Genomic DNA, 57,671 nt, shown 5'->3' with positions numbered 1-57,671 from the left:
CTCCTGAGCTTGCAGGTACACCGATCCCGAAGCTCTCGCTTCAGCCGCTTGTCGAGAATTCGATTTACCATGGTCTTAAGAAGAAAGAAACAAAAGGTTTTATCCGCATTTTCGCCTTTAAACAGGGCGATAAGGTGGTCGTTCGAGTGGAGGACAACGGTGTGGGGATGGACGAAATACAGGTTCAGACCATTATGTCCAGACATTTGCCGGAAGAAGGAATACGGTCAATCGGTACCTACAGTGTTCAGCAACGACTGAGTCTGTATTTTGGCGAAGAGTATGGGATATCCGTGCAAAGTGTTCTTGCGGAGGGAACAACTATTGACTTGTCGCTGCCGATGCTGCCAAAGGGGAGTGAACACCAAGATGTATAAAGTAATGATTGTCGATGATGAGCCGCTGTTCCGAGACTTTCTGCGTATGAAGATAGATTGGGAAAGTTATGGTTTTCGGGTTTGCTGCGAAGCAAGGAACGGACAGGAAGCACTTCAAGAAGCCGAGCGGCATCAGCCGCATCTCGCCCTCGTAGATATCAATATGCCCTTCATTGATGGAATTGAATTAGCCGAGAGGTTGAAAGTCAAGTTCGAACGCATCGTTATTGTATTCATATCCGGACATAACGAATTTGAATACTTACAGAAGGCGGTTCGAACCGGAGTACAGGATTATTTGTTGAAGCCGTTCAATGCAGAAGAAATGCTCTCGATGTTGGAACGTATTAAGCCGAAACTACCGGTGTTTCCGCAGGAGAACGAAAGTACCGAGTGGGGTAAGCATGGTAGCGAAGCGTTGCACGGCAGAGCAAGTATGCCTGATTTGGGTCATCTGCGTGATGCGGTCGTGCTAGACCTTCGATTGAAAGACAGTGAAACATTAGAGGAAGTCCGTAAGGCAATCCAGCAGCTTAGTATGTATAAGTGGGGGGATGAATACGCGGACGCAATGCTTATGGGAATCGTATCTCTAGCACTTTCTTTTGCAAGTGAACGTGGCATTCCTTATGATCGGCTATGGGATGAAGGTTTGAACAAGTTTCCTTACGACCGGCTGCGGGAGTTAGATTCCTGGGAGACTGCTGAAGGTTGGATGCTCGCCCTGTACCGCAAGCTGATTCAGTTGATGGAGAATATGCGTCCTACGAAGGCTTCCAATTTGTTTGCGGCGGCGATCACCTATATTGAGGAACATTATGCAGACACAGAGTTGTCTGCTGAGCAGGTTTCGTCTGGGGTTTTCGTCGATCCCAGCTATCTGCGACGCGTCTTCCGCAAGGAGTCCGGCTTCTCCATAGTGGATCATATTACACACATCCGGATGAAAAAGGCTAAGGAACTCTTGCTGAACAGAAATCGGAAGTTGTCGGAAATCGCTGAAAGTGTTGGATACAGTGACCCCAATTATTTCAGCAAATGCTTCAAGAAACGCTTTGGCATGACACCGACTGAATATGAGCAACTCCAAAAAAGGTAGATGTTGTCCTGCGAGGCAGGACAACATCGATTTAAGCCTGGCGGTTTTCCTATATGGAGAACCGCTGCTCTATTTGTCCCGTTTTTTACTGATTATGCCCGTTTTATTCCTTAATCAAGAAAAGAAGCGGCAGTATACTGTAATCATGCAAATGAAAGCGTAAACATAAAACACACTGCATAAGGGGGATTAAACAAATGAAAAAAACTTACAGAAGCTGGAGTGCAGCTTTGCTAGTGCTCACCATGTCTATTGGATTGGTCGCTTGCGGGGGAGACAAGTCAGCTTCCTCCGAGGGCGGGACGGGAGACACAACGATCAAATTGAAAGTATATGCGCAGCATTTTGACGCCGATACCACGAAGCCGTTCGATTATGCGGTGGAAGAACTCAAAAAGGACATGCCAAACGTTGAGATTGAACTGGATCCTGCCGTTCAGGACGGATACCAGAAGCTGAAGACTTATGCAGCGACAGGAAACATGCCGGACATTTATTTCACGGATTGGCCAACTCTACAAACTTTAGCAAAATCGAAAAATGTCGAGGTGCTGGACAACTATGAGACAACGGCTAAATTCAAGGAGAATCTTAATCCGGGTGTTGAATCTCGTTTAGTAGCTCCAGACAATCATGTGTATGCTTATCCGGATACAGGCATTGAATTCCAGCTTATCTATTACAACAAGTCGATTTTTGAGAAGGCGGGGATCGAAACGCCGATTAAGACGATTGATCAGATGGGCGAAGCAGCTAAAAAGTTGAAAGCTGCAGGTTATGTGCCCATGTCGATCTTTGCCAAGGAAAAGTGGATTACGACTGCTTTTTATAATGGGCTGGTTACAAGAGAGCAGCCCCAAGGATTCGGAGCACTTGATCAGAAAGGTGTAAAAGCATTGCCGGAAGCGTTCGTAACGGCAGCACAGCAGATGAAGCAATTGCAGGAAGCCGGATTGTTCGACGCAAATGCAACGAACACCAATTATGATCAGGCATCGTCCCTGTTCTATCAGGGGAAGGCTGCCATGTTTGTGAACGGACAATGGGAAATTTACAGTTCACAGGAAAAGCTGGGCGACCAGGTAGACTGGATGTACTGGCCAGCAAAGGATGAAGCAACCTACGAGAAGTCCAAATATTTTATCGACGGCGCGGGTTCGCCACAGGGTTACGCAGTATCGTCGAGTAGCGAGAACAAGGAAACTGCCGTAAAGGTAGCAGCATTCCTTGCGACAAAGTCAGCCGAGTACAAATATACCCAACTTGGAAGTCCAATCATTTCGCCGAAAGTGGATAAGCAAATTGCCTCCAATGTTCCAGCAATGATGCAGCGAGTCGCCGAAGAGTTGCTGCCAAACGCCAAGGAATATGCTCAGCTTCTGAGCAATACCAAAATTCAGAACACAATCAATGACAACACCCAGAATCTGATGGTGGACAACTTTTTGGTAGAGGGTTTTGTGAACAATCTGAACAGTACATTGGAGAAAGAAAACTGAAAATCCAGGGACAAGCAACCCCTGGCGACATAAGACGTTGGGGGAGCCGTCCCGAAAATAAGGGGTGTAAGCAATACATGAATAAATATTTGGGGAACAAACCGGCGCTGGCACTGTTTCTGCTCCCTGCTTTGATTCTATACAGTGTGATCCTGATTTATCCCGTTCTGCAGACCGTTCTTCGTAGCTTTTATGATTGGGATGGCCTTAGTACGCCGATCTTTTCGGGATTGAGTAATTACCGGGAGCTATTTTCCGATCCTTTACTTTCTACTTCGCTTAAGAACGGATTGATATTTGCCATTGTACTGGTGGTCTTTCAGATTGGACTGGGAACGCTATTGGCGCTGATCTGTGCAGACCAGCGTACACGCGGACGCAAAATACTGAAAACGGCTTATTTTATTCCGGTTGTTCTGTCGGTAACTGTGGTGTGCCAGCTGTGGATCGCCATTTACGACCCGACCAACGGGCTGATCAACCGGCTGTTCGATCTTTTGAATATTCAGTATCAGCAAAATTGGCTGAGCTCCCCGACAGCATCGATTATTGCCATCGCCTTCGTTAATGCCTGGCAGTTTATGGGGTATCAATTCGCGCTGCTATATGCAGGAGTTAAGTCAGTACCTGGGGACTACTTTGAAGCCGCCACGATTGACGGTTGCAGCAAATGGAGAGCGCATCTGCATGTTACACTTCCTCTGATGAGGGAAATGTACAAATTTTGTTTCATTATAGCGATTACCTCTGGGATAGGCGCCTTTGTGCAGATGCTGATTATGACCAACGGGGGACCTGGTACTACAAATTATACAATGACATTTATGATTTACCGCTATGCTTTTATGGAGAGCAACTATGGCTATGCGTGTGCTGTATCTGTGCTGCTTGTACTGATCTCGCTGCTGGCAACTGTAGTTATCAATAAGTTGTTCGACCGCGGACAAACCGCCTGATAAGGCGTGTATTGAAAAGGAGAACGAAATGAGTAAAACCGCTTTGAGCAAGTTCAGACAAGCAGTTCTGCAGATACCGCTGTGGCTGTATGTGATTGTTTCGATCTATCCATTGTTCTGGATGGTTTCCTACTCGTTGAAGAACAATGATGAGATATTTGTTACCAACCCATTCGGACTACCAACGCATTTTCGTTACGAAAATTACATCAATGCCTGGACGCAATTTAATATTCCTCGTTACTTTCTGAACAGTCTTGTCGTATCAACGATTTCGACTCTGCTCATCCTTTTACTGGCACTGATGTTTGCCTTTGCAGTGGCGCGCATGAGGTGGAGGTTTCGATCTGCTGTCCGAACTTATATGATCATAGGAATGTTTATGCCGCTACAGGTTATCATGATACCGCTGGCGATTCTGGTTCGCGATTTTCATCTTACGAATACGTATGGAGCTCTTATTCTTCCCTATATCGCAATTGGCCTTCCTTTCTCGTCAATGATTTTCTATGGGTTTCTGGCAGGAATTCCCAAGGAGATTGAAGAGGCGGCATGTATGGATGGAGCTAATATTTATAGACTGTTCCTCAAAATCATTATGCCGCTTGCAATGCCTGCAATTGCGACTGTAGCCATTTTTCAGTTCTTGAACAACTGGAATGAGTTCACTTTGGCCTATATTTTGATTTCTGATGAAAATATGAAGACCTTGCCGCTAGGCTTACTTTTTTTCCAGGGCTCCTACAGCACGGATTGGGGAGCCATGGGAGCTGTTATGACTATCGCTTCCCTACCGATGGTACTAGTCTATCTGTTTTTGAGTGAACAAGTGGAGCGGGCGATGACGGTAGGTTCCGCTGTAAAAGGATAGAAAGGATTAACTGCCCGGGCTTGAGAATCAGAAATAGATTCTTTAACCCGGGCAGTTTTGTTATGTACATACGCTACTAGTTCAATCCGACAATGGTTTGTGGCTAATCAGAAACCTTACAGCAAAATAAAGGTTTTTGTAAGTTTCAACTGTTGTTCATTACGTAGAAGCTAATTATGATGTTAAATAGCTATGTAAGGAAAGAAGTGAGCAGACTTTGAAAGATCTAAAGCAAACTTTCAATGAAACATTGAAAAATCGTAAAAGATCCATTATAACAGCCACAGTTATCGTTATTATAATTATATTGTTAATCACTCTGGTGTTTGGCACCATGCATATTATTCGGGATTCAATATACACCACTATAAAAACCTCCTAAGTCTACAACCAAATGGGGCTAGTTTGTTGCTATTGCTTGAACGACCAAATAAAGGCATTATATAGAGAAATCAGTTGTTAAAAATTCAAGCACTAAGAAGGTAGAAAACACGATGCAAAAGATATTAATAATAGAGGATGACCCTCAAATCAGTTCCTTGCTCCAATCCTATCTTGAGAAATATGGTTATCAAGGCATTATTGTTTCAAATTTTGATCAAGTTCTGTCTATCTTTCAAGAGGTAAAGCCTGATCTGGTACTACTTGATGTGAATCTACCTCGCTTTGATGGATTTTATTGGTGCAGGCAAATACGGACTCAGTCTACATGCCCCATCCTGTTTGTGTCTGCACGTGATGATAAAATGGATCAGGTCATTGCTTTGCAAAACGGAGCAGATGATTACATTACGAAACCATTTTATCCCGAAGTACTGTTAGCCAAAGTAGAAAGCAATCTGCGACGTGCCTATGGTTCTTATGCCGTAGCTCCAAAATCACGTTCCTTAAATGTGTCAGGTTTGACGCTATATCCCGATATTATGGAACTTCAGTTTCATGACAAGCAGGTAGAAATTAGCCAGAAAGAAGCAGCACTGCTAGAGCTATTGATGACGTATCCTAAGCAGGTTGTGGGTAGAGTTCATCTCTTAGAGGCTTTATGGGACGATCACCAATATGTTGGCGAAAACACTCTGAATGTTTATGTCACTCGGGTCCGCAAAAAGCTGAGTGAGTTGGGACTGGGGGATATCATAGAGACGGTTAGAGGGGCTGGTTATCGCCTTCACTTGACTGAGGAGGAAGAACGGTGAAGCTTTTTTGGCGCGACCATTTTTCGCTGGTCATTTTTAATATCATCCAACTTTTTCTTGTGTTAAGTATCTATTGGATGGATGGTTACCATAACTGGGCGACGGCCCTGTATTCCGTCTTTTTTGGGTCCATCCTATTAGTAGTCTATTTGCTGTTCCGATACGTTATGTATTCTGGTTTATATCGCATATTATCCACTACAAACATTAGAGATTTAGATGAACTTATTCAAAGGAAGGTACTTAATCCGTTAGCCTCCTCTTTACAACATTTGCTTTTACAATATTACCGATTGTATCAGTCCCGAGTTCATCAGTTAGAACATCAGCAACACGATCATATTACGTTTATCAATCAGTGGGTTCACCAGATGAAAACTCCTCTTTCTGTTATTCATTTAATCCTCAAAGGAAAAATAGATCCCGAATCGGATCAGATTCACGATGAGATAGATCGGATGGGAAAAGGACTAGACATCATTTTATATATGTCACGGTTGGAATCCTTTGAACCTGACTTTCATGTCGAGCCTGTTGTATTACGAAAACTGGTTAGTGATGTGATTTATGACAACAAAAGATTATTGATTCGCAACGAAATTTATCCTTCCAATGAAGTGGACGAGCAGTTGAGTGTGATTACCGATGCCAAGTGGCTAAGATTCATAATTAACCAATTGGTGACCAATGCGGTGAAATACTCTTCAGGTCATGCCCACAGCCTGAAACTAAAATCTGACGTAAGAGAGCATGTCATTGTATTGGAAGTACAGGATGAGGGGATTGGTATCCCTAAAAAAGACGTAGAACGGGTATTTGAGGCTTATTACACAGGTGAAAATGGACGGAAGTATCGTGAATCAACCGGGATGGGACTCTATTTGGTGTCTGAAATCTGCAAAAGGCTGAATCATGACATTCAACTGAAATCGACGGTTGGTGAAGGGACGACGGTTCAAATCCTGTTTTCAATTCGCAAATGAGAAACCTTACAACACATTTAAGGTTTTTGTAATGTTAATCGGTCGCTTCACTTATCTGGATGGATTATGATCATAACATAGGAAAAAGAAAGGAATGAATTATGGAGATTGTACGAATGGATCAAGTCACCAAAATATACTATGGCAAGGTTCCCTACCGAGCCCTTAACAACATCCATTTAACGATCAAACGAGGCGAGTTTGTTGCTATTATGGGGCCGTCTGGTAGTGGGAAGACTACACTATTAAACATGATTTCGACCATTGATATGCCGACTTCTGGCGAGGTTTGCATTAAAGGGGAAAATCCACATCAACTCAAGAAGGATAAGCTGGCTTTATTTCGTCGCAAAGAGCTGGGACTTGTATTTCAGGGCTATAATTTGCTGGAAACCCTCACTTTGGGAGAGAACATACTGTTTCCGCTGATGCTGAATAAAAAAGGATTAAAGGAAATGGAGCACAAACTGGAAGAGGTAGCGAAGAAACTGGATATTTTTGATATTTTGGATAAACGGCCTTATGAGGTGTCAGGGGGACAAAAGCAACGGGCAGCCATTGGTAGGGCTATTATTCACTCTCCTTCACTCTTGCTCGCAGATGAGCCCACTGGAAATCTTGATTCCGAGTCTTCACGTGTTGTGATGGAAATGCTGGGACTTATCCACCGTGTAGATTATTCCACAATCGTGCTGGTAACACACGGTGCAATGGAAGCCAGTTATTGTGATCGGGTAATTTTTATTAAAGATGGTGAGTTATATAATGAAATCCACCGTAGTCACAGTCAGCAAATATTTTTTCAGGAAATCATAGATATGCTCTCCTTTTTGGGGGGAAATAGACATGCACATGAGCTTTCGTCTGTTAGCATGGAATAATCTCAAACGCAATGCGCGTGCTTACATTCCTTATTATTTAAGCAGTTCTTTGATGATTACGATTTTTTTCGTATATGCGATATTTATTTTTCACCCGGATGTCTCAAATGCAATCACCGCAGTGAATGTAAAAAAGGGATTACAAGTTGCTGATCTATTGATTTTTGTATTTTCCTTTTTTTTCGTATTGTATACAAACAATATTTTCGTTGCTGCACGAAAGAAAGAATTTGGTATACTCACCATTTTGGGAGCACGTCACAGACAAATTTATTTTTTGGTCGCATATGAAAATCTAATTATAGGCTTTTTATCCTTGATTACCGGCATTATCGGAGGATTTGTTTCAGCGAAATTCTTTCTACTTTTGGGTTCCAATGTCATAGGAATGTATTTAACATTTTATTTTCCTTGGAAAGCACTGGCTTTCACCGTGGTTGGTTTTATGTTTTTGTATATATTGATCTCACTTGTGTCTGTTTTCTTCATACGCCATTTTAAATTACAGCAGCTTTTTAGCAAGGTTCCACAGTTCAAAAAGGAATTAAAAGCTTCATGGAGTCTGTCTTTTCTTGCAATAGCGTTAATAGGAGCGGCTGTATATTTAATGAAGCTTGATTTTCCACCATACATTTATCTGGCACCGTATCGTTTAGGGACTCTCTCCTTTTATATAATGCACTATTCAGTTGGAGACACATTTAAATATACAATTTCAATGGGGATTATTGGTACTTACTTGTTTTACAGTCAATTATGTGCACTATCCATTCAATTGCTTAGAGCTAACAAGAAACGGTCTTGGAGCGGAACACGTTTGTTATGGTTATCTGAGATCATATACAAAATGAGGAATAATGCCGGGCTTTTTTCATTGATTACCCTTATTTCTATCATTTTTTGTGTAGGAGCAGCGTCAACTTTTGACTCCATGCAGCAGCAAAAAAGATTTCTTAAGGAGCAATCTTATTCATTTGCACTTTCTTCTGATGTTGTAAGTTCTATAGAGCTTGAAAAAGATATTGACCAAAATCTTTATACGGCTGGGGTGGATTATTCGAAAAGTGAAGTACTGATCTTTCCCTTTCGTGAACAGTTCGCACCTGTGATGGAACAATCCAACTATGAAGCTCTTGCTTCCAGGTTTAAGGAACTAAAACAGGCAACTGTGCTTCGGGATCATCAAGGCTTTTTCATTTTTGATTCAAACGGGATGTCTTTAGAAGAACAGAAAACCTTTTTTGAAAGAAATCTAACTTACAATCAAGGGAAATCTCACATTATGAATATTCAAATTATGGATACTCAGAAGATAGACCCTAGCATAAAGTTTGATGGAAACATCATCTCTGAATTAGGAAGGTTACTTGTTGTTTCAGATAGAACTTACGACCATTTAGTTGAACAACGGTATTTCAATGATCCATTAGCATACAAATCTGTTTACTACTTTGTGCCAAAATGGAAGAATGGTCAACTTTCCTTGGAAACTTCTGAAACTCAAGAAGAGGTTTGGTTGTATTCCGTGCTGGCCAACAAGGTGAATAAAGGGGCGCTTAACTCTAGAGCAGTGGATTATTTGACATCGGAGACGGATCTGAATATTAGTAAATTTATTGGTGGATTTATCGCTATTATCATGTTGGCAAGTATTGTAAGCCTGCTATATTTCAGATTGTATGTAGATCTTCAACGGGATGAGGAAATATACCTGGTTCTATCCAAAATCGGACTAAGCTCAAGGGAAATGAGACAAGCTGCATCCAGAGAAATTGCATTCCTTTTTCTTCTGCCATTAGTCGTATCATCCGTAGGAGTAGTGCTTTGTTTATCTGGAATATATGTAGTACCCTTTCATCTTACGGTTATTCAAATTATGCTTTGCTTTTGGGCAATCCAATTCTTTTCCTTTCTTATTGTACGTTTCCTGTACCTTCGTCAATTGGATTTAAAGATGTTATAAGGAACGATAAGCTGTGTGCAAAAAAGTTGCAGAAGGGAGGAGTGGTTCCTCCTTTCTGGAATCTCCACGGATTATAGACGATGAAGCTCTCAATTCACGATTTCCTTGATGGGGAACCATACAAAGAAATTGTAGTGTAGAGGAAGAATTATAATTCATATAACAACGTATTTATTAGGCTTAATAAACTTAGAAAGAGAGGGATATCTATGAAAAAAAGTGTGTTTATTTTATTGTTGTTGGCCTTATCAACCAGTTCTTTTTCAGGGTCCTTTGTTCAAGCAGAGGGGCAGCAATTGGCTTCCAATGCAAGTGTGAAACTAACATTGAGTCAAGCCCAGCAATGGGCACGGTCTAATAGCTTTAGTTTGAAAGAAGCCCAGCAAACGATAGATCGGAACCGGATTAACCTAAAAAATGCAGGTAAGAATCTGGATTTCATTCCAGCAGGCGCAGGCAACGGTGAAGAGGACGCGGCTAGTAGTTCTGCTTGGAAGGGGTATGCCTCATCGACGGTTTCTTATTTGGAATCCAAGAAGCAAATCGAACTTGCTCAAGATCAGACAGACTACACCACAATGAAGGACTATTACGACGTACTTTTGGCTGACAACAAAGTGAAGAGTAGTGAGGATGCACTTTCGCTTGCGTTATTGGAGGAAAAAGCTGCTGAGGCGAAAGCCAACCGTGGAAAAATTTCTCCAGGTGAACAAAGCACCATTATTCAGACTCGTTTAGAAGCAGAAAAGAATGTAGAGATTGCAAAAGCTGCGCTGCGAAAAGCGATGGATTCACTAAATACGCAAATGGGCCAACCTCAAGGTTCGGTGTATGAACTGGTTGATCGACCTGTTTATCGGAAGATGGACAACACAAATTTGGATACGCTTGTAACGCGTGCAATCTCGGCGAGTCCTTCGGTTTGGAGGCAGGAGGAGGCTGTCAAGCTGGCAAAAATGGAAGTTAAATATTACACATGGAACTCGGGAACGGACGATTATGAAATTAAACAGATTGATGTAGACTCAGCGGAAGGCGGACTCAAAAATACCAAGGATCAATTGGCAGAATCACTAAAGAGTATCTACTTTAACTTACAGCAAAATGATGAACAATACGAACAAATGCAAAGTAATTTACAGAACGCTATTAAAGTGTTGGACATATCTCGTAAAAAAAGGGAACGTGGATTTGCCACAGGTACGGAGGTCGCCACGAATCAGTTAAAAGTGAAGCAAATTGAACGGAATAAGGATGAACTCATTATTCAAATGACAATGCTGCAACATGCTTTAAACAAACCGTGGAGCGTATAGGTTTTAGAAAAAATACATTTTAAGGGGATATAACATTGTCGGAAGCAGAAAAGAAAGATGCATTGCAAGTATTAAGAAGGAAAAAAAGATTGAAAGGGATCATAGGTATTCTTGTCTTGATTATTATAGCGGGAATTGGCAGTACTGTTTATATGAATAGAAGTCAGGAAAAGCCCGTGGAGGGTCCTGCGAACCAGATCGTACAGGTACAGAAAACAAACATGACCGAATCGCTTAAAGTAACTGGAACCGTTCAGGCTTCTAAGGAAGTCAATATCAATTTTACAAATGTTGAGGGTGCCAAGCTCATTGCCGTCAATGTCAAAGCAGGAGATAGTGTCAAAGAGGGTCAGGTGTTGGCTCGTTTGGATGATTCAGATTCCAAGTTACAAATTAAAAATGCCGAATCCAATGTAGCGATTGCACGAGCCAAGGTGGAAGAAGCCAAGCGTGGACCAAAGGCTAGTGATATTGAGCTCCAGAAGGCAAATGTCCTAAAGGCACAGATGGCGATAAAAACAGCCAAGGACGGAATGGAATTAGAGGAAGCCACTGCACAAAAAGAGGCAGCTAAGATGACTTTGGATAAAGCCCAGAAGGATTATGATGACCAGACTTATCTAGTCCAGAATGATGCAGCTGCAGAAAGTGACCTGGCGACGGCCAAGCAAAACCTTGATAAGGCAAAATTGGATATGAATAATGTTGAACTTCAATACAAGAAGGCAAAGAATCGACAAGTTCAGGCGATTGAGGACGCGGAAATGGGCTATAAAACGGCTTTAATACAATTAAAGGCAGCACAGTCCCCGCCTGATGCCTCTAATATTCAATCCGCACAGGCTTCTTTACAACAGGCTGAAACGGAATTGGAACAGAAGAAAAGTGTTCTGAACAAATTACAGGTTACGGCACCGTGGGATGGAATTATTTTGAAGGTCAATGGCGATGTGGGTACCAGTCCTACAGCACCTTTCATTGTTATGAACAACTCCAATACAGGCGTTATGAAGGTTAGTGCCAAGGTTAACGAAAGTGATATCGCTAAATTGAAGACTGGACTTCAGGCTACGATGCACACGAATTCATTCCCGGACAAACAATTTAAGGGCGAAGTCCTCTTTGTTTCTCCAGAGCCGGTTACCGAATCCAATGTGACTACATACAAAATTGAATTGTCTTTGGATAGTCAAAAGATAAGACTACAACCGGGGATGAACATGGATGTATCACTCCTCTTGGCTGAACATAAAGATGCGTTGTCTGTTCCATTGTTCGCATTGAGATCCGATGGTGGAGTGGATGGAGTATATGTAGCAAAGAACCCGGCTAACCCTGCAGATTATGAATTCAGACCGGTGAAGCTGGGGGTCTATACAGCGGATCAGGCCGAAATCAAGTCAGGTGTCAAGGAAGGCGAAACCATTGTTATTCCGCCTCAGGGTGGTAGTGCTGGTCCGAATGGTAGTCAAGAGGGTCAAGACCCTGATGGGGGTCAGGCTCAATGAATGAAGCTCAATCGAATGCAAGCGTTATTGAAATTAAAGAATTAAAAAAAGTATATGAGGTAGGCGGTCAGGAGATTCAGGCTCTACGTGGTGTTGATTTATCTATTAGCGAAGGTGAGTTTGTTGCCATAATGGGCCCCTCTGGTTCGGGTAAGTCCACTATGATGAATGTCATTGGTTGTCTTGATCATCCTGATACCGGGAAATATTATCTGGATGGGTATTCCATATTGGATGCTCGTGAGAACGAGCTTTCCGAGATTCGAAATCAGAAACTGGGTTTTGTGTTTCAGAAATTCTATCTACTTCCCCGAACTACAGCATTAGCAAATGTAGAGCTACCTATGATGTATGCAGGTATACCTGCCAAGGAACGCCGGGAACGAGCTGTGGAGGCGCTTAGAAGTGTGGGGCTTGCAGAACGGATGTACAACAAGCCTAATGAGCTATCTGGTGGTCAGCAGCAACGTGTCTCCATTGCGCGTGCGTTGGTGAATAATCCTGTTATTCTGCTGGCAGATGAGCCTACGGGGGCACTAGATACAAAGACGAGCGTCGAGATTATGGAGCTGTTTCAAGGCTTGAATGAACAGGGGAAAACCATTGTCTTGGTTACTCATGAGCTGGAAATTGCCGAATATGCCAAGCGACTGATCAGCTTTCGAGATGGGAATATTGAGCGGGATGAGAGCATTATGAATAGAAGAATTTCATCAAGGATGGCAAGCCTATGAATTTAATGGAAACGATCCGTGTATCAATTAACAGTTTAACGACCAATAAGCTGCGCTCCTTTTTAACAATACTCGGTATTATTATCGGGGTGGCAGCGGTTATTGCCATTATGGCGATTGGAAACGGCTCTACAACCCGCATAAAGGCGGAAATTAATAAATTAGGGAATAACGTATTGATGGTTGCGCCAGCTATGACAATGGTCGATGGGGGAATAGATTATGACAACACGCCATCGTTTACTTGGGCTGATGTCGAGACATTGGAACAAAAGAATTCCATAGATGCATTGATGCCAAATATAACGAGCAATTCAAAGGCTACGTGGGGGCGATATAACTATAACGCCACTATTGTAGGGACTTCCGCTTCATTCTATAAAGTCAAAAAGTTTTCCTTTGCCGAGGGCAGAACATTTACCAACGATGAGATGGATAAACGCATGAATGTCGCCATTCTTGAAAGCCAAGCGGTTCAACGTCTTTTTGGTGGAGATACCCAAAATGTATTGGGGCGAACGTTTCAAATTAAACAGATTCCTTTCAAGGTAATTGGAGTATTAAATACTCAGCCAGTAACGAAATTAAGCTACAGCACTAATGAACAAATTTACATCCCTGCTACAACCATGATGAACCGTCTGGGTGAGAAGAACATTACAGGATTGGACGTGTCCGCCAAGTCACCAGCTTTGATGGATCAGGCACGTTCAGACATATTGGAAAGCTTGCGTGTGACGCACCAGCTAAAACCCTCGGAACCGGATCAATTTCAAATTATGAGTCTGTCAGAGGCAGCAGGTGCAGCTTCCGGTGTAGATAGTATCATGACCAGCCTACTGGGTGGGGTAGCCGCGATATCCCTTGTGGTAGGGGGAATTGGAATTATGAATATTATGATGGTTTCAGTTATAGAACGTACAAGAGAAATCGGTATTCGAAAAGCTATTGGCGCCAAGCCGAGAGATATAATGATTCAATTCCTGTCTGAAGCAGTCATTTTTGGTCTCTTAGGAGGTACAATCGGGGTTATAACAGGCATAGGGGCATCCAAGATACTTGAGGCAACTGCACATATGACCATTGAATTTACGATCTCGCCTATCATATATTCGTTTCTTAGCTCTGCGGGCACAGGCATTCTATTTGGGGTATATCCGGCTTATAAAGCAGCAAGTTTGAAGCCTATAGATGCATTGAGATACGAATAATTCCCATTGGAATTCGCAGCAAAATGAAGCGAAACAGCCAGTCTCTCCATTCTGAGAAGGCTGGCTGTACTTATATCTTTTTAGGAACTTTTGATGGCATCCACCCTTGGAAAATATGGTTTTATATTTGGAGGAACATAAGCTATGGAAAAAATCTATACACATAATAGAACAAGAGCGCATCGTATAAGGAGAAATCGAAGAAGATTATTGATTATTATTACTATTATAATCGTTCTAATCGCTATAAAACTCTTTGACATGTTTGATAGTAAGCAACCACCAGTAAAGACGATCGAATTTGCGAATGAAGTAAATGCGGTGTCAACGGACAAATATAATAACAAATCAGAGGGGATAGCATCCCCACAAAAAAATGAAGCTGGCGTTGAAGATGCGGCATTTGTTGAAAAGTACTTAAATCAACAAATGCAAGGGCATCGGCCCGATGGGATAGACGGTAAAAAGGTTGTCTATTTATCTTTTGATGATGGACCATCGGTCACCGTAACGCCTAAAATATTAGATGTTCTTAAAGAAGAAAATGTGAAAGCGACGTTTTTTGTGGTAGGAAAAGCAGTAGAAGAAAATGAAGTGGCTGAAAAAATAACAAAAAGACTAGTTAAAGAAGGACATGCTATCGGAAATCATACCTATTCACATGACTATAGTTATTTATATCCTAATCAAACTGTGAATTCTAGCATTTTTATGAACGATATTGAAAAAACAAATCAAATTTTAAAGCAAATATTGGGGCAGAATTTTTCCACAAGAGTGATTCGATTGCCAGGTGGCCATATGACATGGCAGAGAAATGATCCCGATGGTATGGAAGTGCTGGACAAAGCTCTACATGATAAGGATTACCATCAGATTGACTGGAATGTGTTACCTAAAGATGCAGAAGGTGTGCCTAAGAATGCTGAACAATTAATTCGCGAATTCATAAGGAACATGGGGACTAGAGAAAAAGCAGTGGTACTCATGCATGACACTTATGGGAAGGAAGAAACAGCCAAAGCCTTGCCTGAAATCATAAGATATTTAAAAAAGCAGGGATATGAATTTAAGACTATAAAGTGACTTACCGATTCCAATCGAACAGAAAGGATAAACAATAATATGGACATTAAAGAGCTGGAAAATCTATATTTTTCTTGTAAATCAGAACTCATGGGCTATCTTTTGAGGAAATTGCATAACAAACAGGATGCCGAAGATTTGTTGCATGAGTGCTTTATTCGGTTTATAAGAGCTTCACCTGACTTGCCTCAAGATCGTATTCGATTTTATCTTCTGAGAATTGCCAAAAATTTAGCTATAGATTTAATAAGAAAACGAAAAAAGATGGATGAATACAACTTACGCAAGAAGCTGCTCTACTATCACTGGGATACCCTCGATTTTGAAATTCAGGAGGAGGTCAATCGAATTCTTTTGATGGCAAGTAATACCGAGCAAAGGACGGTACTTGAATTGCGTTTAGTCCGAGGATACTCCATAAAAGAAACAGCTAGAATCTTAAACAAGAGTGAAAATTCAGTAAAGTCTTCGCTGCACAGAGCTTCAAAACGCATTAAATTAAGATATATTTCCTGAACTGATTTGGTCGACAGCAATTTCTTAAAGAGGAGTAGACATAGAGTCTGCTCCTCTTTTCGCTCGATACAGAGATAAAACAATAAGATCGATATTTTCCACCATAATAGATAATAAATATCCCCTTTTTTTGGATTGTTTCTATTTATAATGAAAACGCACCCATAACAATCAAAGGAGCTGATTTGTTTTGACACGTAACAAACGCTTAAGAAGATTGTCCACCGCCATGTTAACGGTGCCTATGCTCACGATGTTCGCTTCAGGTGCAATGGCAGAGCAGGAAATGAACGGACATAAGCCTCCGGTTTCTACTGGAAGCGGCGTATTTTATGAAATTTATATCAATTCTTTTTATGATTCGAATGGAGATGGACATGGTGATTTGAAAGGAATTACACAAAAACTTGATTACTTAAACGACGGCAAACCCCATTCGGGCAAGGATTTGCAGGTCAGCGGCCTCTGGCTTATGCCCCTAAATCCATCTCCAAGCTACCATAAATATGATGTAACTGATTACTATCAGGTGGACCCGCAGTATGGGAGTCTAAATGATTTCCGCACCTTGATGAAAGAAGCGGACCGAAAAGGCGTCAAGGTGATCATGGACCTTGTTATCAATCATTCGAGCAGCGAGCATCCATGGTTCAAGGAGGCCAGTGCCAACCCACAAAGCAAATTCCACGACTATTACGTCTGGGCGGATGAGAACACAGATTTGGAAGAAAAGGGCTCATGGGGTCAGCAGGTATGGCATAAGAATCCGAATGGCGAAGGGTATTTCTACGGTACGTTCTGGTCAGGCATGCCGGATCTGAACTTCGACAATCCCGAAGTGCGCAAGGAAATGATCAAAGTCGGCAAGTATTGGCTGCAGCAAGGTGCAGACGGGTTCCGGCTTGACGCAGCGATGCATATTTTTAGAGGACAGACGAAGGATGGTGCGGATAAAAACATTGCCTGGTGGAATGAATTCCGTTCTGAAATGGAGAAGGTAAATCCAAATGTATATCTGGCAGGTGAGGTATGGGACAAACCGGAGACCATAGCTCCTTATTACGGACCGCTCCACTCCCTTTTTAATTTTGACCTGGGCGGAACGATTTTGAACTCCGTGAAAAACGGCCAGGATCAGGGTATCGCGACATTCGCCGAGAAAACGCTGCAACTGTACAAATCGTATAATAAGGCGGCGCTCGATGCTCCGTTCCTGAGCAACCATGACCAAACCCGTGTCATGAGCGAACTGGGCGGGGATGTGCGAAAAGCCAAGCTTGTCGCTTCCATTCTTTTGACGCTTCCGGGTCAGCCGTTCCTCTATTACGGGGAAGAAATCGGTATGAAGGGAGAAAAGCCTGATGAGTATCTTCGTGAGCCTATGCGCTGGTACAAGGGAGATGGCCCCGGTCAAACGACGTGGGAGGAACCCAAATACAACACAGGCGAGGTATCGGTGGAAGCGCAGCTGAGGGACGATGATTCCCTGCTGGAAAGCTACCGCACACTCATCCGTCTGAGGGAAGAACATGAAGCTCTACGCAGCGACAGTTTGCAACCTATACAATCAGGTTCTGTCAGCGTGACCGCTTTTAAACGTACTTCAGGCAAAGAAGCATTGTATGTATATCATAACCTGTCTGGAAAGCCGATTACCCTGCAGCTGAAAGATTCCGATAAGGGTAAATGGAAAGTGGTCTTCTCCACCTCAAAGAACGTGAAGGTGAAGAAAGGAACAGTTACAATTCCGGCTTACAGCTCTCTGATTACCGAAGAAGACAGAAAGGGCTGAACATACGCAAAATTACCGTTCAGATGAAGCAGGATATATATCGATGAATCTGGTTTGGGGTGTTAACAGCACCCCATTTTTCTATATGAGTTTTGCTGCATACGAATAGAGGATTTAAAACCGTCAGAAGATCAGTTATATGTCAAAAGGATAGTTTTTACGACTGTTGTGTGTTGAACCGGGAACGTACGTGTTCTAACTATACCGATTCGACGTAGAGCACGCCCCTTAGAGTACACACAGGGAATGATAATGACATTCTCCAGTGTATATTCCAAGGGGCATTATTTAATACCCTTAATCATAGAAAAGATCGGACGATTCCATATGATTATAAAGGGGGTATGCCTTCCGGTACATTTCGGCTCTTGCTCTTAGCAAGCAACTGCTCATCAAACGGCAAATTCTCTTTGATCGCCCACAGGTCGTCATAGCTGAGAATCCAGCGATCGGCTTTGGACAGATCCTGCCGGCCGGAGCCGGGGTTGTGGAAGCCGATGCAGTGCATACCTGCACTTTTGGCTGCCTGGACCCCGTTCTGTGAATCCTCAATAACGATGCAATGGGCCGGTGCAATGTCTAGCTGCTCGGCGGCGTATAAGAAGATGTCCGGTGCCGGCTTACCCTGCAAAACCTCTTCACCGGTGATTCGAATGTCGAAGTAACGACCAAGTCCTGTCTTTTCCATAATGAGATCAATCAGCGCCCGTGGAGAGGATGAGGCCACCGCGACCGGAATCCCTTTCTCTTGCAGCCAGTCCAGCCACCGCTCCAGTCCGTCAATCGCCACAAGTCCCTCGTGTGCAATCATCGTCTGCATCACATTTTTTCGGTGATACGACAGGGCCTCTTCCACCGTATTGGTGAGCTGATGTCTGGTCAGTACCTGACGCCACATAGATTCGAGTGTCACTCCAACATAGGTATGGTGCTCTTCTTCTGTCATGGACGCACCGAAATGGGCAAAGGAATTGCGCTCGATCTCAAAATAAATCGGTTCGCTGTCTATTAGCACCCCGTCCATGTCGAAGATGACTGCCTTGACCGGAACGGACGCTGATAGGCCTCCCAAGCATTCATTATTTGGTTGCACATCATGATGAACGGTTGTCATGTCCATTCTCCTCCTTGTTCGTATCTGGATTAGTTACCGGAACCGTTCGATTGCAGCACAATCTTGATCGCCTGAGACGAAGGCTGAAGTGTACGCTCGTTGATATTGCATCCGAGGGTTAGAAAAGCCTCACGATAGTCTTCCAGCGGATAGGAGTGAGTAATGATTTTTTTGGCGGGAATGATCTGCTGCTCAATCAGGTAATGAGCCGTGGAGAACGTTCCCAGGGAATCAATTGAGCCGATGATTTTGAGGCTACGGTCAACTACCTCTTTCGGATTAAACGAACTTATCCCATCTCTCAGCCCCACCAGCATCAGATATCCGCCGCTTGTAAGCTGGGACAGTACCTGTGTACCGACCACGCCTGTGGTATCCACAATCATGTCCACTTGATTCTTTAATGGAGCCAGCTCATGAATGGCCGACTCCATTGTGGCGTGCGCGGACCACCGATCGGGGGCAATAGAATCCGCTATGGCGAGCCGTTCCTCCGAGATGTCAACAAGACAACCAGTTACGCCTTTTGAAGCAAGAGCATAGCTATACAGAATCCCGATTGGACCTGCGCCTATAATAACGGTTGTGAAGTTCGGCAGCAGGTGAATCTGGTTGATTCCGGTCAGCATACAGCTCAGCGGTTCGGTCAGCGTCGCTTCTTCGTAGCTGATATGGTCCTTCAGCTTGTACAAAAAACGGTCCTCAGTCACATAATAATCGGTGAACGTACCGTCGGCGCTGACTCCGGTCTCTGTTACGGATTTATGTGTGCAATGATTCTGTCTTCCTGTCCGGCACATTTCGCATTGGCCGCAGTAGTATGTTGGATCAATCACCACCCGGTCCCCAGGCTGCAGTGAACTGACGGCTGATCCTACAGCGATCACATCCCCCGCTGATTCGTGGCCCAAGATAGTGGACGGCACGGCATGATATTTGCCACTGATGATGCCTAGATCCGTACCGCATACGCCTGTCGCGCGAATTCGGACGAGTACATCGTTATCTTTTTTAATCTCCGGGATAGGTCTTTCCTCAAGTGCGACATCCCAGGCTGATTTGTATACCAGTGCAAGCATAAATAGTCCTCCTTTTGCCTGTTAGGCAGATGGTTAGTGAAGGGTGGTCAGAACAGTGTCAAGCCGCTTAACAATTTCAACAATCTCGTCTTCTGTAGCCGTGAGGGAAGGTCTCACTTTGACCACATTGCCGTAACCGTAACGGGAGCCTCTGAGAATAAGCTGCTGTTCGGCAAAAGCGTGGTCGATAATCGCATTGCTCTTAACTGCGTCTGGGGCATCATCCTCGTCGACAATTTCCAGTCCCCACATCAAGCCGACGCCGCGAGCCTCACCAATGATGCAATCGTGCTTGTCGGCCATCTCTGTCAGCAGGGTTCCGAGCAGGCTTCCTTTGGACCGAACGGCTTCCAGAAAACCGGGTTCAGATACAACCTCTAGCGTGGCTTTGGCTGCCGTAACCGAGATTAGATTGCTACCTGAGGTGAAGGAGTGCTCGTGCTTCTCGAGGACATTAAGACGAGACTGCATCAATACCGCTGCAACCGGTACACCAATGCCACCGAGACCCTTGGCGAGAGTAATGATATCTGGTTGGATATCAAACAGCTCACTTGCGAACATGTAGCCTGTCCGCCCAATTCCGGTCTGCACCTCATCAGCGATCAGGATCAACCCGTACTCGTTGCACAGCTGACGGAGGCGCTTAAAATATCCAGCAGGTGGGATGATATTGCCTCCGTTGCCTAGGATGGGTTCAATAATCATGCAGGCCACAGAGCCTGAGCTTGCATACTCAATGGCATCCGATATGGCTTCGACGCATTGATAGCCACACTTGTCAGGCGAAGAATTAAACGGGCAGCGATAGCAGTAGGGAGCAGGTACATGCAGGGAATTTGCTGCAGCCGAGTTAGGAAATTTCCTCCGCCGGAAGGCGTTGCCGGATATGCCTGTTGCGAACTGGGTCTGCCCATGATGGGATAAATACAGGCTGATTATATCGAGCGCTCCGGTATATTTCTGGGCTAGTTTCACAGCGCATTCGTTCGCCGTGGATCCGGTAATATCTCTCATCCATCCCGCGTCGATGCCGTTCGGCGTATACTGGATCAGATGATCCAGGACTTCCTCGACGTAAGGCTCGGTAAAGGATGAGGACATGTGGGCAAGATTAGCGACTTGTTCCTGTACTTTGGTGACGACATGAGGGTGATTATAACCGAGCGAGAGATTGAAAGTGCCAGATACGCCATCCAAATATTCCTTACCCGAATCGTCAATCAGAGTAATGCCTTTTCCGTATCTGAAGCGTTCTTTGGTTAAGGTATGCACGATGTTCCCCTCCATATCAGAATATACATTCTCATTAAGTACATCCTTAAAAAGTGTACTGCCCTGCTACAACCTAAAGCGGTGGGCCTCACCTCCCCCAAGATAAAGAATCTCATCCTTCCTTGCCCTGATGGACAAGGGAGTCAACTCCCCGTCTGCTCCTGTCATTCCACAGATGCGAGAGAATGACCGACAGCAGCAAAATTAGGCTGAAAGCCGCCAAAATCCAAAGGGTAGCCGTCACCGACCATTCGCTCATGCTCCAGCCTGTTACATATTGAAGCACTGCTCCGCCAATTCCGCCTGACGCAATCAGAATGCTGGTCGTTCTCTCGGTCATTCCCGGAATCAGCACGTTCGCATAGACGAGGGCAATACAGAAGAGACCGGACATGAATAACCCTGCACCAAAAATCAGAAGGTATGTAGCCCACTGACTGGATGCAAACGCCATTGCGACCAGAAAGCAGAAAGTCCCGATTCCGCTCCACAGCAGGAAAGGAATATATCCTGCTGACTCTGCAATCTTCCCTGAGAACATGCGGCCGATGATCATCGCAACCCAGAGTATGCTAACACCCAACGAGGCTACGGATTCCCGAATCTGCAGGGTCTCGATCAGAATAGAGGGCAGGAAGTTCATGAGCCCCAGTTCAAGCCCCATGTAAACAAAGAAGAATACAATGAATATTCCCAGTAACACACGGTGCTGTACCGAGTACTGGGCTTGTTCGACCGATCGCTCAGAGGTTTGGAGATCTGCTTGGATAAGGTGGGAAGAGGAGGAAGTAGGCATGGTAATCCAGAACAGCCCCAGAATAAACGTCAGAAGGGAGATGGTGTAGAAGGTCAGATACCACATTCCAAGCCAGATATACAGGCTTACCACGGCGGGAATGAGCAGTGCACCAAGTGCAAAATAGACATCCAGCTTGGACATGGCTACGGCTTTCTGCTCTTCGGTAAACTCAATCGTGAACGCTCCGATGGACGACTCAATGATACCTGAGCCGAAGCCAACCCAGATGGTCATCACGATAACCCAGGTCCATGAGGGGAGTACACCCAAGAAGGCATACGCTGCTACGATACTAACCAGGGCAATGGACAGCATAAACTTGCGCCCGATGTGTAGAGCCATGAAGGGGGAGAACAGAACGCCGACAAGAAATCCGAAAAACTGAAGGAACAACAATAATCCGCCATCGCTGTACCCCCGTTCATAGTAAGGTAGTAGAACCGGCAGTAATGCTCCCAGCACCACACTAGTAATGCCGATTAACAGATAGAAAGCACAACTTAAAGCGAATAGTCTCTTCAAGGTCCGTCCCTCCATAAGTCTATATTTTTCATATGGATTCTGTTGCTTTACTAGATTATACCTTTTTCTTGGAAATGTACATATATATTTATATAAAAAATGTAAAAATAATCGTTCGACAATTTTACACGTATTTGCTTAATCCAGTTAAGGCGAAACCTGGTTATCTGAAGAAACTGCAAGCGGAAGGGAGAAATAAGATCAGCCCAAATTGTTTTCGGGCGCCAAACCGCTCATAATTGAGGCATAACTTTGTGTTTGCAAAATTAGGTTGGTAAGGAGGCCTAACAGTTGTTTTACTTAATAAAAACTATGATTGATAGGGTTGGAAAAAGAATGTTAACCGCTTACAATTGAAAAGGGAGAGGGAATTTTATTCGAAAGTTGAGAAGGAGAAAAAATCAATAGTCATGTGTACGGCTTTTTTGAATTCCACAACAAAAGGAGTCTACCAAAATGAATTTTTATTTAGAAATCCCGGAGCTTGACCGACATTTTCCTTTCCGGAGTTTTATTAATAAAGGCGACGTGCTTTGCTATCCTCATTGGCATAAAGAAATTGAAATTATTTATGTGACTCAGGGAACCTTGGATCTGGGAATTAACGATATTTCGATACGGATGAAACAAGGTGATGTTCAGTTTATAAATGGAGGTGATGTTCATTATTTCTTGGCTTCTCCCGACAGCGAACGGGTGGTTATTCAATTTGATCTGAGCTTTTTTCAAGAGGTCTCCACATTAAGTAATCAGAAACGCCCTCTTAGATATATATTTACGGAGATGGAGCAATCAAGCTGGAACTGGCCAGAAGAAACAGCAGCTAAAATGCTTCCTCTAATTCAAAGCATTTATGATGAGAACGTCAACCACCACGAAGGTCATGCTTATATGATCAAAGCTAAGCTGTTTGAGATGTTGACTCTTATTATGCGCGAAGTTCCGAGAAGCATGACGCCAAGGCTTCCTGAACTCTCAGAAAGAACCTTAACACAATCCAAGGACACTCTTTATAAACTGGAACGTATCTTTGAGTATGTGGAATGCCATTATCATGAAACCATCTCGCTGAAGAATGTCGCTGATTATATGGGTTTCAGTCCCTATTATTTCGCCAGACTGTTTAAGAAGAATACGGGGATGACCTTTGTAGCATTTTTGAATGATTACAGACTGAATAAGGCAAAATGGATTTTGTTGAATGAAAACAATCCGATCACTGAGGTCGCAGAGGCAGCAGGATTCAGTAGTGTAAAGACGTTTCATCATCTCTTTAAGGAAGCGACAGGAACATCACCATTGAAATACCGCAGGACAATATTCGGGAATAATACAGCAAGAAATGAGGAGGAAAGCTTTTCATGAGATTTGTATGATAGAGCTATCCGACGAAGTGAAGGGAGAGTTACGAGGATATTAAAATTTATTGATCCATGAGCAACCGCTTTATATGCGGTGGGCTTAAATCAGGAGTGGAGGAAGATGAAAATGGACAATCGTATATACAATGTAGTCATCATCGGTTATGGAGGCATGGGAAGCTACCATGTTCAATTGATCGAATCTAATCAGCAACTTGCCGTTGGCGGTGTGTATGATATTGTCGATTACCGGATGGAACTGGCTGCGGCTGCCGGCTATAAAACCTACGCTAGCCTGGATGACGTTCTGGCAGATCAGGCCGTGGATATTGTTTTGATAGCAACACCTAATGATGTTCATAAAGAAATCGCGATCCAGGCGCTACAAGCCGGAAAACATGTCATTTGCGAAAAGCCAGTTACGATAACGAGCGCGGATTTCTTGGATATTGTTGAGGTGGCGAAGAAAGAAAATCGTGTGTTTACGGTACATCAGAACCGTCGATGGGATGAAGACTTCCGAATTATCAAAGATATAATTGGCAATAAGACCGTAGGCGAGCTTTTCCAGCTGGAATCACGAGTTCAGGGGGCTAATGGGATTCCAGGTGACTGGCGACAACTAAAGGCTTATGGAGGAGGAATGCTACTGGATTGGGGAGTACATCTGTTGGACCAGCTGCTTCAGATTACGGACAGCAAAATAGAAAGCGTAGCTGCTACCCTAAGCTATATTTTGGGGACTGAAGTGGATGACGGCTTTACCAGCTTTATTGAGTTCAAGGACGGCTTGACCGCAGTCATTGAAGTGGGCACAACCAATTACGTAAAGCTGCCGCGCTGGTATATTAAAGGAACCGAAGGAACCGCGGTGATTCGAGATTGGGATTTGAGCGGAGAGATCGTCACCCGAAATCCTGATGTCGCTCACGTGGAACCCAAGCCGATTCAAGCAGGCCAAGGATTGACGAAAACGATGGCACCGCCGTCTGAGGAATCCACCCTTAAGTTCCCGATTGAGAAAATACCTGCTGCTGCAGAAAGCTTTTATGAGAATTTTGTCTCCACCATCGAAGGAAAAGCGGAGATTGCGATCAAAAGCGAAGAAGTACACCGTGTATTGGTGCTAATTGAGACGATTTTTGAGGCGGCAGCAACCAAAAGCGTGATTCGAAGAACTATTTAGATCTGCTCTATTTTTCGATCCGTCATAAGAGAGATATATAGGAACCTGGAGAGAACCAAACAGATTTATTCAATGAAATTTTGGGATGCATTTAAGTAATCAGTAAACCTTTGAAATGGTGAGCAAAATAATTTTGCCCACCATAAAACTCAAGCGGGTATCGCTCAACAACCGATTCTATGGCTTGATCATTTTTAAGTTGCTGATATTTCGAATAGCTTTAATTTACACGTAAAGAGAAGAAGATGTTTTTACATAAAATCCGCTATTTCCTCCTTATAAATCAACATATTCCACTCTAAATTCTTCCATAAAAACATAAAATAATCCATGAAAGTGCTAGAATAATCATTTGTATGAGAAAAGAGAAGGGAGAGATCGTTTATTGTAGTGTGCGACCAGAAGAATATAGATGAAGGGACGTAGAGAATGAGGAGTTATAAACGAAGATCCTGGAAACGCTTATTTTTACTCATAATCACGGGGATACTTGTATTAACATCAGCAAGTGTTGTTACGCCGATCAATGCTGATGAATTGCCTAAAAACGTTACAAGTACATCAGTAAAACTTTCATGGAAAGCCTCTGAAGACACTACCGACGGTAGTAGAGTATCAGATTACGATTTCTATCGCAATGTTTCTCTCATCAAGCAAAATATCTCCGATGCAACATATGCCAATCTGCCGAAGAACCCTGATTTGACAGCCCTTCCAGACAACCAAGCGATAGTTTACTATTTTAAGAAAAGCCGTGGCTGGAGCGATGTAAATATCCACTATGCTCCCGATGGTTCATCCTGGACATCCCCGCCGGGTATCAGCATGAATGAAAACGCTTGCTTGGATTGGGCCAAAAAAACGATTGATCTTGGCTCCAAAACATCAATGAAGGCAGCATTTAACAACGGCTCTGTCTGGGATAATAATAAAGGGGCTGATTATCATTTAGCTTCTGGTTTAAGTACCATCAAAGACGGCATCGTCACAACAACAGGAGCTAAGAATCCGTGTAACCCTCCAGTTATTGATGTAGAAGCACCTTCTATACCTCAAGGATTGACAGCCAATGCGGATGGACTACAAATCCAATTAGAATGGGATCCTTCTGTTGATAATGTTGGTGGAAGTGGAATTGGCGGGTATGAGATCACTCGCACAGGAGGAACTAAAGGCAAAAAGGTCTATACGACAACTCGTACTACCTTCCAAGATTTATTATTGGAAGCGAAAACGACATATACGTATACAGTTAAGGCATACGATAAAGCAGAACCAGCCAACAAATCGGAAAGTAGTATTGAGGTAAGTGCAACAACTGGAACTTCACCACCTCCTGCTTCAAAGGGAAACCCGATCGGAACAGATATGCGTGAAGATTCCATTTATTTTGTGATGACTGCCAGATTCTATGATGGAGATCCTTCGAACAACCGAGGTGGTGCGAATCATGTTTCGAGCGGCAATGCAGCTAACAGTGATCCAATGTTTAGGGGCGACTTTCAAGGGTTAATCAATAAATTGGATTATATCAAGGCTCTTGGCTTTTCGGCGATTTGGATTACACCGGTTGTATTGAATCGATCTGACTATGACTTTCATGGCTATCATGGTTACGATTTTTTTCGAGTGGATCCTAGGTTAGAGTCACCAGGTGCAACATACCAGGATTTGATTAATGCTGCACACGACAAAGATATTAAAATCATACAGGATGTTGTGTACAACCACTCTAGCCGCTGGGGTGCAAAAGGTCTATTCACGCCAAAAGTATTCGGTATTCGAGATAATCAGTGGAGCTGGTACTATGACGAACCTCAAGAAGGAATCGAGTACGATGGCCTTCAGCAGAATGACGCAGGCAAGCCGTATAACGGTGACCTATGGTCAACGAAGGAGCCGGAGGGCAACACATGCCGGAATTGGGGGATTCCAATTAACTCAAAAACCTACAATTGCCAATGGCCAAACCCCACCTCTGGCATGTTTCCTTCACAGTACTATCACAGTTGCTGGATCGGCAATTGGGAAGGGGAAGATTCACGGAGTTGTTGGCTGCATGAGGATCTGGCTGACTTTAATACAGAGTCGAAGCCTGTCCAAGATTATTTAATTGAAGCGTACAATCGATTTATAGATATGGGGGTAGACGGGTTTAGGATAGACACCGCTGTGCACATTCCACGCGTTACCTGGAACCGTCATTTTCTTCCTGCAGCGCAAGAGCGGGCGATTGAGAAGTTTGGTGAAAAAGGACGTAATTTCTATATGTTCGGTGAAGTAGGTGCTTTCGTCAACGATAAATGGAACCGAGGTTCTGTGAATCATTCGGCTCAATTCTTCACCTGGAAGGAACGCAAAGAGTATAGCACCAATGATGAAGCAGCTGCGCTGGAACAATATCAACACGAAAATAATCTTGGTACAGCCAATCAGCCTTTATCCAATAATGCATTCCTCAAAGGGAATGTGTATCATGAACCGGACCATTCGCAATCCTCCGGGATGAATGTAATTGATATGAGGATGCATATGAATTTTAGTGATGCGAATAACGCATTTTGGAATGGCAAGGATTCGGATGACAGTTATAACGATGCGACCTATAACGTAGTGTATGTAGATAGCCATGATTATGGGCCTAACAAGTCTTCGACCCGGTATACGGGGGGCACGGCTGCATGGGCTGAGAATATGAGTTTAATGTGGACTTTCCGTGGAATTCCAACATTGTATTACGGCTCAGAAATCGAATTTCAGGCAGGCAAGCCAATCGACTGTGGTCCAACGTGTCCATTAGCAACCACAGGACGTGCTTACTATGGAGATCATATTGAAGGTACAGTAGTTGCCTCCGATTTCGGACAGGTAGCTTCTGCTTCCGGTTCGGTTGCTCAAACCCTGCAGCACCCCCTTGTAAAGCACATTCAGCGACTGAATCAAATTCGAAGAAGTATTCCTGCCCTGCAGAAAGGACAGTATTCTACAAATGATGTAAGCGGACAAATGGCGTACAAGCGGCGTTATACGGATTCATCAAATGGCATAGACAGTTATGCTTTAGTTACTGTTAGTGAATCGGCTGTTTTTCGGAATATTCCTAACGGCACCTATAAAGATGCCATTACTGGAGACGTCAAAGAGGTTACGAATGGGACGCTCAATCTGACAGTCTCGGGCAAAGGAAATTTAAGGGTATATGTACTTGATCTCCCGGGTAATCCTGCCCCCGGTAAGATCGGTGAAAACGGGCCTTTCTTGAAGCCTTAATTTTTAAATATAAGAAGCATAGAGGAAATGATATTCCTAGGAGTGTCGGTGATTTGAGGTTTTAAAAACAAAAAACACACTCATAAACATACGGGTGTGTTTTTTGATGTTGAGGATGAGTCGTTCATGCCATTAACAGAATTTTATCATGATTAAGTAATTCGCCAAATTCCTCGTCATGGATTGAAAGTAGCACAGATAACAAGAAGATGTAGCATTATCCGCAGCTTATTACGTTAATGTGGACACCTTAACATACTTAAGAGTATTCTTATGTGTACTTAAGATGGACCCCATCGCAACCAAAACTAATGAATATGTAAGTATATAAAGGAGGCCCATATATATGAAGTCTCATACCTCTGACCGTATTAAAATCCCGCCAGGATTGTGGGCAGGATTATGTCAGTTAGGGTTTGGCGCCCACAACGTAGCTCGCAAAGCACGATTGCCGATCACCATTAGTACTGAACCAGTAGTCACCACCGCTCAATATTTCGCGATCTGGCAGGCATACTCTGATCTCATTGGTGACACTGCACAAGGAATCATCAAGCTTGCGACCGTCTTTGATACAGCGAAGTACCCACCGACTGTCTTAGCGACTTACCACGCTCGGGACTACCGCGACGCTCTAAACCGAATGGCTCGGTACAAACAACTGTGTCCCCCGGAAAACCTACATATCACTGAGGAGGGCGAGCACTGTACAATTGATTTGGAATGGCGTTCTCCCGAGCAATTCGGTCCGCCGATGCTGGTGGGTATTACGCTGGCTTTTCTTCTGGAGATTGGACGCCGGGGAACAGGTCAACCTTTGACAGCACAGCTTGTTGAATTTTCGCACTCCATGGGCGATGTACAAGCCCTTGAAGCATACTTCGGCTGTCGCATCCGAATTGGTGCAAAATGTAACCGATTGACGCTACATCGAAGAGATCTGGACCGTCCCTTTGTCTCGTACAACAAAGAGTTGCTGGAAATCCTGACTCCTGCTCTGGACCGATCGTTGGATGAGCAGCAGCGAAGCCGCTCAATTACTGAGATGGTCAAATGGATCATGAAACGTAGCCTTACAGGAGGGCGTCCTGACATTCAGGCTGTGGCGAAGGAGCTCAGTATGAGTGATCGTACCTTGCAGCGCCGGCTTACTGACGAAAATACGAGCTTCAAGTTTCTATTGACACAAGCTAGACATGAGCAGGCACGAGAGTACTTGGCAGACCCCTCGCTCGATATTAAAGAGGTGGCATTTTTGATTGGATATGAAGACCAGAACTCGTTTTACCGCGCCTTCCGCCAATGGGAGGGTGATACACCTTCAAATTGGCGGACTGAACATTTAGGTACAAACTCGATATCAGGGACACGTTAGGACTGCCTAATGAGTTTTAGCATTTGGCGTGTTAAACAAGAACTTTGGCGCAATATACTAGTTACTGGACAATCCAGACAAGATAATATAATCACTATCCGGAGCACAAGACTGTATAAAAAAGGAGAAGTGTATTATGGATATGGGATTAGAATATAAAATAGCTTTAGTTACAGGATCAACGATAGGCATAGGTAAAGCAATTGCCATTGAACTAGCCAAAGAAGGTGTTAATGTACTAATTAATGGACGAAATTATGAAGAGGTAGAACGAACTGTAAATGAAATTAAGTTAGATTTCCCAGCTACCTCCCCTCAAAATGCCACAGCCGATATTGTGGATATTGGACAAAGAGAAGCCTTATTTGAAAAATACCCTGAAATTGATATTTTAGTTAACAATATGGGTATTTATGAAATTATGCAATATGAGGACGTAGACGATGAAGTATGGGAAAAATACTTCCGCACTAACGTTCTTGCTGCAAATGGATTATCAAAATTTTATTTACCTAAAATGTTGAAAAATGATTATGGTCGCATTATTTTTATTGCGAGTGAAGAAGCAATTATGCCTTCAGGACAAATGCCTCAGTATTGTATGACAAAATCTATGTTGTTGTCATTGTCAAAAAGCTTATCTAAATTAACAATAGGAACAGAAGTTACAGTCAATACGATCATGCCAGGACCAACACTCTCTGAGAATGTACACCAAATAATTGAGAGTATGTATCCTCATGAAGATATGACTTTTTCAGAAAAAGAGAAGGACTTTATGGTTACAAACCTGCCTCAATCTGAAATACAGCGATTTATCAAGCCTATTGAAATAGGTAGACTTGCTACATTTGTATGTAGTCCTTATGCATCTGCATTTAAAGGTTCTCCAATCCGTATGGATGGAGGAATGGTACCGACTATTTTTTAGCGCTTGTGGAGAAGTTTACTGAAATTAGCGCTGACATTGCGGAACATTATGATAAGATGAAGTCAAATATCACTCGAGGGTAGGATGAGGATCATGAACCATTTTGCTATGTATGGAAAGTTGACGGCACGTCCAGGGCAAAGGGATGCTCTTGCAGGCATCTTGCTAGAAGCGGCCGAGCTGTTGAAGTCGAATACTGACTGCTATTTGTATATAGTCAATGTGTCAGACGACGACCCGAATGCGGTGTATGTGACCGAACTGTGGAAAGATGCAGATGCTCATGCAGCCAGTCTTAAGAACGAAGAGGTACTGGCGTCGATACAACGCGGCCGACCGTTGATTGTCGGAGCGGAGCCCATTAAACTCCGTGCTCTAGGCGGAAAAGGCCTGTAGGGTTATGTTGCAATCGATCTCCTGAATAGACTTCTGCAAGATAATTGGATATCATGTAAGGCTTACGATTATCACTCAATAACGAGTATTCTAATCACATTAATGAAAATTATTGTTGCATACTAATTTAATGCTACCACAGCAGCCGATCACTCGGTTGCTTTAAGCTAACGGGCAGATTACATGAAGCAGTCAATCGATGCCAGGATCGGACTTACAGGCTTGGTCGGAAGAGTAAAAAGCGAGAAGTTAAGCCCATGAAGGCCTCCACAAGCTTTCTCAATTCCCGACGGGTCTACCCGAATATGTAGAAGCTTTAGAACTTGTATCCATAGCATCTTTTAAATATGGTTTGTCGATATTCCAAAATACTGTTTAACAGTACTTTTTTTCTCTTTAATATCATCATTTTCTTTTGAAATGCCGATATAAAATTGAGTCTAGAGAACTATTTTATACATAAATTTTACCTAAAGGAAGTGGAAAGAGATGTTGAAAAAGAAATGGCTTATCACCCCGTTGGTTGCGACGACACTGTTTTTCGGTCAATCTGCATTCGCGGCAAACACGTTTTCTGATGTGGAAGGAACAAAGTATGAATGGGCTGCCGAATCGATTCGTTCCATGGTCGACAAGGGCGTTGTCAAGGGTTATGCAGATGGGACCTTCAAGCCAAGCAAAACTATAACGAAGGCGGAATTTGTACATATGTTTCATAAGCTTTTTCCAGAAATCGATCATTCTTCCGGCGAATCTTCCGACTTTGTAGATGCGCGTAAACACTGGGCGAATAAAGATTTTGCAGCAATACTCAACGGGGATTATGTTTGGCCGTATGCTGAAAGTGTTGGGGGGAAGTATCCAAACTATCAATTCTATGTCAAGCCTGATAAACCATTGACCCGCTGGGATGTGATGATGATTGCCTCTCTTCGGACGGATTATACCAAGCAGACGCTTCATCCTGAGATTGAGGAAGTGATTTCAGCAGCTGCGCAGTACAAGGATATGAAAGTTCGTCAGGCCAATTACAATGACAATTTCTCGGCCTACTATCCAGTGCTGTACATCGACAAGACCGGAGAAGAGTACAACTATGATGGAGATTCCCAGGATCAAAAGGCAGAAGCATTCTACACCCTAACCAAGATGGGGGTCCTTACCGCTAATGAAGGATACCTTCACCCCAAAGCGCTAGTCACACGGGCTGAAGCAGTTACCATTTTACAGCGTTTGTACGAAGCCACAACGAAGTGATTTTTAAATCAATGATGATCAGACAAAAGCAAAAAAAAGATCCAACAAATGGCTTCATTTACACCTGAAAGGATAGTGTTGTTAGGTTTTGATAAGCCGAATTCAGAAAATAACAAATCCAAAAGTATGTTGAAGAATTTGGGGGGGAATTGAGATTTTAAACCGCTGATCTGAAGAAACCAAATCAGCGGTTTTTAAGGGGTGCGGAACTGGCTGGACAAGTTCGCCGATTATTTCTTCCTAGACGTCACATCTGCTGACAAAGAGTCGATCTACCGCGCCATCGAGGCAAAGGTTAAGCAAGGAGGTCAGTGGAGGATCGACACTAGCCGCTTGCGTATTGTAGCCATCAAGGAGACTGCCTGCATAAGGAGATAAACCGCTTTGGAGTTTTCTACTTATTTAGTTACGTATCTATGCCGACGCCTAACCGTCGATTACTGTCGAATGAAGCAATGTATAAAAGTCGCCAAATTGGCGGCTTTTTTGTTTTAACGATAGATGCCAGTCAATAGTTTAGAATATGAAATTTTCATGTAAATTCATTAAAAAGCTAAAAACAATTCCTTTTTTTAAACAAAAGAGGGTATTCTTTTGGTTTATAAAATATATGTAGTATATATCACTGTACTTTAATTCAATTTAATGTTTATAATAAATTAATAGCCTTAATCTATGTCTTACACTCATCTATGATGCTGAAGTTTCTAAGTATCAAGCCTGAACTTCAAGCACACTCCATTTTTTTACACTTCCAAGTCTACTTACACACTTTTATTTCTAACTACATCATGAAACTCAAAAACGATTTACTTTAATATGTCGATTCCTGTTTGTGGCAAGACTTTTTGTTGTTTTTTACTGTATCTATCCTAAATACATAGGAATGTGAACATCTGCATCCCATAAAACTTTTGTTTTACCGCTTTTTTATGGTGAGGAAAGGGGTTGGACATGAATCGCATGACTTTGCTTTTTTCGGGACAAGGGTCTCAGTATGTTGGGATGGGAGCGGCATGGCATAGCGGTTTTTCAGAGGCAGGTCACATTTTTGAAGAGGCTGCTGATATTTTGGGGTATGATTTAAAAACTTTATGTATGGAAGGACCCATCTCCCAATTATCAAGAACATCCTACACCCAGCCTGCACTACTCACAATCAGTGTAATCGCATTCAGACGTTACATGCACGATGTTGGGATTATTCCCCAATTTTCGGCTGGGCATAGTTTGGGTGAGTATTCTGCATTGGTAAGCAGCGGAGTCTTGTCGTTTGGCGATGCTTTGCGGGTGGTACAAGAACGGGGACGCTTTATGGAAGAAGCATCAGAGGCCGGAGTGGGTTGCATGATTGCTGTTCGGGGGGCTGATTTAAACCTGCTAGAAGAGCTATGCGATCACTATGCCGTAACCAGTGAGCCTGTTACCATCGCTTGTTATAACTCCTCCTATCAATACGTCGTTTCTGGTCATCATGCCTCTGTTGCTGCGGTGGCAGGACAATTAGAGCAACGTGGGTTCCAAATCACCCGTCTGCAGGTAAGCGGCCCTTTTCACAGCCCGCTTATGCAGCATGCTGCTGATCGATTAGCATTGGAGCTGCAAAAATATACTTTTCATGAACCGCTGTGGCCTGTCATTTCTAATGTTACAGCACTGCCATATACGGATGCCAACAGCATTCGTCAAGGTTTGCATTTGCAAATGATCCGTCCAGTGCGGTGGATACAAACGATGCAGTATATGGAGAAACATGGGGTGAAGCAGGGGATTGAATTAGGACCGCGAACGGTGCTGAAAAACTTGGCGAAGGAAACAAACATCGCTTTTGAGGTACTTTCCTTGGACAGGGACTTGGATCGGATTGAACTGGAACGTCGTTTTTCGACCCGTGATTGGTTGGTCAAACCGTTGGCGCTGGCGGTGTCTACACCCAATGCCAATTGGAATGAGGATGAGTATCATAAGGGGGTTATTTTACCTATTCGCAGGTTGGAGGAATTACTCAAAAGCATAGAATCAGGCAGCTCTTCTTCTGCTTATGAATTAAGACGCGAAGCGCTTGAGTGTATTCGCCTGATACTGCAAACCAAACAAGTCTCTGTAGGAGAGCAGGAGGAAGTTTTAGACTTTTTGAGGAGGGAACAGGATGGAGCAGTTTCAAACATTAATTGAAATCATTCAGGAACGAGCCAGTAGAGCTGAGAACGGGATTATTTTCATTTCGGGTGATACACAGGAGGAGTATGTAAGCTACAGTCAACTTCTGGAGCAAGCCCTGCAGGTGCTTCATCAATTGCAGGAAAAAGGAGTACAGCCTGGTAATAAGCTAATTATGCAAATTGAAGACAATCATACCTTTGTGAATGTGTTTTGGGGCTGTCTGCTCGGAGGAATCGTCCCCGTACCTGTAAGTATCGGGAATAATGATGAACACAAAATGAAGCTGTTTAAAATCTGGAGTACCCTTACTTGCCCTTACATGATTGCAGATCATAAAGTATTAGAGCAGCTAGAAAAGTATTCTCACCAGCATGAGATGCTGGATTTCTTTAATTCTGTAAAAAAAGCGACCTTTTCTAGCCATGATTTTGATTATTCCGATCAGAACAAAGGAACCATTTATGAATCCAGACCAGAGGATTTGGCGTTTATTCAATTTTCCTCTGGTTCGACAGGTGATCCTAAGGGAGTCATGCTGACGCATGAGAATCTCGTACACAATATTCGGGATATCGCCAGTCAAACGGGAATGACTTCAAGTGATGCGTATCTGGGCTGGATGCCACTCACACATGATTTGGGATTGATCGCTTTTCATTTAACCTGTGTCATTGCCCATGCCAAGCAGCTCATTATGCCAACAGCTCTTTTTATAAGACGTCCTTCATTATGGCTAAAAAAGGTGTCGGAGCATAAGGTGACTCAAATCTGTTCTCCTAACTTCGGCTTTAAATTTTTCCTTGATCAATATAAATCAAAAACAGCGGATAACTGGGATTTGTCAAGTGTCCGCATGATTTTAAATGGAGCTGAGCCCATATCGGTGGAGCTTTGCCATGTATTTATGGAAGCCATGAGTGTACATGGATTAAAAAAAAATATCATGTATCCTGTATACGGCTTGGCAGAGGCAAGCGTAGGTGTCTCCACCCCACCTTTGGATAAAGATAATTTTGTTACTATTCATTTAAATCGGCAGCAGCTGCATGTGGGTGAGCCTATAGAAGAAGTGGATTCATCCGATAAGCGTTGTCTTACGTTTGCGGATTTGGGGTACCCCATGGCCAGCACCTCTGTTCGCATTTGTGATGAGCAAAATCAGGTGCTAAAAGACGATGTAATCGGATACACTCAAATTCGCGGCAAAAATGTGACTGCGGGGTACTATAACAATCCCGAGGCTACCGCAAAGGTCAAGACAGAGGATGGCTGGCTCATCACTGGAGATTTGGGTTTTATGAGAAACGGACGACTGGTGATTACAGGTAGAGCCAAGGATATTATTTTCGTGAACGGCCAGAACGTTTATCCGCATGATATCGAAAGGATTGCAGAGGAACTGGACGGGGTGGATCTGGGGAAAGTAGCTGTCTGTGGTGTACATGATGCGCAAACTAGACAGGATCGTATTGTTGTTTTTGTGATGCACACGAAAAAAATAGAGTTATTTTTGCCACTAGTCCAAAGGCTGAAAAGCCATTTGAATTATCGGGGAGGATGGCATATTCAAGATGTAGTTCCAATCCGCCGTATTCCCAAAACTACTAGTGGAAAGGTTCAGCGCTACAAGCTGGCTCAGAGCTACGAGCAAGGAGAATTTAATGTAGTACTGGCATCCCTGGCGGAGGCCACTCTAAATATACAGGAAGCGAACCATACTCCTCTGCGTCAAGGTGAGATCGAGCAAAAACTGATTGGAATTTGCCAAGCTATTTTAAATGTACAGTCAATTGGGACGGAAGACAGCTACTTTGATATTGGCGTAACTTCCTTACAACTCGTTCAGATCGTGGACCAATTAGAGGAACAACTCGGGATTCATATTGAGGTAACGGACTTCTTCTCTTATCCGACTATCGCCAAGCTAGCTGGATATATATCCAGTCAGGACTTAGGTCATAAGGTGAATACAGCACCGCAATTGGAATCCAAGGAGGAGTCGGAGGACCGGGATATCGCCATCATCGGCATGTCGGGTAAGTTTCCTCAAGCGGAAACATTGGAGCAGTTTTGGGCGAATGTGGCATCAGGCGCTGACAATATCGGCCCATACAGCGACGAAAGAAGAAAAGATGCCGAAGATTTCATTTCGCGTCTGAATACGGAAGGACGGAATATGCTAATCGCAGAAGGCGGCTATTTGGATGAAATAGACAAGTTTGATTACTCCTTCTTTAAGTTGACTCCACGGGAAGCCTCACTCATGGACCCGAATCAACGGTTATTTCTACAAACAGCATGGAGTACGATTGAGGATGCGGGGTATGGAGGGAAGCAGCTGGCTGGCAAAAAGGTCGGTGTGTATGTCGGTTTTTCCAAGACCAGCTTTGAATACGAGCGCTTGTTGTCCGAGGTGGAACCAGGCGCGCTGCCGAACTTTGCCATTGGTAATTTATCGTCCATTATTTCCAGCCGGATTGCATATTTACTCGATCTAAAGGGTCCGACGCTAACCATTGATACAGCATGCTCTTCCTCTCTCGTGGCAGTGCATTTGGCATGCAAGTCCATCCTTAGTGGAGATTGCGAGATGGCTTTGGCCGGTGGAGTGAAGACCATTTTGCTGCCATTGAAAGCAGGCATTGGCATGGAATCCTCCGATGACCGGGCACGAGCCTTCGACGATCAGTCGGACGGCACAGGCTGGGGCGAAGGCGTTGGAGCCGTTCTCTTAAAGCCGCTTCGTCAAGCGGAAAAAGACGGAGATCACATTCTGGGTGTGATCAAAGGAAGCGCGATTAATCAGGACGGCAGTACGATTGGAATCTCCGCGCCCAATGCGCTGGCTCAATCAGAAGTCATTTCGCAGGCGTGGCGTGATGCACGGATCGATCCCGTGACGGTAAGCTATATTGAAGCCCATGGTACTGGCACCAAGCTAGGCGATCCCGTTGAGATTAAAGGCATTACCCAGGCTTTCCGCAGGTTTACACAGCGCAAGCAGTTTGTAGCGATAAGCACGGTCAAAACGAATATCGGGCATTTATACGAAGCTGCTGGGATTGCGGGATTGATTAAATGTGTGCTATCGATGAAGCATCAGCAGATTGCACCGCTCGTTCATTTTCGCACGCCCAACCGGAACATCCATTTTGAAGAATCTCCGGTGTATGCCAACACTAGACTGAGAGAATGGAAGACAGACGGATTCCCGAGAAGATGTGGGGTGAGTTCCTTTGGCTTCAGCGGGACAAACTGCCACGTGGTGCTGGAAGAATATATAGCGAAAAAGGGTGCGGACCAAGAAACCACCGACCGAAAAAATGGATCATCACCATTGCTGCTGACACTGTCGGCGCGAACTGAAGGAGCTTTAAGCGAGTTGATTGCACGGTACGTGGATCGCTTTGAACGTGAGGAAGAATTGCCGATGGGGGATGTCTGCTATACGGCTAACACGGGCAGAAGCCACTTAACATACCGAGTAGCTGTGATAGCAGAAGGAGCGGACGCCCTGAAAGCGAAATTACTTCAGCTTCATGAGCAGGGCAAGACCATTGAAGGTGTATACACTGGAAAAGTAGACAGCAGTGGTGGTACAGAAACAGACGCCGGAAGCTCGGACACTTTGCAAGCACTGGAGCAAGTAGCAGTGAAGTACGTACAGGGGGCACAGATAGACTGGGACACGCTATACGCAGGTCACCCGTACAAAAGGGTTTCTCTGCCTACGTATCCGTTTGAAAGGAAAAGGTGCTGGATTCATGTTCCAGAACAGGTTCGAGCGGAGCAGACAGCACCCGTTTATAAAAAACCAATAGTAAGGGAGTCTGAAATTATGGAGAATGAGTATTCGACGTCAGCGTCGTTTACTAAGCAGCATAAATCTTCCATTCGCCAAAAGTTAGCGAAAATGATCGGTAATGTGTCACAACTTAGTCTTGAGGAACTGGAGCCACAAACACATTTTCTAGAACTAGGGCTGGACTCCATTAATTTGTCCCAGGTCCGCCACAGCATCAAGGATACATTCGACCTGGATGTCCCAATGAATGAATTTTTTGAATCACTGACCACGCTCGAACTGTTGACTAGCTACGTTGCAGATCAGGTGAGTATTTCCGTTTCTGACGAGGCAACAGTTGGTGCTGTGGAAAGCCAACCGAAAATGCCCCTTAATCGGGTAGATGCTGCTACAGCATCAATTTCGCCACGGCAGGATTTCAATGCATTTGGTACATCGGCTCATGGAATATCTGGGCAAGAGCCATCTCAAAGCACAACAGTTATAGCGACTTCTACGAGTATCGAGCAGATTTTGCAGCAGCAGCTGCACGTGATGTCACAGCAGCTTGATGTGCTCCGAACTCAACCGACTCCTTCGACATCCGTTTCCCAATCGTTTCAACCGGAAAGGGTTTTGTCGTCAGCAAATAGAGAAAGCGCAGAGTTCATTGAAACCAAACAGGAAGTCGCAACTGCATTAGCTACTGTTCCACCGATACTAGCTGTTCAGAAGAAAGCAGGCCATGAATTAAAACCGTTTACACCTTATAAAAAGCTGGAGGTCAAAGCCCATGAATTGCTTTCACACCGACAAGAACAACATCTGCAAGAGCTGATTGAGCGCTATACGGCTCGGACGCGAAGCACCAAGCAGTACACTCAGCAGTATCGGTCTGTCTACGCGAATAACCGTAATGTAGCTGGCTTCCGGCCTATTTTAAAGGAAATGGTCTATCAAATTGTATCTCAACGTGCAGACGGGTCCAAAATTTGGGATTTGGATGGGAATGAATATGTAGATTTGACCATGGGCTTTGGTGTTAATCTGTTTGGACACAATCCAGCCTTTATCCGTGAAAAAATTGAGGCAGAGCTAAAGAACGGCATGTGTGTCGGGCCCATGTCCAACATGGCAGGACAAGTCGCCGAGAAAATTTGCAAGCTGACCGGTGTAGAACGGATTGCTTTGTACAACTCCGGCACCGAGGCAGTTATGGTTGCCCTCCGTTTGGCGCGTGCTGCCACCGGGCGAGCCAAAGTAGTCATTTTTGCCGGCTCCTATCACGGTACTTACGATGGTGTGCTTGCGTTGGGGAGTGCAGGTAACAATAAGGAGCATTCCACACCTCTGGCGCCTGGTATCTTGCAGCACATGGTGGATGATATCGTTGTACTCAACTATGGGACGGATGAATCGCTGGATTATATACGTACACATGGGCAGGAGCTGGCTGCTGTGCTAGTGGAGCCGGTGCAAAGCCGTCGTCCTGATTTTCAGCCGAAGGCCTTTTTACAGGAGGTTCGCCAAATCACGGAGCATTCCGGTACAGCCTTTATTTTTGATGAAGTGATTACAGGCTTCCGAATTCAACCGGGAGGCGCTCAAGCGTGGTTTGGGGTCCAAGCTGACCTTGTGACCTACGGTAAAGTTATTGGCGGAGGGATGCCAATCGGTATCGTAGCAGGGAAAGCGGCCTTTATGGATGGGATTGACGGAGGCACTTGGAGCTTCGGAGATGGTTCCTATCCTCAGAATGAGCATCGGCGAACCTTTGTAGCCGGTACGTTCTGTCATCATCCGCTGGCGATGGCGGCATCCTTGGCAGTGTTGGATTATTTGGAAAATCACGGCGAGCAGCTGCAAAATCAGTTGAACAGCCGAACTTTGGCGTTGGCAGTAGAGTTAAATAGTTACTTTACCGATGAGCAGATACCTATGAAAATTGTTAACTTTGGTTCATTATTTCGCTTCGTACTCAAGGGTGACCTGGAGCTTTTCTTCTATCATATGCTGGAAAAGGGTATTTACATCTGGGAAGGGCGGAACTGCTTCTTGTCGACCGCTCATACGGAGGAAGATATTGCGCGGATCATACAAGCTGTCAAGGACAGTGTAGTTGAGCTGCGTAAAGGGGGCTTCTTGCCTGATCTAACCCCGAACGGGAAAGGCCCAGGTCCGGTTAAGCGAAGTGTATCTATAGCCGACCCTTCAGAAGTATCGACAGTGGATGTGGATGAAATGGTCATCTCACTTACCCCGGATCAAAGGCGGCTCTGGTTTGCTTAATGTCAAGAAACGAAGTGACTTCCATCTTGACAGGCGAACGCATATTAAGGTGAGACGTTAAGTGAACTGTCCAAACCCATATTGTTTTTGCCGAAAAATTGAGTGAAGTGCACTTCGGCGTCTTTACGCTCCAAATTTGATAAAATGTCAGGTTCTATTCTTAGGACTTGGCATTTTTAGTAGTGGGGCATCAGTTGTGAAAAAGCCAGTCGGAGAGGAAGATAATCGTGATTGGACCGTGAGGCTGCACTGAATCGACAGGAGTCAACAAAGGTCATATTTTGCAAGGGGTTGTAATCGCTCGTAAAGGGCAGAGCAACCATATTAAAGCTTTTAAGTCTTTAATTTGAGCTTTAAATTTTAAACTTTATGAGGACGCATGTCAGCGAGAAAAGAAAAGATTTGATTTTTTAAGAATCAATACTGGAAAAAAACTATATCCTGCATAATAAGTTGAATTAAAGAATTTAGCCATTAATGGTTTAATAAAACAAATTAGATCCTCGCTTTACCAGATGGATAATTATATTTTATTAGTATAAGGATGGTTTCCTTATACAGTGGACCGTTCATATTTACCTTCCTATGAGAACTTTATCTTGCATCCCTAGCTAGGTTATATCGTGCTTTTTAGGCTAGCGTCACAGCTGGAAAGGATAAAATTAATTCCTTGAATACCCCATAGTAAAGGAGTCTGAAAAGATGGTGAATGAGTATTTCTCGACGGAATCTGCTTCCAATCCGCAAAAATCTACGATTACTAATAAACTGTCAAAAATAATCGAAAGTGTATCCCAACTCAGTCCAGACGAATTAGAGCCGCAAAAACATTTTTTAGAACTGGGTTTAGACTCTATTCTTCTGTCTCAGGTTAGACACAGCATTAAAAGTACGTTTGGCTTGGATATCCCGATGAACGAGTTTTTTGAATCACTGACTACGCTGGAGTTGCTGACAAACTATATTGCTGATAGGGTAGCCTCGACCTCTGAAGAATTGGCCCGGAATTCGGAGGAACATCAGTTGGCTGCGTCGTCCAGTGTCACTTCTTCGGTGCCTTCCGTCTTGCCGGGCTGGAGTCCAAAATCCGCTATCCCTATAGAAGGTCCTGCATCACATGAAAGCAAGCTATCAAATAAGGATATATTTGCGGGGAGAGAACGAATTTTAGAAATGCAACTTCAACTCATGTCGCAGCAGATGGAAATACTGTGTCAATCTCAGCTTGCGCCAGTGGCAATGCCTGAATCGCTTTCACTACAAACTGCTGTCGAGCCTCAGACATCCGCGATGAAGGAGGTAGCTGCCACAGTGACTTCTGTTTCCCCCGTACAGGCTTCCGTGTCAGCTGTTTTGTCAGACAGAAAAGAATCGAAAGCATTTGTTCCTTATCAAAAAATAAATGTACAAGCCCATAATTCACTTTCACTTAGGCAGGAAAAGCATCTGCAAAAGCTGATTGAACATTACACGATGCGCACACGAAAGACCAAGGAGTATACTCAGCAATACAGGTCTGTATACGCCAATAACCGGAATGTGGCCGGATTTAGGCCTGCTCTCAAGGAAATGGTGTATCAGATTATATCCCAGCGTGCAGAGGGTTCTAAAATTTGGGATTTGGATGGTAATGAGTATATTGATTTGACGATGGGGTTTGGGGTCAATTTGTTTGGTCACAACCCATCCTTTATTCGTGAATCGATAGAAAAGGAAATACATAACGGAATGTGCCTTGGACCGATGTCCAATATGGCCGGGCAGATTGCCGAAAAAATTTGCAAAATGACAGGCATGGAACGAATTGCGCTATATAACTCGGGGACAGAGGCGATTATGGTCGTCCTTCGCTTGGCACGGGCTGCCACCGGGCGGGAAAAAGTGGTGATTTTTTCTGGTTCCTATCACGGTACCTTTGACGGAGTATTGGCATTGGGCGGAACAACGGATGACAGGGAACAACCTTCCACTCCTCTCGCACCTGGTGTACTACAGCACATGGTGGACGATGTCGTTGTGCTCAGCTATGGAACGGACGAGTCACTCCAATATATCCGCTTCCATGCCCATGAACTGGCTGCTGTTCTCATAGAGCCAGTGCAGAGTCGCCGCCCTGATTTCCAGCCCGCAGCTTTTCTGAAGGAAGTACGCCAGATTACGGAGCAATCCGGGACCGCGTTCATTTTTGATGAGGTAATTACGGGCTTCCGTATTCAGCCGGGGGGTGCGCAGGCGTGGTATGGCATTGAAGCCGACCTTGTAACTTACGGTAAAATCATTGGTGGCGGTCTTCCTATCGGTATTGTGGCAGGGAAAGCATCGTTTATGGATGGAATTGATGGAGGGATGTGGAGCTTCGGAGATGACTCTTATCCACCGCATGAGCAACAGCGGACATTTGTAGCGGGAACTTTTTGCCATCATCCCCTGGCTATGGCAGCGTCCCTGGCCGTACTAGAGCAGTTGGAGAAGGACAGAGGGCAATTGCATACCGAGCTGAATAGTCGTACGAAGATGTTCGCAGCAGAACTGAATCACTATTTTACGGAGGAACAGATACCTATAAAGGTCGTTTATTTCGGTTCCTTGTTCCGCTTCGTCCTTAAAGGTGACTTGGAACTGTTCTTCTATCACATGCTGGATAAAGGAATTTATATATGGGAAGGCCGGAACTGCTTTTTGTCAACGGCTCATACTTCGGAAGATATAGAGCGGATTGTACAGGCAATTAAAGAGAGTGTTAATGAGCTGCGCAAAGGAGGATTTCTGCCGGATCTGCCCCCTCATGAAAACCATCTAAACAAGGATATTTTTCCTGAAACTGCAACTGCGAACCTTAAGGAATCGACGATTATGCTAACTCCGGATCAGAAGCAGTTATGGTTCGCCTCAGTCTCGGGATCAAAGGAATCGCTGTCGTTACATGAGACTGTTTTACTGCGTTTCCGAGGTCCGTTACATGTTAAGGAATTTAATGAGGCTGTCCATCGCATTATTGAACGCCACGAAGCCTTACGCACCTTCATGGGGGAGGACGGAGAAACGCAGATCATAGCCCCGGCAATGACCGTCAGCATCCCGCTGTATGATATCAGCGGTCTTTCTGTAGAGGAGCAGAAACACGATATGCGTGCTTGGATGGAGAAGGACAGGGAGACCGTATTCTCAATAAGTGCGGGGGAACCGTTATTCCGTATTCAGCTTTTAAAAACGTCGAATGAGAAGCACATCGCTGCATTTACATTTCATCATCTGATTGCAGATGGCTGGTCCATCGGTGTGTTTTTCCATGAATTGGAACGGTTTTATTCCGCTTGTGTACGGGGCGAACGCTGCACGCTTTCCGATCCTGTTCCGTTCCGAGATTTTGCAGCATGGCAGCAAAACCAGTTAGAGGCAGGTGGAGCAGCTGCCCTTGCTTTTTGGTCGGATGTACTTGCGAAGCCGTTGCCAGTTCTTGACTTGCCGTCTCTCCAACGCAATATCTGCGCTCCTTCTTCGCTTGGAGCACGACACACCATTGTGTTGGAGGCGCCTCTGGTGAAGCAACTGAAATCAGTCAGTATTCGGCTTGGCAACAGCTTATTTGTGACTTTATTGTCTGCTTTTCAGCTTTTCCTGCACAGACTGACAGGGCAAAATCAAATCATGGTGGGTATTCCAACTGCAGGGCAATCTCATATGGGTGTGTCCCCGCTAATTGGCAACTGCGTTAACTTGCTTCCAGTGATTTGTGAGGTAGACTCTGGAGCAACGTTCACGGAATTCACGCAGACGGTCAAGCGAGTAATGCATACGCTGGATGCGTATCAGAAATACAGCTTTGCCGGGCTTGCCCAGCTAGGATTAAGCCATTTGCCCGTCCTTAAGGTGTTGTTCAATATGGACCGGCCTATTCCGGAGTTTCACTATTACGGACTGGAAACAGAATTGTTGGAACATGAAGTATTGTCATGTCAATATGAGTTGTTTTTGAATGTTACGGAATCTGGTCAGCAGTTGCGGCTTGATTTTGACTATGCTACGAGTCTTTTTCAACAAGACACTATGGAAGTATGGGCGCAATACTTTTTACATCTGCTGAGCTCGATTGTGCAGGAAGACGGAATGCGCGTATCTGCGCTGCCTTTGCTTCGGAGCACAGAAAGCGAGCGACTTCTGGAAGTATGGGCGACACATGCGGATTCCAAGGGGATTTATCCTTGTGTTCTGGACATTTACAAACATCCGTCTCCTGCTGGTACCATCGGACAAGTATATTTGGCTACATCCGCTGGTTTACTGGGAACGGCGCTGGAATGGGCTTATGTCGAGGTTGGAGGGAGAATTCGACATATCGGTGCAGCCAGCCGAGATGTTTTTATTCGCGGGCATCAAGTGAATCTTGAGCAGATGGAGAAATATTTATTGCAAGCATTGGATTTGGATGCCTGCGTTTTGACGGCCCGGAAAGATGGCGAGAGCAGTAACTCATCGTATCTAGTTGCTTACGCAGTGGAAAGTTATTCTAAGTCGTGGGATATAGAGGAACTGAAAGAGAATGTTAGCTCAGTGCTTCCTGATTATGGGCAACCTCGTTATTGGATTTTGATGGATAGCATCCCTCTTTTGGCTGATGGGCATCCGGATTTTCAATTATTGCCGAAACCGGAAGATATCAAGGAGCAGGACTCGCAGAAGCAGGTTTCCGACGGCAATATGATTGAGGACAAACTGATATCCATATGTAAGGAAGTTTTAAATGTATCTGATATCGGACGCAACGATAATTTTTTTCAAATGGGTGGAGACTCCTTAAAAGCGACTGTTATTCTAAGCAAAATTAACAAGGAATTCGAAGTATTTATTCCGCTGGCACAAATTCTGCATTTGCAAACGATTGCACAATTGGCAACACATATAAAAGGAGGACAAAAGCGAAAGTTTGAACCGCTTGTTCCGGCAGAATTACAGCCCTTTTATCCAGCATCCCCCGCTCAAAAAAGAATGTATGTGCTGGATCAAATGGGGAGAGGTGCAGCGTATCATGTATCGGGTCAACTGCTTATTGAGGGAGAGTTACACGTTTCCAGGTTCATTGATACAGTGAAGGAGGTTTTTTCACGGCATGAATCCTTTCGGACGTATTTTGAGATGGTAGACGGGGAAACCGTGCAGAAGGTACAGGATATGCTTTCACTGGACATTTCTGTTACTCCAATTTCCGAAGAGGGTGCTAATCACGCCCGTGAATTGTTTATTCAGCCTTTTGACCTGAGTAAGGCTCCTTTAATTCGTGCCGAGCTGTTTGCAATCCATCCCGACCAGTTTATGTTACTGATCGATATGCACCATATCATTTCAGATGGCTTCTCGATGGCGGTATTACTGGATGAGATCAGCACACGGTATCAGGGGATGCCACTTGCCCCCATTGATATGCATTATAAAGACTATGTCGTTTGGCAAAAACAACATTATGCCGGAGACAGCCTGGCAAAGGATGAAGCATTTTGGTTAGGCACGTTGGACAGCGAGCTGCCTGTTCTGGACCTGCCAACTGACTTTGCCCGACCGCCAAGTCAGAGTTTTGCAGGGGACAGTCTTATCGTCAATGTGCAATCCAAGCTGACGGAAAGACTGAATCAATTGGGAAGAGATACGGGAGCAACACTCTTTATGGTGCTTTTGGCAGCTTATAATGTGCTGCTAAGCAAATACTCCGGGCAAGAGGACATCCTCGTAGGTACACCGGCAGCAGGTAGAGGGCATGCGGATACGGAATCGATGATTGGCATGTTTGTGAATACTTTGGTTCTCCGTAATCGACCGCTGGCATCCCAACCATTCAGTGCTTTTCTGGAGGACGTCAAACATAACACACTGCTTGCGCTGGAGCATCAGGAATATCCATTCGACCAACTGGTCGACAAACTGGATCGAGTACGCGATGTAAGCCGCAACCCCGTCTTTGACACAATGTTCAGTCTGCAAAATAAGGGAACAGAGGCCATTGAACTCGGGGGACTACGGTTGCAACCGGATGAGTTCAATGCAGGTGTTTCGAAGTTCGACATTTCATTACATGTAACGGAAACTCAAGACCAGTTAACTTTCACCTGGGAGTATGCGACCAGACTGTTTAAGTTGGAGGCGATTGAACGGTTTGCCCTCCATTATATAAAAGTGCTGGAAATCGTAACACAAGATGTCGAAATTCGCTTGGCTGACATGGATATGCTGACAGAAGAAGATAAGCACTTATTACTATATGAGTTCAATAACACCTCTGCCTATTTCCCGCGGGATGCAACGATTCACGGAAGGTTTGAGCAGCAGGTTAGCAAGACTCCGGATGACATGGCAATTATATTTGGGGATAAGTGTATGACTTACCAAGAGTTGAATGAGCTGGCGAATCGTTTAGCGCGAACACTGCGGGCGGAAGGAGTGGGACCGGATCAGCCGGTAGGGATTATCGCACAGCGTTCACCTGAGATGATGATTGGCATCTATGCAATTCTAAAAGCGGGTGGAGCTTATGTACCCATTGACCCGGGATACCCACAGGAAAGAATTCAATATATGCTTGAAGATTCGAGAACACAACTGGTGCTGACACAACCACAGTTTGCAGAACAGCTGAAGCAATATGCGGACTGCAAGGTAATGGTGTTGGATTATGCTTCCACGATTATGGCTTTGCAAGCGTCCAGGTCGACGGAGCCTATGACAGACTGCGTGAGTAGCTGGCATGAAGATGCCTCCAACCTTGCGTCTCTAGCAGAACCAAACCATGCGGCCTATATCATCTATACATCCGGTTCCACAGGGAAACCGAAAGGGGTTATTGTTGAGCACCGCTCCGTCGTGAATCGGCTCTGCTGGATGCACAATAGATATGGCCTGAGCGCAGAAGATACGATTTTGCAAAAAACTGCCTTTACTTTTGACGTATCCGTATGGGAGTTGTTCTGGTGGTCGATGGTAGGCTCTAAAGTAAGCTTGTTGCCAATCGGCGGAGAAAAGTCTCCCGAACAGATCCTGAACACGATTAATGAAGACAAGGTAAGCACCCTTCATTTTGTACCCGCGATGCTGCATATTTTTCTGGAATATTTGGAGCAGCAACCAAGGGAAACGGTGCAAGCCAAATTGAAAACGTTAAAACATGTATTTGCCAGTGGTGAAGCATTGCCTCCTCAGCAGGTGGCGCGTTTCTATCGAATTATGTCAGGGGTTGGAAGCGCAAAGCTAATTAACTTGTATGGTCCAACAGAAGCTACTGTAGACGTTTCATTCTTTGAATGCGAACCTGTGGAAGAGCACTCGGTGATCCCGATCGGTAAACCGATTGATAATATTCATTTGTACGTTGTACAGGAAGGCACGGAGCGATTGCAACCGATTGGAGCGGTGGGAGAACTTTGTATCAGTGGTATAGGAGTAGCCCGGGGCTACCTTAATCGACCGGAATTGACAAAGGAGAAGTTCGCTACCAATCCGTTTAACAGCGGAGCGGAGGGTTATGAGCGGATGTACCGCACAGGAGATTTGGCGCGTTGGATGCCTGACGGCAACATTGAATATCTGGGGCGGATCGATCAACAGGTTAAAGTAAGAGGATATCGCATTGAACTGGGTGAGATTGAAGCGCAGTTGCTGTCCGTAGACGGAATCCAGTCAGCAGTGGTCGTAGCGCGGGAAAACAAAGACGGCTACAAGGATTTGTGTGCATACTTTGTGGCTTCTGAGCCATTAAGTCCGCTGGACGTACAAAATGTGCTCAAGCAGAAACTGCCGTTTTATATGATTCCAACATATGTGGTGCCTCTGCAGCAGCTTCCTCTTACGGCCAATGGAAAGACTGATCGAAAAGCTTTACCTGAGCCGGACCGAGATGACTCTTTACAAACGGAATATGTTTCCCCGAGAAATGATGTGGAAAAGGCGCTGGTCATGGTATGGCAAGACGTTTTGGGATGTGATCATATAGGCATTCGAGATCATTTTTTTCTGCTTGGCGGCGATTCTATTAAGGCCGTTCAGGTTGCCTCACGTCTGCGTCAGCATGGTTATTCCCTTGACATTTCTCTTTTGATGGAGCACCCGTTCATTGAGGACCTTAGCAAGCTTGTGACAACTTTGTTCCGCTACACAGACCAGAATTCGATACATGGAGAGATTCCAATAACATCGATTCAGCGGCAGTTGAATGAACTGGGTACATTGTACACCTTGCGGACGACAACATCCATGCTATTTGCAGGTAACCCGGACTTCGATGAGGATCTGTTACGGTCTGTTCTGCAAACATTAACTACTTATCACGAGGGACTGCGGCTTGGTCTGGCGTCGATCGACGAACCGTCTACCCTTGTATACCGAGATGAAAATGAAGAATTGTTCACACTTGATGTGTTCTCACTTTCAGATGATGCCTATGAAGCTAGCAAGCAATTACAGATCGAATGCTTCCGAATTCAAAACAGTTATAAAATGTTTGAGGGTCCCAGAGTACGCGCAGGCTTATTCAGGATGTCGGGCTCCGACCAGTTCTTCCTTTCTGTAGATCCGCTAGTGGCTGATCCCACATCTTGGCGTATCCTGCTTGAGGATTTCACAACTGCCTATGAACAAGCTCTTAACGGGGAACTGATAGTGCTTCCTGACAAAACAGATTCTCACCGCTCCTGGGTACGGTGGCTAGAAGACTATGCAGATAGCAAAAAGCTGGCCAAAGAGCAACACTACTGGCTGGATAAGGTTAATTTCGATGGAAAACTTTTAACAAAGGACCATGAGGTACCTGCACATTCCGAAACACTTCGTCCAGTAGAAAATTGCATGATACAGCTTTCGGACGAGAAAACAAGCCAGCTGTTGACAAGGGCTAACCAAACCTATAATACGGTGACCGCTGAGTTACTGCTTGCTGCATTGGGACTGACTATAGTGGAATGGTCTGGACAGTCTAAGATCGCCATTGGATTTGAACATTATGATCGGGAGCAACAAACTGTGACTTTGGACAAACCGGACCTTTCAAGAACCGTAGGTCAATTCGGTTCTATATATCCGCTTGTTTTGGATATGGAGCCTGGGGAAGACAGTTCTCTTTTGCTCAGAAACGTAAAGGAGACGGTCCGGCAAGTACCCAATCAGGGTTTAGGATATGGATTACTAAAATATGGGTCTGCAACCTCTGGCAGAACGGAATTTAATGCTCAGTATTACCCGGAAATTGGATTCCGCTTGATTCAATCTGAACCGGTCAGTTCCTCTCACTTTCTTACATCACCAATGGATGCTGAATTATGGTCCGGCCAGAATTGTAGTGTTTCTGAGTTAGCCTATTCACTCTATCTGGATGGGCGTATTAAAGACAATAAGCTTTCTGTCTGCATGCTTTATAACCGTCACGCATATGAAGCTGATACTATCCGAATGCTTATGTTACGTTTTGAACATCATTTGTCGGGCATTATCCAGCATTGTCTGGACCAATCTGGACGGCAACTAACACCATCGGATGTGGGGGCACGTGGTTTGGATCTGGATGAGTTTGAAGACATGAAGCAGTTTTATGAGAATCTGTAACGATTCGTACGAGGAGGATATCCATGATCAAAGGACTTGAAATTGAAAAAGTAGTCAACTTGACTCCCTTGCAGGAAGGAATGCTCGTTCATGCGCTGATGGAACCAGAATCACAGGCTTATTACGAGCAATTACGTATTTCTATTCGGGGAGATCTGGATTGGAATGCCCTGCAAAAAAGCTTTCAACTGTTGGTTCAGCGTCATGAAACGCTGCGCTCGAACATTTATCATAAATCCGCTTCTCGTTCGCGGCTGATTGTCTTTAAGAAGCGAAACACGACGATTACTTACGAAAATATGACAGGGCTGAACGAAAAGGAGCAAGCCGATGCTATTCGTGGATTTTTGGATGTGGACCGTAGCACCCATTACGATTTGAGCAGGGATATGCTCATCCGGATGGCTGTACTTCAAACGGATAAAGATGCTTATACGTTGCTTGTAAGTTTTCATCATATTATTATGGACGGCTGGTGTCTTGGCATCATAATGGACGAGTTGTTAACGGCCTACGAGGCCTATCATACAGGCCGTTCCGTCCAATTGCCTGGACCACGACCTTACACCGGGTATGCAGACTGGCTTGAAGAACAGGATCAAGAGGCAGCCAAGGACTACTGGAGTTCTGTATTACTAGGTTACGAACAAACGGCTGGAGTTTCGATGCTAAAAACTCCAGCTACAACTCCTGAAAAAGGCAGCTATCTGCTGCAGGAATACAGAACGACGCTGACGGAAAAAGAGACCAGCAGTTTGCGTACGATTGCTGAATGCAATGGAACTACGCTCAGTAGTCTTTTTCTGGCCGCCTGGGGAATTGTGCTTGGTCGTTACAACGGAAGCAAGGACGTAGTTTTTGGCACGGTGGTATCAGGCCGCCCGTCGGAATTGGATGAAGTAGAGCGAATTGTCGGATTGTTCATTAACACCATTCCATTACGAATTAGATTGAATGAAGAAAAGAGTTTCGTCGAATTGTTGCGTGATGTCCAGAGAGCCTCTGTCCAAGGAAGGATGAACGGATACTGTTCGCTTGCCGAAATCCAGTCGCAATCTGCACTCAAGCAACGCTTGCTCGATCACATTGTTGTATTCGAGAACTATCCGCTGGAAAACATGATCGGAAGACGGGACTGGCAAGACAAACTCGGGTTCATTATTGAAGACGCCCGGTTATTCGAAGAAATACCGTATGACTTTAATATTGAAGTTGAAGACAAGACGGCAATGAGTTTCATATTGTCCTATAACGGTAAGGTTTACAACGGTGAAGCGATGAAGCGTCTGGCCCATCATTTGAAGCATGTCTTCCTGCAAATTTCTAGCAATCCAGATGTTTGCCTCCGTGACGTTCGGCTGTTAACAACCGAAGAAGAGGCTACTTTGACGAAAATATGGAGCGGACCCGTTGTCCAGTTTCCTGCACTTACTTTTCACGGGATATTCGAAGCGCAGACGGAGCGTACACCAGAACGAGCGGCCGTCATATATGAAAATACGATGCTCACTTACAGACAACTTAATGATAGAGCAGACGCTCTTGCCCATCTTTTGCAGAAGCGTGGAATTACACGGGAGAGTCTGGTCGCTGTCATGGTTGACAGGTCTGTTGAGATGATCGTGGCGGTGCTGGGAATTATGAAAGCAGGAGCTGCCTATGTGCCAGTAGATCCCGTGTATCCAGAAGAACGTATTGAATATATGCTGCGTGACTGCGGAACGACGATTGTGCTTACGCAATCTCACCTGACGGGCTGGCTGAAAACAATGGATTTTATGGGCGAGGTAGTCGATCTCGCTACGTTGCCACTCCAGCCCGAGATGGATTTGGACAAGCAGTATATCCCCACATATGAACCCGGCTCTTTGGCGTATGTCATTTATACATCGGGTACCACAGGTAAGCCCAAAGGCGTTATGGTTGAACATCAACAATATGTCAACACCGCACTCGGTTACAGACACAGCCAAGGATTTAAAGATTTCCCTGTTAAGCTACTACAAATTGCCAGCATGTCGTTTGATGTGTTTGCATGCGATTTGGCCAAGGTATTTGTCAATGGAGGTACCTTAGTCATTTGTCCTGAAAACGTGAGAAATGATCCAGCTGCCCTGGCTACACTGTTGGAGCAGCAGGAGATTACAACGTTTGAGACGCCTCCTGTGCTTTTAGCTCTGCTATTGGATTACATCTATGAGCACGGTACAAAAATCAGTTTCCTAAAGCTGCTTACTACTGGAGCAGATAGCTTGGCTGTTGCAGATTACCGTAAAATGTTGACCCGCTTTGGCAGCAAGATGCGGATTATTAATACGTATGGAGTTACCGAAGCCGCAATTGAATCTAGCTTTTATGAGGACGAGCTGGAAAAATTGCCGCTGTCCGGTATTGTCCCTATCGGCAGAGCTCTACCGAATCATAAGCTATATATTGTTGATGACAGGATGTGTCCGGTCCCTGTCGGTGTAACGGGCGAGCTGTGTATTGGTGGAGCTTCTGTAGCGCGGGGATATCTGAACAGGCCGGAGCTTACAGCGGAGAAATTCGTGTCTGATCCGTTCTCGCCGGATGGACGGTTGTATCGTACCGGGGATCTGGCGCGCTGGCAGCCAGATGGAAATATTGATTTTATCAGGCGAGCTGACTACCAATATAAAATTCGCGGATACCGGATTGAGCCTGGAGAAATCGAATCTATTTTGCTCGAAACGGAAGGAGTACGCCAGGCGGTTGTTGTTGATCGACTGGACAAAGCGGGACAAAAGTATTTATGTGCCTATGTTGCAGGTGCAGCTGAGAAAGACATGCTACGAGATAAACTGGCTCAGCAGTTACCAGTCTATATGGTGCCGGCTCAAATCATTGTATTGGAACAGTTACCATTGACCCATAACGGGAAAATCGACCGATCCAATCTGCCGGAACCGGATGAAATAACACTGTTGGATAGCGTATATGAGGCACCACAGGATGAATTGGAAAAAACAATCGCTTTGATTTGGGAAGAAGTGATTGGCGTTAGACCAATTGGATTGCACAACAACTTTTTCGAGCTTGGTGGGGACTCGATTAAAGCATTGCAAATTGCAATCCGCTTAAATGCCAAAGGCCTGAAAATGGAAGTAAAGGACTTATTCCGTTACCCTGAAATTCACCTGTTAGCACCGTTTATAAAAAAAATCACCCGTATCATTCCCCAGGGGATTGTAGAGGGTGAGGTAGAATTGACACCCATTCAACTCGATTTTTTTCAGCATCATCGGAGCGATCGTCACCATTATAATCAGGCAGTCATGCTGCAAAATGATGGAGGATGGAATGAATTATGGCTGAAAAACGCTATGGACAAGCTGGTAGCGCATCACGATGCATTACGGCTCATTTTTGTGGAAGAGGAAAAGGGAGCCTCCGCCTATAACAGGGGAGTGAACGAAGGTGAGTTCTTTACATTAACGAGCTATGATTTGACACAATCAAGCCAGCCTGAAGAAGAAATCCGACACATTGGCGATGAGCTGCAAAGCAGTTTGGATCTGACAAGAGGTCCTCTCATACGTTTGGTTTTATTCCATTTGTCCGGTGAAGATCATCTGATGATCGTTATCCACCATCTTATTGTAGATGGTGTGTCTTGGAGAATTTTGCTGGAAGATTTGGGCACCGCCTATGATCAGGTAGCTCGCGGTGAGGTACTGAATTTGCCTGCCAAGACTGATGCTTACAAAGAGTGGGCTTCAGGACTGACTACTTACGCCGAAAGTGTACAGGTACGCCAAGAAATCAGCTACTGGAACAATGTAGATTCACGCAGGATGCGTCGATTGCCAAGGGATCATGAAATCGCGGTTAGCCTGATACAGGATCGACGCCTAGCAGAGGTGGTGCTCGGCAGGGATGAGACGGAAAAGCTGTTGAAGCATGTACATCATGCCTATCATACGGAAATGAATGATCTGTTGCTTACAGCCTTGGGTCTGGCTTTTTATGAATGGAGCGGTTATAACGAAATCCCGATTTTGCTGGAGGGACACGGCAGGGAGGAGATCCTTAAAGATTTGGACATCTCTCGTACAGTCGGCTGGTTTACCTCCCAGTACCCTTTTGTAATCGAGGTCAACAGACCTGAGAATTTGGCCTATCAGATCAAAATGGTTAAAGATAAGCTGCGGCGGGTGCCTAATAAGGGCATCGGTTATGGTATTTTACGTTATTTCACCAAGGACCAGACGAAAGCCGCTTCTCTGGTTGCTGCACCATTCCCGGAAATCAACTTCAATTATTTGGGACAATTCGACGAAGAAAACAGCGCAGACATGCCTTGGCGTATTTCCAGATTAGCAGACTTAGCCAATGGTGAGAGAAGCCCGCGTGCGGAAAAGACGAATACATTTGACATTAACGGCATGATAACGAACGGAATCCTTCGGTTTGGATTTGAATATAACGGGCTTGAATATGGTGCAGCAACGGTAGAGCGATTAACGATCGGCTTTAAAAAACATCTATTGAATATTATCCATCATTGTTGCACTAAGGATCAGGCGGAGCGAAGCCCTACGGATTTTACATATAATCAATTGTCTATGGGGCAACTTGAACAAATATCGAGCCGATTATCGGATAAGCTGGGAAATCTGTTGAAATAAACGGAATCCGCAAGTTGAAATTCAAATTCTGCATGGGTAAAGGAAAGGTGAATGATTTGGCACAGGTAAATATTAAAGATATCTATCCGCTGTCCCCGATGCAGGAGGGAATGTTGTTTCATTCCATCCTCGACGTAAAATCAGAAGCTTACTTTGAACAGACCGTTATTACCTTTAATGAAGTGCTGGATGTTCATCTGGTTCAGCAAAGCTTGCAGCAGCTCATGAATCGATATGATATATTCCGTACCATTTTTATGTATAAAGAAACAGAACGTCCGCTTCAAATTGTCTTGGAGGAACGTGATGCGTTGCCTGTTCATTTCGAGAATATCAGTGCTTTTCCCGAAGCTGAGAAAAGGGAGCGTTTTACGGCCTTTTTAAAGGCAGAGCGCCAAGCTGGTTTTGACTTGGAAAAAGATGTTCCGATTCGGCTCGCCCTGTTTCAATGGGATGATGAGTCTTCCAGACTTGTCTGGAGTGTTCATCACATTATAATGGATGGTTGGTGCATGGGAACGGTAGCCCAGGAATTTTTTTCTATGTATACTTCTCTTCGGTCTGGAGTGCCTGCACAATTGGATATGGTATATCCGTACAGCAGTTTTATTCAGTGGCTGGAGCAACAGGATAAGGAAGAAGCGACAGCCTATTGGCGAGGGTATTTAAATGGGCTTGAAAATGAAACAATTTTGCCGGGTTATAACCGTCCATTGAATCCAATCTTCGAAGCAGAACGTTACACATGCAAGCTGGGGAAAGAACTGACTCAAGGAATGGAGAGAATAGCTAAACACTACCACACGACTGTCAGCACTGTATTTCAAACGGTATGGGGATTATTGCTTCAAATGTACAACAACAGCCGGGATGTTGTGTTCGGGTCTGTAGTATCCGGCAGACCAGATGAGGTTCCGGGAATTGAAAATATGGTTGGATTGTTCATTAACACAATACCAACACGCATAACCAGTTATGCGGACCAGAGATTCTCAGATCTGCTGATATCTGTGCAAAACTCCAACATCGAGTCTGGGCAGTACTCCTATTCTTCCCTGGCAGATATTCAGAATCATACGGATTTGAGACAAAATTTAGTCCGTCATATTGTTGTTTTTGAAAACTACCCTTATTCAGAGGAGCTTATTCATGCGGAAAAAGGGCCTGATACACTTCAGGTTACCGACGTAGAGGATATTGTACAGACCAACTATGATTTTAATGTGATTGTCGTTCCTGGATCACAGTATGAAGTTACATTTAGTTACAATCGGCTGGTTTACGATGAAAATTGGATTAAGATAATCGCAGCTCATCTTAAACGGGGACTGGAGCAGATTGTTCAACAGCCGGATCTACTGATTTTCGATTTGGAATTTCTGACAACGGAAGAGAAAAGTCAGGTTTTATCCCAATTTAGCGGATTACAGATCTCATATCCTTCTAGTGATACCATCCATCTTGGTTTTGAAAAACAAGTAGAAAAGACACCAAATACAACAGCAGTTGTCTGTGAGAACTCCAGTCTGACTTATGCAGAGCTGAATGAACGTGCTAACCAACTGGCTCGTACCCTGCGTAGTTACGGCACAACAACCGATCGGCTGGTTGGACTCATGACAGATCGTTCTATAGATATGGTGGTCGGCATCCTCGCTATTCTTAAAGCAGGAGGGGCATATGTACCCATCGATCCCTCATATCCAGAGGAACGTATCCGTTATATATTTGACGATTCCGGTGCAGACCTGCTTTTGACGCAAAGCCATCTTGTGGAAAAGGTCAAAGAGGCCGCCTTTGGAGGAAAAGTCCTGGTATTGGATGGAGATCCAACTGTGTATCACATGGAAGGATCAAATCTGGAAGCCGTATCAGGGGCAGACGACCTAGCCTATGTTATATATACTTCAGGTACTACCGGACTGCCTAAAGGTGTAATGCTGGAGCACCATGGATTGTGTAACCTGAAAACGTATTTTGATGAAACATTGCAGATAAGTCCGACAGATCATGCCCTACTGTTTGCGAGCTACGCATTTGATGCTGCCTGCTGGGAAATATTTCAGGCGCTATTTTGTGGCGCGACACTTTACGTACCTACTTCGGACATCATAATGAACTACAACCAGTTCGAACAGTACATGGCGGATCATAAAATTACGGTGGCGGCATTACCTCCTACCTATGCCGTGTATCTAAACCCAGAACGAATGCCGGATCTGCGTATTCTGTTCACCGCTGGTTCCGCTTCCTCGATGGAGCTCGTAACCAAGTGGAAGGATCAGGTCGCCTATTTTAATGGTTACGGACCGACAGAAAACTCGGTAGCAACGTCCATTTGGCCGGTGTCGGAACACCCTGGAGCAATCGATACCATTTCTATAGGACGTCCAGTACCCAACCACCGGGTGTACATGATCGATGCTCATGGTCATCTTTTACCTGCTGGAGTAGCGGGAGAGTTATGTGTATCCGGTCCAGGATTGGCACGCGGTTATTTGCACCGCCCGGAATTAACAGCTGAGCAATTTGTGGCTAATCCGTTTGTAGATGGGGAAGCGGGTTATGAACGCATGTATCGGACAGGCGACCTGGCAAGATGGTTGCCTGACGGCAACATTGAGTACCTGGGCCGGATTGACCATCAGGTCAAA

At 44.6% G+C, this 57,671-nt stretch carries 32 protein-coding genes (1 of these 32 running past the window's edge); 28 read left to right on the top strand and 4 right to left on the bottom strand.

Annotated elements, in window-relative coordinates; translation table 11 throughout:
* The 16 genes from AC5ELV_RS24770 to AC5ELV_RS24695 form a co-directional block, all read left to right on the top strand.
* A protein-coding gene (locus tag AC5ELV_RS24770; protein ID WP_493432288.1) for a sensor histidine kinase crosses the window boundary here: on the top strand, positions 1–377 show its 3' end. Its footprint begins 1,432 nt before the window's first position; the window shows 377 of its 1,809 coding nt (coding positions 1,433–1,809); the start codon falls outside the window, past its left edge; the stop codon is at positions 375–377.
* Positions 370–1,476 (top strand): response regulator transcription factor, encoded by a 1,107-nt coding sequence (locus tag AC5ELV_RS24765; protein WP_493432287.1) that lies wholly within the window; start codon positions 370–372, stop codon positions 1,474–1,476. The genes AC5ELV_RS24770 and AC5ELV_RS24765 overlap by 8 nt, the downstream gene beginning before the upstream one ends.
* A gap of 197 nt (positions 1,477–1,673) precedes the next feature.
* Positions 1,674–2,975 (top strand): ABC transporter substrate-binding protein, encoded by a 1,302-nt coding sequence (locus AC5ELV_RS24760; protein WP_493432286.1) that lies wholly within the window; start codon positions 1,674–1,676, stop codon positions 2,973–2,975.
* Between the two features lie 77 nt (positions 2,976–3,052).
* Positions 3,053–3,931 carry a carbohydrate ABC transporter permease gene (locus tag AC5ELV_RS24755; RefSeq protein WP_493432285.1) on the top strand — a complete coding sequence of 293 codons (879 nt, stop codon included), beginning with the start codon at positions 3,053–3,055 and terminating at the stop codon, positions 3,929–3,931.
* 28 nt (positions 3,932–3,959) lie between these two features.
* On the top strand, positions 3,960–4,802 hold the full coding sequence (locus AC5ELV_RS24750) for a carbohydrate ABC transporter permease (RefSeq protein ID WP_493432284.1): 843 nt from the start codon (positions 3,960–3,962) through the stop codon (positions 4,800–4,802).
* Positions 4,803–5,296: 494 nt separating this feature from the next.
* A complete protein-coding gene (locus AC5ELV_RS24745) occupies positions 5,297–5,998 on the top strand; it encodes a response regulator transcription factor (protein ID WP_493432283.1) in 702 nt (233 codons plus the stop codon).
* Positions 5,995–6,981, top strand: coding sequence for a sensor histidine kinase (locus AC5ELV_RS24740; protein ID WP_493432282.1), 987 nt, complete (start codon positions 5,995–5,997; stop codon positions 6,979–6,981). The genes AC5ELV_RS24745 and AC5ELV_RS24740 overlap by 4 nt, the downstream gene beginning before the upstream one ends.
* 101 nt (positions 6,982–7,082) lie before the next feature.
* Complete coding sequence (locus AC5ELV_RS24735) at positions 7,083–7,862, top strand: ABC transporter ATP-binding protein (RefSeq protein ID WP_493432281.1); 780 nt, start codon at positions 7,083–7,085, stop codon at positions 7,860–7,862.
* On the top strand, positions 7,828–9,825 hold the full coding sequence (locus AC5ELV_RS24730; RefSeq protein ID WP_493432280.1) for an FtsX-like permease family protein: 1,998 nt from the start codon (positions 7,828–7,830) through the stop codon (positions 9,823–9,825). The genes AC5ELV_RS24735 and AC5ELV_RS24730 overlap by 35 nt, the downstream gene beginning before the upstream one ends.
* A 209-nt stretch (positions 9,826–10,034) precedes the next feature.
* Entirely contained in the window at positions 10,035–11,141 is a 1,107-nt protein-coding gene (locus AC5ELV_RS24725; RefSeq protein ID WP_493432279.1) for a TolC family protein, read from the top strand.
* A 35-nt stretch (positions 11,142–11,176) separates the two neighbouring features.
* The gene (locus AC5ELV_RS24720; RefSeq protein ID WP_493432278.1) at positions 11,177–12,649 is read left to right on the top strand and encodes an efflux RND transporter periplasmic adaptor subunit; all 1,473 of its coding nucleotides are present in this window, start codon (positions 11,177–11,179) and stop codon (positions 12,647–12,649) included.
* Positions 12,646–13,383, top strand: coding sequence for an ABC transporter ATP-binding protein (locus tag AC5ELV_RS24715; RefSeq protein WP_493432277.1), 738 nt, complete (start codon positions 12,646–12,648; stop codon positions 13,381–13,383). The genes AC5ELV_RS24720 and AC5ELV_RS24715 overlap by 4 nt, the downstream gene beginning before the upstream one ends.
* Positions 13,380–14,594 (top strand): ABC transporter permease, encoded by a 1,215-nt coding sequence (locus AC5ELV_RS24710; protein ID WP_493432276.1) that lies wholly within the window; start codon positions 13,380–13,382, stop codon positions 14,592–14,594. Before AC5ELV_RS24715 ends, AC5ELV_RS24710 begins: the two co-directional genes overlap by 4 nt.
* A gap of 144 nt (positions 14,595–14,738) precedes the next feature.
* Entirely contained in the window at positions 14,739–15,680 is a 942-nt protein-coding gene (locus tag AC5ELV_RS24705; protein WP_493432275.1) for a polysaccharide deacetylase family protein, read from the top strand.
* Between the two features lie 39 nt (positions 15,681–15,719).
* Complete coding sequence (locus AC5ELV_RS24700) at positions 15,720–16,196, top strand: RNA polymerase sigma factor (RefSeq protein WP_493432274.1); 477 nt, start codon at positions 15,720–15,722, stop codon at positions 16,194–16,196.
* A gap of 190 nt (positions 16,197–16,386) precedes the next feature.
* Positions 16,387–17,988: an alpha-amylase family glycosyl hydrolase gene (locus AC5ELV_RS24695; RefSeq protein ID WP_493432273.1), complete on the top strand. Its 1,602-nt coding sequence runs from the start codon at positions 16,387–16,389 to the stop codon at positions 17,986–17,988.
* A gap of 331 nt (positions 17,989–18,319) precedes the next feature.
* Here the strand turns inward: AC5ELV_RS24695 and AC5ELV_RS24690 are convergent, their stop codons facing one another.
* From AC5ELV_RS24690 to AC5ELV_RS24675, 4 genes are all read right to left on the bottom strand, one after another.
* Positions 18,320–19,102 carry an HAD family hydrolase gene (locus AC5ELV_RS24690; RefSeq protein ID WP_493432272.1) on the bottom strand — a complete coding sequence of 261 codons (783 nt, stop codon included), beginning with the start codon at positions 19,100–19,102 and terminating at the stop codon, positions 18,320–18,322.
* A 29-nt stretch (positions 19,103–19,131) separates the two neighbouring features.
* Positions 19,132–20,181, bottom strand: coding sequence for a 2-amino-2-deoxy-D-mannitol dehydrogenase GutB1 (gene gutB1 / locus AC5ELV_RS24685; RefSeq protein WP_493432271.1), 1,050 nt, complete (start codon positions 20,179–20,181; stop codon positions 19,132–19,134).
* Between the two features lie 33 nt (positions 20,182–20,214).
* Positions 20,215–21,456 carry an aspartate aminotransferase family protein gene (locus tag AC5ELV_RS24680; RefSeq protein WP_493432270.1) on the bottom strand — a complete coding sequence of 414 codons (1,242 nt, stop codon included), beginning with the start codon at positions 21,454–21,456 and terminating at the stop codon, positions 20,215–20,217.
* A 112-nt stretch (positions 21,457–21,568) separates the two neighbouring features.
* Positions 21,569–22,777: an MFS transporter gene (locus AC5ELV_RS24675; protein WP_493432269.1), complete on the bottom strand. Its 1,209-nt coding sequence runs from the start codon at positions 22,775–22,777 to the stop codon at positions 21,569–21,571.
* 456 nt (positions 22,778–23,233) lie between these two features.
* Between AC5ELV_RS24675 and AC5ELV_RS24670 the strand changes: the two genes are divergently transcribed.
* The 12 genes from AC5ELV_RS24670 to AC5ELV_RS24615 form a co-directional block, all read left to right on the top strand.
* Complete coding sequence (locus AC5ELV_RS24670; RefSeq protein ID WP_493432268.1) at positions 23,234–24,142, top strand: AraC family transcriptional regulator; 909 nt, start codon at positions 23,234–23,236, stop codon at positions 24,140–24,142.
* Between the two features lie 117 nt (positions 24,143–24,259).
* Complete coding sequence (locus AC5ELV_RS24665; RefSeq protein WP_493432267.1) at positions 24,260–25,324, top strand: Gfo/Idh/MocA family protein; 1,065 nt, start codon at positions 24,260–24,262, stop codon at positions 25,322–25,324.
* A gap of 429 nt (positions 25,325–25,753) precedes the next feature.
* Positions 25,754–28,594, top strand: coding sequence for an alpha-amylase family glycosyl hydrolase (locus AC5ELV_RS24660; protein ID WP_493432266.1), 2,841 nt, complete (start codon positions 25,754–25,756; stop codon positions 28,592–28,594).
* Between the two features lie 346 nt (positions 28,595–28,940).
* Positions 28,941–29,969 (top strand): helix-turn-helix transcriptional regulator, encoded by a 1,029-nt coding sequence (locus AC5ELV_RS24655; RefSeq protein ID WP_493432265.1) that lies wholly within the window; start codon positions 28,941–28,943, stop codon positions 29,967–29,969.
* A gap of 136 nt (positions 29,970–30,105) precedes the next feature.
* Positions 30,106–30,900: an SDR family NAD(P)-dependent oxidoreductase gene (locus AC5ELV_RS24650; protein WP_493432264.1), complete on the top strand. Its 795-nt coding sequence runs from the start codon at positions 30,106–30,108 to the stop codon at positions 30,898–30,900.
* A gap of 93 nt (positions 30,901–30,993) precedes the next feature.
* Positions 30,994–31,296, top strand: a complete 303-nt coding sequence (locus AC5ELV_RS24645; protein WP_493432263.1) for a putative quinol monooxygenase — start codon at positions 30,994–30,996, stop codon at positions 31,294–31,296.
* Positions 31,297–31,785: 489 nt separating this feature from the next.
* Complete coding sequence (locus tag AC5ELV_RS24640; RefSeq protein WP_493432262.1) at positions 31,786–32,553, top strand: S-layer homology domain-containing protein; 768 nt, start codon at positions 31,786–31,788, stop codon at positions 32,551–32,553.
* A 954-nt stretch (positions 32,554–33,507) separates the two neighbouring features.
* Positions 33,508–34,728 (top strand): ACP S-malonyltransferase, encoded by a 1,221-nt coding sequence (gene fabD / locus AC5ELV_RS24635; protein ID WP_493432261.1) that lies wholly within the window; start codon positions 33,508–33,510, stop codon positions 34,726–34,728.
* On the top strand, positions 34,703–40,789 hold the full coding sequence (locus AC5ELV_RS24630) for an aminotransferase class III-fold pyridoxal phosphate-dependent enzyme (protein ID WP_493432260.1): 6,087 nt from the start codon (positions 34,703–34,705) through the stop codon (positions 40,787–40,789). Before fabD ends, AC5ELV_RS24630 begins: the two co-directional genes overlap by 26 nt.
* A gap of 705 nt (positions 40,790–41,494) precedes the next feature.
* Entirely contained in the window at positions 41,495–50,368 is an 8,874-nt protein-coding gene (locus AC5ELV_RS24625; RefSeq protein WP_493432295.1) for an amino acid adenylation domain-containing protein, read from the top strand.
* Between the two features lie 23 nt (positions 50,369–50,391).
* On the top strand, positions 50,392–55,017 hold the full coding sequence (locus AC5ELV_RS24620; RefSeq protein ID WP_493432259.1) for an amino acid adenylation domain-containing protein: 4,626 nt from the start codon (positions 50,392–50,394) through the stop codon (positions 55,015–55,017).
* Positions 55,018–55,127: 110 nt separating this feature from the next.
* On the top strand, positions 55,128–57,671 hold a 2,544-nt coding region (locus AC5ELV_RS24615), incomplete at its 3' end, for a non-ribosomal peptide synthetase (RefSeq protein WP_493432294.1).

The organism is Paenibacillus sp. NMA1017, from assembly GCF_058895805.1.
This window is presented reverse-complemented; position numbering and strand designations above follow the sequence as displayed.

Coding starts and splice junctions, on each gene's coding strand:
- AC5ELV_RS24660 (WP_493432266.1), top strand. CDS start 25,754: ATGAGGAGTTATAAACGAAGATCCTGGAAACGCTTATTTTTACTCATA.
- AC5ELV_RS24670 (WP_493432268.1), top strand. CDS start 23,234: ATGAATTTTTATTTAGAAATCCCGGAGCTTGACCGACATTTTCCTTTC.
- AC5ELV_RS24640 (WP_493432262.1), top strand. CDS start 31,786: ATGTTGAAAAAGAAATGGCTTATCACCCCGTTGGTTGCGACGACACTG.
- AC5ELV_RS24735 (WP_493432281.1), top strand. CDS start 7,083: ATGGAGATTGTACGAATGGATCAAGTCACCAAAATATACTATGGCAAG.
- AC5ELV_RS24715 (WP_493432277.1), top strand. CDS start 12,646: ATGAATGAAGCTCAATCGAATGCAAGCGTTATTGAAATTAAAGAATTA.
- AC5ELV_RS24755 (WP_493432285.1), top strand. CDS start 3,053: ATGAATAAATATTTGGGGAACAAACCGGCGCTGGCACTGTTTCTGCTC.
- AC5ELV_RS24730 (WP_493432280.1), top strand. CDS start 7,828: ATGCACATGAGCTTTCGTCTGTTAGCATGGAATAATCTCAAACGCAAT.
- AC5ELV_RS24690 (WP_493432272.1), bottom strand. CDS start 19,102: ATGACAACCGTTCATCATGATGTGCAACCAAATAATGAATGCTTGGGA.
- AC5ELV_RS24760 (WP_493432286.1), top strand. CDS start 1,674: ATGAAAAAAACTTACAGAAGCTGGAGTGCAGCTTTGCTAGTGCTCACC.
- AC5ELV_RS24750 (WP_493432284.1), top strand. CDS start 3,960: ATGAGTAAAACCGCTTTGAGCAAGTTCAGACAAGCAGTTCTGCAGATA.
- AC5ELV_RS24700 (WP_493432274.1), top strand. CDS start 15,720: ATGGACATTAAAGAGCTGGAAAATCTATATTTTTCTTGTAAATCAGAA.
- AC5ELV_RS24705 (WP_493432275.1), top strand. CDS start 14,739: ATGGAAAAAATCTATACACATAATAGAACAAGAGCGCATCGTATAAGG.
- fabD (WP_493432261.1), top strand. CDS start 33,508: ATGAATCGCATGACTTTGCTTTTTTCGGGACAAGGGTCTCAGTATGTT.
- gutB1 (WP_493432271.1), bottom strand. CDS start 20,181: ATGCTTGCACTGGTATACAAATCAGCCTGGGATGTCGCACTTGAGGAA.
- AC5ELV_RS24655 (WP_493432265.1), top strand. CDS start 28,941: ATGAAGTCTCATACCTCTGACCGTATTAAAATCCCGCCAGGATTGTGG.
- AC5ELV_RS24725 (WP_493432279.1), top strand. CDS start 10,035: ATGAAAAAAAGTGTGTTTATTTTATTGTTGTTGGCCTTATCAACCAGT.
- AC5ELV_RS24645 (WP_493432263.1), top strand. CDS start 30,994: ATGAACCATTTTGCTATGTATGGAAAGTTGACGGCACGTCCAGGGCAA.
- AC5ELV_RS24710 (WP_493432276.1), top strand. CDS start 13,380: ATGAATTTAATGGAAACGATCCGTGTATCAATTAACAGTTTAACGACC.
- AC5ELV_RS24745 (WP_493432283.1), top strand. CDS start 5,297: ATGCAAAAGATATTAATAATAGAGGATGACCCTCAAATCAGTTCCTTG.
- AC5ELV_RS24665 (WP_493432267.1), top strand. CDS start 24,260: ATGAAAATGGACAATCGTATATACAATGTAGTCATCATCGGTTATGGA.
- AC5ELV_RS24650 (WP_493432264.1), top strand. CDS start 30,106: ATGGATATGGGATTAGAATATAAAATAGCTTTAGTTACAGGATCAACG.
- AC5ELV_RS24620 (WP_493432259.1), top strand. CDS start 50,392: ATGATCAAAGGACTTGAAATTGAAAAAGTAGTCAACTTGACTCCCTTG.
- AC5ELV_RS24630 (WP_493432260.1), top strand. CDS start 34,703: ATGGAGCAGTTTCAAACATTAATTGAAATCATTCAGGAACGAGCCAGT.
- AC5ELV_RS24765 (WP_493432287.1), top strand. CDS start 370: ATGTATAAAGTAATGATTGTCGATGATGAGCCGCTGTTCCGAGACTTT.